This is a genomic window from Streptomyces sp. NPDC053673, assembly GCF_055585225.1.
Genome location: NZ_JBVJKN010000002.1, coordinates 546,550 through 588,528, shown reverse-complemented (window position 1 = coordinate 588,528; position 41,979 = coordinate 546,550). Strand labels below are relative to the sequence as shown.

Genomic DNA, 41,979 nt, shown 5'->3' with positions numbered 1-41,979 from the left:
TCCTCGTACTGGACGTACTCGGATGAGTCCGACAACGCAGCGAGCGGGCGTGCCAGGCGTCGTGGGCCAGGCGGGACTTTCGCAACACGCCCTAGCCCCTCGTACGGCCCAACTGCCCGGACGGCAGGCATCACGGGCGACCTGACGGGCAGAAACCATTTCACCGGCAAACGGGAGAGGTGTCACATGGCCACGTCCGCGACCACCGAAGCGCCGGGCCAACAGCCGTCACTCAAACGGGCCATCGGCCCGAAGCTGCTGATCCTGTTCGTGATCGGCGACATCCTCGGCACCGGCATCTACGCCACGACGGGCAAGGTCGCGGGCAAGGTCGGCGGCGCGCTGTGGCTGCCGTTCGCGATCGGCTTCCTGGTGGCGGTCATGACGGCGGCGTCGTACGTCGAACTGGTCGGCAAGTACCCGAAGGCGGCCGGCGCCGCGCTCTACACCCAGAAGGCGTTCAAGCTCCCCTTCCTCACGTTCATCATCGCCTTCATGGTGATGTGCTCCGGGCTGTCCTCCGCGAGCGCCGCGGCCCGCGCGTTCAGCGGGGACTACTTCCAGGAGTTCACGGACGCCATCCCGCCGACCGCTGTCGCGATCCTGTTCATCCTCGCCCTCGCCTCACTCGCTCTGCGTGGTGTGTCGGAGTCCGTGAAGACGAATGTGGTGCTGACCCTCGTCGAGCTGACCGGCCTGCTCGTGGTCCTCGCGATCGGGGCCTGGGCGGTGCTCACCGGCGGCGGGGAGCCTTCCCGGCTGGGCGACTTCGAGGCGCAGGGCACGGGATTCGCGCTGATGACGAGCGTGCTGGGCGCCACCGCGCTCGGCTTCTTCGCCTTCGTCGGCTTCGAGGACTCGGTCAACATGGCGGAGGAGACGAAGGACCCGGTCCGCACCTTCCCGCGTGCGATCTTCACCGGTGTCGCAGTCACGGGCACGATCTACGTGCTGGTCGCGCTGGTGTCCTCGCTGCTGGTCCACTACACGACGCTGGAGAAGTCCAGCGGACCGCTTCTGGAGGTGGTCAAGGCGGGCGGCGTCGCCTTCCCGCCGAAGCTCTTCGCCCTGATCGCCCTGTTCGCGGTCACCAACTCCGCGCTGATCAACATCATGATGGCCTCGCGGCTCTGCTACGGCCTGGCCAACGAGAAGGTCCTGCCGCGCGGCATGGGCCGGGTGCTCCGCAACCGCCGTACGCCCGTCACCGGGATCGTCTTCGTCACCCTGATCGCCATCGGCCTGGTGTCCACGGGCGAGATCGAAGGCCTCGGCGACACCACGGCCTTCCTGCTGCTCTGTGTCTTCGCGGTGGTCAATGTGGCGGTGCTGGTGCTGCGCAAGGACCCCGTCGAGCACGAGCACTTCCGTACGCCGACGGCCCTGCCGGTGCTCGGGGCGCTCACGTCGGTCGTTCTGGCCAGCCCGTTGTCGGACCGCGCGGCGGACGTCTACATCCGGGCCGGAGTGCTGCTGGCGATCGGGATCCTTCTCTGGGCCGTCAACAAGGTGTGGATGAAGGTACGCCACGAGGAAGAAGCGACCCGAGGCTGAGGACGGCCGGGGCTGATCGGGGCGGTGAACAGGGCGGGGGCCGAATAGGCCGGGGCGGACCTTATCGGACCGCAGGCCGCGCGGCGAGGCGCCGTGCCCCGCCCGGGGCCGCGTCTCCGGCGGCGGGGCCGGTGGTGCGGTAGCCGTTCACCTGGGCGCCGGCGGGCCTGCCCTTCGTCACCCAGTCGGTGCGCACCCACAGGAGAGTCTCCGCGGCGCGCTCCTGCCGGCCCAGCGCTCGCGCCTTGAGCCACAGTCCGGCACCGGCTCCCGCCAGCAGCAGCCCTCCCGCCGCCGGGACGGCGAACGCGCTTCCAAGAGCGACGGCGAACGCCAGCAGTAGCCACCAGCGGTGGGCGCGCCGCCAGTTGCGTGCCGTCACGGCCCGGTCCTGGAGGAAGTCGCCCCGGGCGGCCCGGGTGGCCGCAGCCTCCAGCGCCCGGTAGTTGCTCCTGCGGGCCGATGCCACGACGGCCGCCGCGATCAGGAACAGCGCGGCGCCGCCGTACAGTCCGACCCTGCGCCCGGTCAGCCCTTCGGGCACCAGCCCGATGCCAGCGGCGAGGGCGCCGAGCCACATCATCGGGGCCGCTCCGGCCCGTACGATCACCGCAACTCGCGCCAGTGTGTGGCCTCCGCGACCCACGCCCCTGCTCCCTTCGCACGTATGACCTTCGGGCGCGGAGAGTAGCCCGGGTTTCTGAGGAACGAGTGAGAAGGACCCGGGACCAGCACGTGCAGTCCATGAACAGACCCCGGAAACCGGCACGTTCAGTCCATGAACAGGCCCCGGTCCGCCGCCCGCACGTCGAACTCCTCCAGCCGCGCCTGCGCGTCCGGGAGGTCGTCGCACATCGCCTCCAGCAGCACCCTGCCCAGCAGCATCGGCGCGCACGCCGTGTCGAAGGCCAGGCCCGTGCCGACCGCCGCCGGGATCAGCAGATCGCTGTGGGCGGCGACCGGCGCGAAGGCCGAGTCGGCGACCGTGACGACGGACAGTCCGGCCGAGCGGGCGTACGCGAGCGTCTCGACGACCTCCTTCGGATGGCGCGGCAGGGCGAAGCACAGCAGCGCGCTCGCGCCCGCGCGGCGGGCGGCGTCGATGCGGTCGGCGAGCATCGTGCCGCCCTCGTCGAGGAGGCGTACGTCCGGGTGGACCTTGGCCGCGAAGTACGCGAAGCCGCGGGCCTGCGAGGAGGCGGCGCGCAGGCCGAGGACCGGCAGGGGGCGGGAGGCGGCGAGCAGCCGCCCGGCCCGCTCGACGGGCGCCGGGTCGGCCAGCATCTCGGCGAGGTGCCGCAGATTCTCGATCTCGGCGTGCACCGCCTGCTGGTACTCGTTGAACGCGTCCTTGTCCGCGGCCGGTTCGGCGGGCGCCACCTCCCGCAGATGGCGGCGCAGCGCCGGGTAGCCGTCGAAGCCGAGCGCGACGGCGAAGCGGGTGACGGAGGGCTGGCTGACCCCGGCGAGCTCGGCCAGCTCGACGCTGGACAGGAAGGGCACATCGCCCGCCTGGCGCACCATGCTGTGGGCGATACGGCGCTGTGTGGGCGTGAGCCGGTGCCCCTCGAAGAGCTGCTGCAGTCTTGCGGCAGGGCTGCTGTTGTCGTTCATGCCGTCCCCCAGGTCGTCTCACCGAACGTCCGGCTGCGTATTCAGCCACCAAGAACTCTGCATGACTATATGCAGGCCGGGCAAGGGACGCCCGACGATCAGGGTCGGCGCCGTGGACAAGCGCTTCCCCGAGGACCCGGAGGACGTCGCGAACGCCTGGGCCGCGGCGAGCGGCCTCACCGAGGAGGCCTGAGAACAGGCCTGACGACAGGGGGGTCAGCCCCACTGACGGGCCGGTCCGCGCTCCCTACTGTGGGGGGCATGGACGCACGTGACCACGAGCTCGCGAAGGAGCTCGACGCCACCTTTCACGCCCGCCGCGAGCTGGGCAGCGAGTACGAGTCGGCGCTCATCGAGTCGTTCCTCGAGAAGGTCGAGCAGCGCATGGACGCCACCATCGACCGCGGCGTCCGGCGCCGGCTGGCCGAGCGGCGGACGACCGGGGCCCGGGGCTCGCGCCCCGGGCAGCCCGGCACCGGACTCGGCTTCGGCGAGCGCTTCGGCCTCGGGATCGTCACGATGGTCCTCGCGGTTCCGCTGTCGGCGATCGGCGCGGTGAACGCCGGCATCGAAGGCCTGGTCGTCACCTGGGCCGGCATCGTCGGCGTCAACGCGGTGTACGCCTTCCGCGGCAGGCCCTGGTCCGGCCGCCGGACGAATTCCGGCTGGGAGGACTGAGGGGCGTCCCGCGCCGCGTCGAGGGTGCCGCCACAGGGCCTCAGGCCTGCCGCGTCGGCAGCACGATCACCTGCCGCAGGTTGATGTGGCGCGCGCGGCTGACGGTGTACGCGATGAGGTCGGCGACCTCCTCCGACGTGACGATCTCGACCGATGCGAAGAGCGCGTCCAGCTGGCCGTTCAGCTCGGGGTCGGTGATGTGGTCGCGCAGCTCCGACTCGACGAAACCCGGCTCGATGTTCGTGACGCGTACGTCGCGCGGGCCCAGCTCGGTGCGCAGGGACTCCGAGAGATAGGTGAGCGCCGCCTTCGACGTCCCGTACACGGCGTAGTTCGGGAACGTGACGTGCGCGGCGATCGAGGAGATGTTGACCAGGTCGGCCGGCTTGCCGTCGGCGGCCGCGGCGACCAGATCGCCGTTGAACGCCCGGATCATCCGCAGGACGCCCGTCACATTGGTCTCGAGCGTCCGCTTCCACTCGTCGATGCGGCCTTCGTCGATCGCGTTGGGCAACATCACCCCGGCGGCGTTGACGACCAGGTCGACCGGCCCGTACTCCTCGTGGATCCGCTCGACCGCGGCGGCGACGGACGCGTCGTCCGTGACATCGGCGGTGACGGCGAGGGCTTGTCCCCCGTCGGCGGTGATCTTGTCGGCCAGCTCCCGCAGCCGCTCGCTCCGGCGGGCCAGCAGCGCCACCCGGGCGCCGTGCGCGGCGAGCAGCCGGGCGGTGGCGGCGCCCATACCGCTGGCGGCGCCGGTGACGACGGCGGTGCGTGATGCGAGGTTCTCGTAGCTCATGGCTTCTCCCGTACGGGGTCGGTGGTGGATACGCACCACTGTCCGCGCCGCACCCGCGCCTACCCAGGGCTGAGCTTTTCCTGGGTCTGCCAGTACCAGGCTCCGCACCCCTCTCCCGGCCTAGACGAGTAAGTCCTATCTCCCGCCGTCCGCCCGGAGGGCGGGCTTCGCGGCGTCTGGTGCGTGCAGATGCAAGGCGGAGGGTCGTCCTCGTACTGGGCGTACTTGGACGATCCCGACAACGCAGCAGATGTGCGTGCCGGGCGTCGCGGAGCAGGTGGGAGATAGGACTTACTCGTCTAGCCTCGTTCCATGGACGGTGACCTGGGAGACTTCCTGCGCTCACGACGCGCCCGCATCCAGCCCGAGGAGGTGGGGCTGACCTCGCACGGGCGGCGCCGCGTGCCAGGACTGCGACGCGAGGAGGTCGCGCAGCTCGCGGGCGTCAGTGTCGACTACTACATCCGCCTGGAGCAGGGCCGCGGGGCGGGAGGCACCTCCCGGACGAAGTCCGGTGGAGTCTCCGACGCCGTGCTGGACTCGATCGGGCGCGTACTGCGCCTCGACGAGACCGAGCAGGCGCACCTGCGGGACATGGCCCACCCGAAGCCGAGGAGAAGGAGCAGTACGTCGCGGCCGTCGCAGACGGTGCGCCCAGGGGTGCGGCTGCTGCTCGACAGCATCGGCTCCGCGCCGGCCTTCATCTTCGGCCGACGCCTGGACGTCCTGGCCTGGAACGCGCTGGGGGACGCGCTCGGCGGGTACTCCCGTATGGAGCCCGCCGCCCGCAACGTCGCCCGGCAGGTCTTCCTCGACGAGCTGACGGGTGATCTCTACCCGGAATGGGACGCCGTCGCCGCCGAGACCGTCGCGTGGCTACGTCTGGTCGCGGGCCGCCATCCCGAGGACCGGCGGCTAAGCGAGCTGGTCGGCGAACTGTCCCTGAAGAGCGAGGACTTCCGGCGGCTGTGGGCGGACCACCAGGTCAAGGAGAAGACGCACGGGATCAAGCGGATGACCCACCCGGAGGTGGGCGAGCTGACACTCCCGTACGAGACGCTCACGCTCCCCGGCGACCCGGACCAGATGCTCGTCGTCTACACCCCGGAGCCCGGCTCGCCCACAGCGGAGCGGATCGCGCTCCTCGGCTCGGTTTCTGCCTCGGTTTCTGCTTCGGCTTCGGCCTCGGCTTCGCAAAAGCGGTACCAGCGCGACACGTTGGCGCAGCACCCGCTTAACACGCGTCCGGCACAGTAAGGGGTGTCGGCGTCAAGGACCTCCGGAGCGGCTCCCGGACCTCCATGGACGCCCGGACGCGGAGTCGGCCCTGACCCGGACCGCGTCCCTCGCGGGGACCGCCGTCGTCCCGCCCCCCGGGTCTCCCGGGGGTGCGGCGGTCCCCGCGCACCACTTCTTCCGCCGTGCGGCTACTTGGCCCCGGTCCTGGCCAGGAACGACAGCAGGTCCTGACGGCTCACCACGCCGGTGGGCTTGCCCTCGACCAGCACGATCGCCGCGTCGGCCGCACCGAGCACGGACATCAGGTCGCCCACCGGCTCACCGGAGCCGACCTGCGGCAGCGGCGCGCTCATGTGCTTCTCCAGCGGGTCGTTCAGCGACGCCCGCTGCGTGAACAGCGCGTCCAGCAGCTCCCGCTCCACGACCGAGCCGATGACCTCGGCGGCCATGACGTCCGGGTGCCCGGCGCCCGGCTTGACGATCGGCATCTGCGAGACGCCGTACTCCCGCAGGACGTCGATGGCCTGGCCGACCGTCTCGTCGGGGTGCATGTGCACCAGCGAGGGCAGCGCGCCCTCCTTGTGCTCCAGGACGTCGGCGACCCGCGGCTCGTCGCCGGCCTGGCTCAGGAAGCCGTAGTCGTTCATCCACTCGTCGTTGAAGATCTTCGAGAGGTAGCCGCGCCCGCTGTCCGGGAGCAGCACGACCACGACGTCGTCCGGGCCGAGCCCCTCGGCGACGCGCAGTGCCGCGACGACGGCCATGCCGCAGGAGCCGCCGACCAGCAGGCCCTCCTCCTTGGCGAGGCGGCGCGTCATCTGGAAGGAGTCCTTGTCGGACACGGCGACGATCTCGTCCGTGACGTTCGGGTCGTAGGCGGTGGGCCAGAAGTCCTCACCGACGCCCTCGACCAGGTACGGCCGGCCGGAACCGCCGGAGTAGACGGACCCCTCGGGGTCGGCGCCCACGATCCGCACCCTGCCGCCGCTGATCTCCTTCAGATAGTTGCCGGTGCCGGAGATGGTGCCGCCGGTGCCGATGCCCGCGACGAAATGGGTGATTTTCCCCTCAGTCTGTTCCCACAGTTCGGGACCGGTGGTCTCGTAATGCGAGCGCGGGTTGTTGGGGTTGGAGTACTGGTCGGGCTTCCAGGCACCCGGCGTCTCCCGCACCAGACGGTCCGAGACGTTGTAGTACGAGTCCGGGTGCTCGGGGTCGACCGCCGTCGGGCAGACGACGACCTCGGCACCGTAGGCGCGCAGCACATTGATCTTGTCAGTGGACACCTTGTCCGGGCAGACGAAGATGCACTTGTAGCCCTTCTGCTGGGCCACGATGGCAAGGCCGACGCCCGTGTTGCCGCTCGTCGGTTCGACGATCGTGCCGCCCGGCTTGAGCGCGCCGCTCTCCTCGGCGGCCTCGATCATGCGCAGGGCGATGCGGTCCTTCACCGATCCGCCGGGGTTGAAGTACTCGACCTTGGCGAGCACCGTCGCCTGAATGCCCGCGGTAACGCTGTTGAGCTTCACCAGCGGGGTATTGCCAACCAGACTGATCATCGAGTCGTGGAATTGCACCGTAAGTCTCCGGGATCTCCGTAGTGGTTCCGCCAGCGTATGCGTACGGGAGCGAGATTGGGCGACGGTCCTTGCGGGGCAGTTAGCTCTTGTACGACTGCACGGCTACGAGGAGGTGGCTGGGACTGTGTCGAGGGCGAGGGTGGCGCGGCGCATCGCGGCAGGCGCGGCATACGGCGGCGGGGGGATCGGCCTGCTCGGCGCCGCGGCGGTGACTCTTCTGCTGGCCGAGGTGCAGCTGGCAAAAAGATCCGTGGGGGGCGGCACCGCGCCCTGTCCGCCCGGCTCGGACGGGCTGTACGGCACGGCTTTCGGGCTGTCCGATCCGCTGCGGCTGGTCCTCCTGGGCGACTCGACAGCAGCCGGTCAGGGGGTCCGCCGGGCGGGCCAGACACCGGGGGCGCTGCTGGCCTCCGGACTGGCCGCGGTGGCCGAGCGCCCGGTGGACCTGCGGAACGTGGCACAGCCGGGGGCGATGTCCGACGACCTGGAGCGGCAGGTCTCGCAGGCGGTCCAGGACCCGGCCCGGGCCCCCGACGTCTGCGTGATCATGATCGGGGCGAACGATGTGACGCACCGGATGCCGCCGACCCAGTCCGTGCGGTACCTGTCGGCGGCGGTGCGCCGGCTGCGTACGGCCGGCGCGGAGGTGGTGGTGGGCACCTGCCCGGATCTCGGCACCATCGAGCCGGTGTACCAGCCGCTGCGCTGGCTGGCCCGCCGCGTCTCCCGGCAGCTCGCGGCGGCGCAGACGATCGGCGTGGTGGAGCAGGGCGGCCGTACGGTCTCGCTGGGCGATCTGCTGGGACCCGAGTTCGCGGCGAACCCGCGCGAGATGTTCGGCGCGGACAACTACCACCCCTCGGCCGAGGGGTACGCGACGGCGGCGATGGCGGTGCTGCCGACGCTGTGCGCGGCGCTGGGGCTGTGGCCGGAGACGGACCGGCTGGACGCCGACCGTCACGAGGGCATGCTGCCGGTCGCCAAGGCGGCGGCGGAGGCGGCGAGCGAGGCCGGTACGGAGGTCACGGGCGCCCGTGCCCCGTGGGCGCTGCTCAAGCACCGCAGACGGCGGCGGCTGCCGGTGCCGGGGGAGCCGCAGCCCGCGGCACCGGCGACCAGGCCTGCCGAGGTCCACGAGGCGGACTGACCCGCGCCGGGGCGGCAGGGTGTGTCCGTCCTCAAGCTCTCCCCCCACGCCCTGTGGCGTGGGGGACCCCCGGACGGGCGTGGGTCGCCCGCCACTGCGGACCGGAGGCTGCGTAAGCGAGCGCTTAGAAAAGAGGCCCGCATCACACGGTCCGTACGGTGACCCACGCGATACGTAGGGGTAACTTCCAGACAGTCGCCCCTACGCACCTTCCCTCACTGGAGCCGTGATGCCCGAAGCCGTGATCGTTTCTGCCGCCCGCTCCCCCATCGGCCGGGCCTTCAAGGGCTCGCTGAAGGACCTGCGGCCGGACGACCTGACCGCGACCATCATCGAGGCCGCGCTCGCCAAGGTCCCCGAGCTGGACCCGAAGGACATCGACGACCTGATGCTCGGCTGCGGCCTCCCTGGCGGCGAGCAGGGCCACAACCTGGGCCGGATCGTCGCCGTGCAGATGGGGATGGACCACCTCCCCGGCTGTACGGTCACCCGCTACTGCTCCTCGTCGCTGCAGACGTCCCGGATGGCGCTGCACGCCATCAAGGCCGGTGAGGGCGACGTCTTCATCTCGGCCGGTGTCGAGATGGTCTCCCGCTCCGTGAAGGGCACCTCCGACGGCCTGCCCGACACCCACAACCCGCTCTTCGCCGAGGCCGAGGCCCGTACCGCCGCCGTCGCCGAGAGCGAGGGCGCGAGCTGGCACGACCCGCGCGAGGACGGCCTGATCCCGGACGCGTACATCGCGATGGGCCAGACCGCGGAGAACCTGGCGCGCCTGAAGGGCGTGACCCGCCAGGACATGGACGAGTTCGGCGTGCGGTCGCAGAACCTTGCCGAGGAAGCCATCAAGAACGGCTTCTGGGAGCGCGAGATCACCCCCGTGACGCTGCCGGACGGCACGGTCGTCAGCAAGGACGACGGCCCGCGCGCCGGCGTCACGCTGGAGGGCGTCCAGGGCCTGAAGCCGGTCTTCCGCCCCGACGGTCTGGTCACCGCCGCCAACTGCTGCCCGCTCAACGACGGTGCCGCCGCGCTCGTGATCATGTCCGACACCAAGGCGCGGGAGCTGGGCCTGACCCCGCTGGCCCGGATCGTCTCCACCGGCGTCTCCGGCCTCTCCCCCGAGATCATGGGCTACGGCCCGGTCGAGGCGAGCAAGCAGGCGCTGTCCCGCGCCGGCCTGACCATCGGCGACATCGACCTGGTCGAGATCAACGAGGCGTTCGCGGCCCAGGTCATCCCGTCCTACCGCGACCTGGACATCCCGCTGGACAAGCTGAACGTCAACGGCGGTGCGATCGCCGTGGGCCACCCCTTCGGCATGACGGGCGCCCGCATCACGGGCACGCTGATCAACTCGCTCCAGTTCCACGACAAGCAGTTCGGCCTGGAGACGATGTGCGTCGGCGGCGGCCAGGGCATGGCCATGGTGATCGAGCGGCTGAGCTGAGCTGAAGCGAAGGGTGGGGTCGCCCGAGGGCTCCGATCGACATGCGGCTTCGCCGCGTGAGGACGGCACCCGCCCGTAGCGGAAGCGAAGCGGAACGCGACCAAGAGAGCGAGCGGCTGAGCTGACCCTCGCGGACCGGGGGAGGGAGGAGTCCTCGGGGCTTCCCCCGCCCCTCCGAAAGGTTCTCCCAGTCCCTCCGAAAGGGCTTTCTCAACCCCGCCGCGTCCGAGCCGTGACCTAATCTCCCCCAGGATGTGACCTATCTCCTGGGGGAGATGCGTTCGCCGAGGTCAGAGGGGCTTTGGGGTTAAACATCCAGCCCAAAGTCCTGTCCATTTCGTGACGTAATGCACTGACACCAGGCATCGGCTCACGACAAGCTGATGTAGTAAGTCGGGGAAGCCTTTGAAACCGGGAGTATGTCAGTGAGCGCCATGTCCCTCGCCCTGCTGCTGACCACGGCCGCTGCCACGGCTGTGGGCGCCGCTGCCCTGCACACCACTCTGGGGCTGCGCAAGCAGGTCACCGCCCTGCGTTCGGAGCTGGCCGCCGCGAGCCGTCACGGCAGCGGCCCCCTCGCCTCCGTCCCACAGGCCCGCACCGCACCCGCCGCCGAGATACGGGCCGCCGTCGCCGAGGCCCTCGCCGAGGAGCGTGAGCGCGAGCTGGCCGAGGCGCGCGCCTTCTGGGCTGCACAGGAGGCCCGCGACGCCGCCGACGCCCCCACGATGCTGGGCGGCCTGGCGGGCCTGGGCGAGGACAGCCCCTTCATCCCGCGCCAGGCCGACTTCGCCGGTCTGGAGTCGATGGACCTGGAGGCCGCCGAGATGCTCGACGACCTCGCGGACCTGGCCGAGTTCGCCGAGCCGCCGGCCGAGTTCGCCGACGACTCCCCGGAGCTGGCCGCGGCCCGCCGCCGGCACCCCTCGCACCCCGACTTCGTCCCGGTGCAGACACCGGTCGTCACCGACCATGAGCGCACCGTGTCGCGTCTGGAGGAGCTCGCCGACACCGGCACCGCGCTCACCGACGTACGCCCCGGCCCGCTGGGCACGCTCGATGTGTACGTCTTCGCCGACGGCACGACGCTCTGCATGACCCCCGGCCACCGGGAGACCGCCGAGCGGCTCGCCGAGGCGCTTCGCGCCGGCGAGACGCCGGTCCTGCTGGGCGGCTCGGGTGTCTCCGGCGCCTACGCGCTGACGTTCTCCTGCGGCGCCGGTGAGAACGTCTACATCCTCGCGGACCGCGTCATCGCGTCCCTCTGAGCCCCGAACCCCCGGAACCCCTGGAGCGCCCCGCACGTTCGCACGGACCGGCTCACAGCTGCGCCCGCCTCGCCGCCCCCTCCACGAGATCCACGGCCTCGCCCAACTCCTTCGGCGAGGCCGCTGCCGTGCGCAGGGCTTCAGCCAAATCCGTCCCGGCCACCACCAACTGGTCCGCGACCGCGAAGACACCCGCGTCCGGCATGATCCGCGGCGCCTCTCCCGGCGCCTCGATCCGATGGGCGCGTACCGCCAACTCCCTGGCCAGCGCCAGACCTTCGGCCGCGGCGCCCCGCTGCAACCGGCTCTGCGGGGCCGCCCGCAACCGGTCGGCGAATCGTTCCACGGCTGCTGTCAGGGGTGTCGTATCAAGCACGCCACGACCCTATGCGCCGGTGCGGGACTGTTGCCAATACGCGAACACTCAGGCACGGTGACGTGAAGGACCACACGCGCAATGCGTCCGGAGGCGCCGATGTCCCAAGTCTTCTCCGAAGAGACCCACCGCAATCTGCTCTCCCGTATCCCTCACTGCACCGGTCGTGAAGTCGCCGACTGGCTCCGCACCGTCGATGAAGGCCCTTCCCTCTTCCGCTTCGAGGAGAAGGTCAGCTGGCTCCGGAGCGAGCACAATCTCGCGTACGGTCACGCGAAAGCGATCATCCATGAGTACGACCTGAGGCGGGCGGCGCGCAAGCTGCTCTAGGACGGACGTGCATCCGACACCGGGAAGGGCCCGCCCCGGCAGTGCCGGAACGGGCCCTTCGTCACGTCCGCTACTCGCGACGTCCGCTATCTGCGTCAGTCGTCGCCCTGCAGGATCGACAGCAGACGCAGCATCTCCAGGTAGATCCACACCAGGGTCATGGTGAGGCCGAAGGCGGCCAGCCAGGACTCCTCGCGCGGAGCGCCGTAGGTGATGCCGTCCTCGACCTGCTTGAAGTCCAGGGCGAGGAAGCAGGCACCCAGGATGATGCCGATGACACCGAACAGGATGCCCAGGCCACCGCTGCGGAAGCCGAGACCGTCACCGCCGCCGAAGACGGCGAACAGCATGTTGACCGCCATCAGCAGCAGGAAGCCCATGGCCGCGGCCATCACGAAGCCGTAGAACCGGCGCGTGACGCGGATCCAGCGCATCTTGTACGCGATCAGCACACCGCCGAAGACGGCCATCGTGCCGAGCACGGCCTGGGCGACCACACCGTCCGCGATGTACGTCGAGACGGCGCTGGAGATCACGCCGAGGAAGACACCCTCGAACGCGGCGTACGCCAGGATCAGCGCGGGCGAGGCCTTGCGCTTGAAGGACTGGATGAGCCCCAGCACCAGCGCCACCAGCGCGGCGCCGATGGCGATGCCGTACGACTTGCCGATGTTGGCCTCGTCGACGGGCAGCAGCACCCAGGACAGGACGGCGGTGAGCACGACCGTACCGAGCGTCATGGCGGTGCGCGCCACGACGTCGTCGATCGTCATCACATTGGTGCGGGCGGGCGCCTGGGGCGGGGCACCCAGCTGGGCGTCCGCGGGGGCGTAGGGGTTGGTCGCGTACGGGTTACCGGCACCCTGGGCGTACGGGTTGGTTCCTGCGGCGGGGCCCCCGGCCTGCTGCGCCGCGTTGAAGCCCGCGTAGCCGTTGTCGCGGCTGAACCCCCGTCGCGAGAAGACCGGGTTGCTGCTCCTCATCTCACTCCTCCATGGCCACCGAGCGCGGCCTTGACACAAGAGTAATGCGGGGGCAAAGACAACGGCCTAGTGCTGAGGGAGGATCTTTCCTGGATCGTGACAGGAGAAGGGGGCTCGCGGCCCCTGTGACCGGGCTCGCGAAGTGCTCAGCCCCAGCCCGGGGATGGCGGCATGGGCCAATTGGGCGGTTCCGGCAGGGAATGTCCGCCGGTGAGCGTGGCGCCGGTCGCTCGGCCGCTGAGCCGGCCCAGGAGGGCATGCCCGCTGCCGCCGATCGTGGGACCGGCGGGTGCCGGTGTCCAGGACCGGCCGAGGTCGACGGCGTCGACACGGGCGACCGGGAAGCCGCGGGCGGTCAGGGCGGCGAGGGTGTCGTCGAGGGCCCAGGCCACATAGGCGGTGGGCCAGTCGGCGGTGCGGTAGCCGGCGTCCAGGTCGACGTGATGGGTCTCCAGCTCGCGCCAGCAGCGGTAGAGGGTGTACCAGGCGGGATGACGCCAGCCCGCCAGCGCCGTGACCAGCGTGTCCCACGCCTCGGCGGGCATCGACGAGGCGTCCTCCAGGAGCCGGGCGAGAGAGGTGCGCACATCGGCGAGGAGTTCGGCGGCGGGCAGGACGGCGGCCGCCTCGACGGCTCGGGCGAGCGTGTCGGCCCCGGCTCGCGGTGCGGGCTCGGCACCGGTGCGGGCCACGGCCAGCAGCCACGTATAGGCATCGGCAGTGCGGGCCACATGGGCGGCGACATGGCCACGGGTCCATCCGGGCAGCGCCGAGGGGGCCCGCAGACCGGAGTCGCCCTGGGCGGCGAGGGTGGCGGCGAACCGGGCGCCGGAGCGGGTGAGCTCGTCGATGACGCCGATGACATCGAGCATGCCGGCGGATCGCCTTCCGTCCGTCTCAGGGAGGACGGAGTCCTCAAGAGATAAACAATCGCAACCACAACTGCAACCAGAGACGCAAGCGGGCGTTCAAGAGTTCAACGTTTTCCTGCTCGCGCCACCGGCAACAGACGTGCCCGGAGCCGGACTCGAACCGGCACGGCCCGAAGGCCAGCGAGGTTTAAGCTCGCCGTGTCTGCATTCCACCATCCGGGCTGGGCACGCGGCTCCGCGTTCGCACACGACCCTATCCGGGCGGATCCCCCGAACAGCGGTACTCGGACCCGATGTTGTCTTATTTTATTGACGTCTGAGGGTGCGTCAGCACAAGTTATCGGCAGTTTGCACATGCCGTTACCCGGCGCACGGGCGCGCGACCCCGCACCCCGGAATGACGGAAAGTCGCCTCCCCGCTACCGCGACTCACGCGGAGGGGGGTCCCAGGGACGCCGTCATACCAAAGGAGGACCATCGAGCCTCTCGGTCAGACCCAAGAGGGCCTCAGGAACGGGCACCGGGACGGACGATCCGGCACCGGAGCGGGCAGCACGATGGGGTGGTCCCCGAAAAGCGCTGTGACAGGAGAGCCGTCTCGTGACCACCACACCCACCGCCGCCCGCGCCACCGCGGTGGCCGCCCGCGCCATCGATCTGTCGAAGGTCTACGGACAGGGTGAGACCCAGGTGGTCGCCCTGGACCGGGTCACCGTCGACTTCCACCAGGGCGAGTTCACCGCAATCATGGGCCCGTCGGGCTCCGGCAAGTCCACGCTGATGCACTGCGTGGCCGGTCTGGACAGCTTCAGCAGCGGATCCGTGCGGCTCGGCGAGACCGAGCTGGGTTCACTCAAGGACAAGCACCTGACGCAGCTGCGCCGCGACAAAATCGGCTTCATCTTCCAGGCGTTCAATCTGCTGCCGACCCTGACGGCGCTGGAGAACATCACCCTCCCGATGGACATCGCCGGCCGCAAGCCCGACAAGCGGTGGGTGGAGCAGGTCATCGACCTGATCGGGCTGTCCGGGCGGCTCGGCCACCGGCCCGCCCAGTTGTCCGGCGGTCAGCAGCAGCGCGTCGCCGTCGCCCGCGCGCTCGCCTCGCGGCCCGAGATCATCTTCGGTGACGAGCCGACCGGAAACCTGGACTCCCGCTCCGGCGCCGAGATCCTGGGCTTCCTGCGCAACTCCGTACGGGAGCTGGGCCAGACCGTCGTCATCGTGACGCACGACCCGGTGGCGGCCTCGTACGCGGACCGCGTCATCTTCCTCGCGGACGGACGGATCGTGGACGAGATGCTCCACCCGACCGCGGACGGCGTGCTGGACCGCATGAAGGAGTTCGACGCCAAGGGCCGGACGAGCTGACCCGCGACCGCACCGGCTGACCCACGACCGCACCGGCTGATCCGCGACCACAGCGGACCCGCGACCGCACCCAAGACTTCCGGCCCTCACCCCAGGACTGAGACCACCATGTTCCGTACCGCCTTGCGCAATGTGCTCGCGCACAAGGCCAGGCTGCTGATGACCGTGCTCGCCGTGATGCTCGGCGTGGCGTTCGTCTCCGGCACCCTCGTCTTCTCCGACACCCTCTCCAACGCCTTCCGCAACCAGTCCGCCAAGAGCTACGACAACGTCGCCGTGGCCGTCACGTCGTTCGCCGACGAGGACGACGCCAAGGAACCCGGCATCCCCCAGAAGACCCTCGACAAGATCGGCAAGCTGGACGGGGTCGCCGCCGTCCAGGGCCGCGTCAGCGGCTTCGCCGGCGTCGCCGACCCCGACGGGAAGCTGATCGGCGTCGGCTGGTCCAACAAGGGCTCCAACTTCACCCCCGGCAAGGACGGCAAGGACCCCGCGTACGAATTCACCGACGGCACGGGCCCGGTGAAGGACGGTCAGATAGCCCTGGACAAGGACTCCGCGGACAAGGGGAAGTACCAGGTCGGCGACCGGGTGCGGGTCGCGACCAACGGGCCGGTGAAGGAGTACACCCTCAGCGGTGTCTTCACCACCCAGGACGGCGCCGTGAACGCCGGCGGCAGCCTCGTCCTCTTCGACACCCAGGTCGCCCAGAAGCAGTACCTCAAGCCGGGCTTCTTCAGTGAGGCCACCGTCGCCGCCGCCGCGGGCGCCGACGACGCCGCGGTCCTGAAGGCCGTCACGCCGCTGCTGCCGGACACGGCCGAGGCCAGGACCGGCCAGGAGCTCGCCGAGGAACAGGCGAAGCAGATCGAGGAGGGCATGGGCGCCCTCACGCAGGTCCTGCTCGGCTTCGCCGCCATCGCCCTGTTCGTCGGCGTCTTCCTGATCTCCAACACCTTCACGATGCTGGTCGCCCAGCGCACCAGGGAGATCGCGCTGATGCGCGCCGTCGGCGCCTCCCGCAAGCAGATCACCCGCTCGGTGCTGCTGGAAGCAGCCGTGGTCGGTCTCGTCGCCTCCGTGGTCGGTTTCCTGATCGGTATCGGCCTGGCCGTCGGACTGCGCTCCGGGATGGCCGCTTTCGACATGAAGATCCCGGCCGGACCGCTGGTCATCGGGGCAAGCCCGGTGATCGCCGCGCTCTCCGTCGGTGTAATGATCACGATGCTCGCCGCCTGGCTGCCCGGCCGCCGGGCCGCCAAGATCCCGCCGGTGGCGGCGATGAACAGCGTCCACGCGGTGGCCACCACCAAGTCACTGGTGCTGCGCAACTCCATCGGTGCCGTCATCGCCGGTATCGGCGCGGCGGGAATCCTCTGGGGAGCCTCGGTCGGCGGCGACGACGGCCGGATGTACCTCGGCGCGGGCGCGTTCCTCGCCCTGATCGGTCTGATCGTCCTGATCCCGCTGCTGTCCCGACCCGTCATCGCGCTCGTACGGCCGCTGCTCGTCGGTGCCTTCGGGGTGTCCGGCAAGCTCGCCGGCCAGAACGCGGTCCGCAACCCGCGCCGCACCGGCGCCACCGCCTCGGCGCTGGCAATCGGACTCACCCTGGTGACCGGTCTGACGGTGATCGGTGTCACGGTCGGCAAGGCTGTCGACAAGACGACCACGGACAACATCAAGGCCGACTACATGGTCACGATGGCCAGCAGCGGGGGCCTGGACAAGTCCGCGCTGAGCGCGCTGGAGAAGGCCCCGGGCGTCTCCGCGGTCTCGCCGCAGCAGTTCGTCCACTTCCAGGTCAAGGACGACTACGTGTCGGCCTCGGCGGTCACTCCCGGCGACATCGAGAAGGTCCTCAACGTAGAGGTCGTGGACGGCAGCCTGGGCACGCTCGCCAAGGGCGAGATCGCGGTCCCCGAGGAGACGGCCAAGAGCAAGGGCTGGAAGGTCGGCGACAGCATCCCGTTCACCTTCAACGACAAGAAGAAGAGCACGCTGAAGGTCGGCGCGGTCTACAAGGGCAGCGAGTTCCTCTCCGAGGTTCTCCTGGACACGAAGGTCGCTGACCCGCACGAGGTCAAGCCGTTCCTCCCACAGATCTTCGTGAAGATGGACGGCGGTGAGTCCGCGGCGAACGAGAAGGCCCTGGTCGACGCACTGGGCGGCAATCCGGCGATCAAGGTGATGGATCAGCAGGACATCCGCGCCGAGTTCGGCGGCCAGATCAACACCCTGCTGAACATCCTCTACGGGCTGCTGGCGATGGCGCTGATCATCGCGGTGCTGGGTGTGGTCAACACGCTCGCGATGTCCGTCTTCGAACGCCAGCAGGAGATCGGCATGCTGCGCGCGATCGGCCTGGACCGCCCCCGCGTCAAGCGCATGGTCCGCCTGGAGGCCGTGGTCATCTCGCTCTTCGGCGCGGTGGTCGGCATCGGCCTCGGTTCGTTCCTCGGCTGGGCGATCGGCGAGACCTTCGCGGACAAGATCCCGGGCTACGCGCTGGTCCTGCCCTGGGAGCGGATCGGGATCTTCCTGGTCCTCGCCGGACTGGTCGGTGTGCTGGCCGCCATGTGGCCGGCCCGCAGCGCCGCGAGGCTGAACATGCTGAACGCCATCAAGGCCGAGTAGCCGGAGCCGCACGGCAAAGGGCCGGGCTTCCCGAATCGGGGAGGCCCGGCCCTTCCGCTTGCGTCAGGAGCCCGCGCAGTAGCTCATCAGCTTGACGTGGTTGGCCTTGTACTGGTCGTGGATCGCCGCGTTGTCGATCTTCAGCAGCGTCTCGTCGTTCTGCCGCAGGGCCTGCCAGGAGTAGTTGTGGCTGCCGGTCCAGACGATCTTCTTGCCCGCGACGCCGTCGTACTTACCGTTGACGAGCAGGTACTTCGAGTGGAGCCCGATGTTGCCGGTGCGCCCGGCGGGCGGGGTCTCCCAGCACTCCACGCGCTGGGTCAGCTTGCCGGAGATGATGCCCTCGACGGTCGAGCCCATCGAGTTGACACCGGTACCCCCGCCGTTCGGGTCGGAGTCGTGCGCCAGGATGACAGAGCAGCCCGCGTTCACCATGGAGACCATCTTGGTGGCGATGTGTTCGCGGTAGAACAGGTTGGCCGCGATCCGCACCTCGGAGCCTGCCGCGCAGTCGACCTTGTCGAGGATCAGCTTGATCGTGTCGGTGGCCGGGTCGGTCTTGTACGTCGTGCCGGACGTCTCCTTGCGCGGGAAGAAGTACGTCTTGTACGCCGGGTTGGTCGCGCTGATCGGCGTCTCGTAGTAGTGGTCGAGGCCCGGGCCGGCGGCATGGGTCACATGGTCGGTGAAGTAGGCCTGGTAGTTGTCGTAGAGGCCCTTGTCGACAATCGTCACGGCGTTGTTGAAGAGACGCTCGCGCTGGTAGGTCGACAGGTTGGCCGAGGTCTGCACCACCACGTTGTCCGCTCCTCCCGTGTGGGAGAAGAGGAAGAACTTGTTGTGGTTGATCGCGTAGTCGGGGTCGCCGTTGGCCTTGGGGAGCACCCGGGTGCCGATGCAGCCACGGTCCAGGCCGCAGTCCAGAACCCAGGACGACTTGGTCCGGTCGGTGCCGAGCCCGGCGACGAGGTTCTCGTACTCGCCGCCGTCGGTCACCGTCTTGGACGACTTGTGGTCGACGATCACCTTCACGGAGACGCCCCGGTCCTTGGCCGCGATGAGCGCCAGCCGTACCGGGTCGTCGGTGAAGGTGTACATCGACACACTGATCGAGCTGCCCGCGGGGGCGTCATTGATCAGCGAGACGACGTAGTCGCGGACCTTGTCCTGCTCGGCGTCGGTGCCGGACGGGTCGTTGAAGACGGTGCCTGTGGTGACGGTGACGGCGGCGGAGGCGCTGCCGGGCAGCAGGGCGGTCAGCAGACCGGCTGCGGCGGCGGTGCCGAGCAGCCAGGAGGTGCGGCGGTGCACTTGTGGGTTCCCCCTAGGGATAGCGCATTCATGACAATCCGGACAGCGGAAGGGCGGGGCGCGCACACCAGGTGCGCACCCCGCCCGGCCGGTCCGGCCCGAACGTATCAACGCCGGTCGGACTCACTCCACTTACGGGACCGCAGCGGCATCCCCGAGCCGCCCGACTCCGGCGTCCGCACCGCCAGGATCTGGTTGACCCCGATCCGGTTGCGTTCGAAGGCGAGCGCCGACGCCGCCATGTAGAGCCGCCAGATACGCGCACGGCCCGGTGAGGTGCGGCGTACCGCCCCCTTCCAGTCCGCCTCCAGATTCGCCACCCAGGCGCGCAGCGTGCGGGCGTAGTGCTCGCGGATCGACTCGACGTCCCGGGCCTCGAAGCCGGCCTCCTCCAGGATCGAGACGGTCCTGCCGAGCGGCGCCAGCTCCCCGTCCGGGAAGACGTACGCGTCGATGAAGTCGTCCACCTGGTACGCCGCTTCGTCCGCCTCGGGGCGGCGCGCGATCTGGTGGTTCAGCAGCCGGCCGCCCGGCACCAGGAGCGCGTACAGGACGTCGGCGTACTCCCGGTAGCGGACGGAGCCGACGTGTTCGGCCATGCCGATGGACGAGATCGCGTCGAACGGGGCGTCCCTGACGTCCCGGTAGTCCTGGACGCGGATCTCGATCCGGTCGGTCAGGCCCTCCTCCGCGATCCGCTTACGGGCGTACGCCGCCTGCTCGCGCGAGAGCGTGATACCGGTGACCTGGGCGCCGTACTCCCTGGCCGCGTGGATGGCCATCGAGCCCCAGCCGCAGCCCACGTCCAGCAGCCGGTCCCCCTCCTTGAGCGCCAGCTTGCGGCAGACCAGGTCGAGCTTGTCGCGCTGGGCGTCCGCGAGACTGCCGCCGCCCTCCCAGTACGCGCACGAGTAGACCATCGAGGGGCCGAGCACCTGCTCGTAGAAGTCGTTGCCCACGTCGTAGTGGTGACTGATCGCCTGCCGGTCCCGCACCTTGGTGTGCAGCGGGCCGCGGCGCTTGCGTACCTCCTCGGCGGGCGGGGGCGGCGGGAGCCAGGCGCGGGGGCCCGCCAGCCGCAGCAGCTCCCGGGCGGCCTCGCGCAACTGTGGGTCGCGCAGCGACTGTGCCAGTCGGGCGGCCTCCGGCCGCGAGCCTCCCGTGGCGTGTTCCGTACGTTCCCAGATCAGGCCCGCGAGCCGGTCGAGGGCCTCGTACAGATCCCCTTCGACGTCGATCTCCCCGGCGACCCAGCCGCGGGCCAGGCCGAGTTCACCCGGTTTCCACAGCAGCCTGCGCAGGGCGCGGCGGTGCCGGATGACGAGGACGGGAGCGTCGGGAGGCCCCGATTCACTTCCGTCCCAGGCGCGGATACGGACCGGGAGCGGTGCTCCCGTGAGTTCCTCGGCGAGAGTGGTGAGCCGCGAAGCGGCATCGGCCATGGCGCACACCTCCGTGATGTCTGTTACCGGAAATGCCCAACACCACGTAAACACCGTCGGCGCGCAGATGCAGTCCCCTGAGCGCGCAAATGGACGGCAAAACAGATTCTTTCGCCATCTTTCTCGCCGTCCGGGTACCCCGAAGGGCGTCCGGGTACGCCGAAGGGGCCGTCCGCACCACGGATGGCGGACGGCCCCTTCGGGGTACTACAGCGGGGTCAGGAAGAAGCCTTGGCCTTCTCCGGGGCGGCCTTGGCCGCCGCCGGGGCCGGCTTCGCGGCCTCGTAGAACTCCTCGCGCGGCGACTCGATCGCACCGAGCGAGACGACCTCGCGCTTGAGGAACATGGCGAGCGTCCAGTCCGCGAAGACACGGATCTTGCGGTTCCAGGTCGGCATGGCCATACCGTGGTAGCTGCGGTGCATGTACCAGGCGAGCCGGCCCTTGAGCTTGATCTTCACCTTGCCCATGACGATCATCGCGACGCCCTTGTGCAGGCCGAGACCGGCGACCGCACCCTTGTTGGCGTGGCTGTACTCCTTCTGCGGGAAGCCCCGCATACCGGAGATGACGTTGTCGCCGAGGACCTTCGACTGGCGCAGCGCGTGCTGGGCGTTCGGCGGGCACCAGGCGTTCTCGACACCGGCGCGGCGCGAGGCCATGTCCGGGACCTGGGCGTTGTCGCCGGCGGCCCAGATGTAGTCGGTGCCCTGGACCTGGAGGGTCGCCTGGGTGTCCACGTGGCCGCGGGGGCCGAGCGGCAGACCGTAGCGGGACAGCGCCGGATTCGGCTTCACACCGGCGGTCCACACGATGGTGTTGGAGTCGACCTCCAGGCCGTTCTTCAGCACGACGTGGCCGTCGACGCAGGAGTCCATGGAGGTGTTGAGGTAGATCTCGATACCCCGGCCCTCGAGGTGCTCCTTGCCGTACTTGCCGAGCTTCGGGCCGACTTCGGGAAGGATCTTGTCGGCGGCGTCGACGAGGACGAAGCGCATGTCCTCGCGCTTGATGCTCTTGTAGTACTTGACCGCGTCGCGGGCCAGGTCCTCGACCTCGCCGATGGTCTCCGCGCCGGCGAAGCCGCCGCCCACGAAGACGAAGGTCAGCGCCTTGCGGCGGACCTCCTCGTCGGTCGTCGAGTCGGCCTTGTCGAGCTGCTCGAGGACGTGGTTGCGCAGGCCGATGGCCTCCTCGATGCCCTTCATGCCGATGCCCTGCTCGGCGAGGCCGGGTATCGGGAAGGTGCGGGAGACCGCGCCGAGCGCGATGACGAGGTAGTCGAAGGGCAGCTCGTAGGCCTCGCCGACGAGCGGCGCGACCGTGGCGACCTTGCGGTCCTGATCGATGGTGGTGACCCGGCCGGTGAGTACCTCGGCCTTGGGCAGCACGCGTCGCAGCGGGACGACGACGTGCCGCGGCGAGATGCTGCCGGCGGCTGCTTCGGGAAGGAAGGGCTGGTAAGTCATGTACGACCGCGGGTCGACGACCGTGACGGTCGCCTCCCCGTACCGCATCTTCTTCAGAATGCGACGAGCTGCGTACAGGCCTACGTACCCACCGCCTACTACGAGGATCCTGGGACGCTCCGTGGTGCTCATGCCATCGAGTATCCACCCCCCTCGGAGGGGTCGCTCGTGAGCCCCTTCACAAGCACTTGCCGACCCTCTGCTACACTCCGCCGCCCACGTGACCGAGGTCATGGCGAGGTCAGGGAACCACGATGTATCGGGGAACGTTGCCGAACCCTCCTGAGCTGGCCCCACGGCCGGATCCGGAAGGTGAACCGGCCCCTTGCCTCACGTGGACGCAACACGGCTGGAACGTGCCGGACCACGGGCGGACGGGCCGAGTTGGGCACAAAAAGAGGCCCGGAGGGCCGCCTGAAGGCACTTTCGACGGCCGACCGGGCCCATTTCCTTGTGAAGAACTTCACGAAGTTTCTCGCGGACCATGCCCCAGAGGCCGGAACAGGCCCCCCGGGAACCCCTCTCAGGCGATCGAGAAGGCGATCCCGTCAAGGATGTCGTGCTCCGAGACCACGACCTCCGGGACGCCCGTGCGCTCCATGATCTCCAGCAGCACCAGCGTTCCGGCGGTGATGACGTCCACCCGGCCGGGGTGCATCACCGGGATCGCGGCACGCTCGTCGTGCGTGGAGCGGAGCAGCCGCTCGGTGACCTCGGCGACCTGGTCGCGGGACATCCGGGAGTGGTGGATGGCCTGGGAGTCGTACGCGGCGTGCTCGTGCACGATCCCTGAGACGGTGGTCACCGTGCCGGCCAGGCCGACCAGGGTGCTCGCCTCGCGGATCGGGACGGTCTCCTCGGCGAGGTCGAGCGCGGCCGCGATGTCCGCGCGTACGGCGGCGACCTCCTCCGGCGTCGGCGGATCGTGCCGGATGTGCCGCTCGGTGAGCCGCACGCAGCCGATGTCCACCGATCGCGCGGCCTCGACGTGCTCGTGGCCGATGACGAACTCGGTCGAACCGCCGCCGATGTCCACGACCAGGCGCTCCTCGTGGCCCGGCAGCTCCATGGTGGCGCCGACGAAGGAGAACTCGGCCTCCTCGTCCCCGCTGATCACCTCGGGCTCGACGCCCAGGATGCCGATGACGCCACGGACGAAGTCCTCGCGGTTCTCGGCGTCGCGGGAGGCGGAGGTGGCCACGAAGCGGACCTTCTCCGCGCCGTGCGCCTTGATGATCTCCGCGTAGTCACGGCAGGCGGCGAAGGTACGCTCCAGCGCCTCGGGAGCGAGGCGGCCGGTGCGGTCGACGCCCTGGCCGAGCCGGACGATGGTCATCCGCCGGTCCAGCTCGGTCAGTTCACCGGTCGCCCGGTCGACGTCGGCGATGAGGAGACGGATCGAGTTCGTGCCGCAGTCGACGGCGGCGACGCGGGTCACTGGGCGTCCCCCTCGGTGCCGGTGCCGGTGCTGCCGGTTGTGGTTCCGGTGCTGCCGGTTCCGGTGCTGCCGGTTCCGGTGCTGCCGGTTCCGGTTCCGGAGACATCGGTGTCACCGGCACCGGGCTCGGTCACGGCTTCCGTGAGCGGGCTGACGCACGGGCCCTTCGCCCACCACTCCGGCAGCATCGCGATCGCCTCGTCGCCGAGCGGGTTCACCCCGGGCCCCGCCGCGAGCGAGTGGCCGACGAGGACGTGCAGACACTTCACCCGGTCCGGCATACCGCCCGCGCTCGGGAAGCCCTTCAGCTCCTCGATCGCGTCCCGGCGGGCGATGTAGTCCTCGTGCGCCGCGCGGTAGGCCGCCGCCAGTTCGGGGTCGGTCTGCAGCCGCTCGGTCATCTCCTTCATGACGCCGTTCGCCTCCAGCGTGCCGATGGCCGAGGCCGCACGCGGGCAGGTCAGGTAGTACAGCGTCGGGAAGGGAGTACCGTCCTCCAGCCGCGGGGCCGTCTCGACCACGTCCGGCTGGCCGCACGGGCAGCGGTGGGCGATCGCCCGCAGACCGCGCGGCGGGCGGCCGAGCTGGTCCTTGAACGCGGCGATGTCCGCCTCGGTAGGCGGGGTGTGCTCAGTGGTCGGCGGGGGCGTTTCCATGTATACGTACGTCTCTTCGTCTGTCTCGTCTGTTGCGTCTGTTGCGTCGTTGAGTTCGTGGCCTCGGCCGTACCGGTCAGCGGGGCGCGTCGGCGCGGTCGACGCCGTCCCAGACGTTCGAGTACCAGGGGTGGTCCGCTTCGCCCTCCTCGGGGCGCCGCTCCTGGCCGGCCCGGGGGTCGATCACGATGAAGCCGGTCTCGCCCGGCATGACCATGTGCAGATGCTCGCGGGCCAGCTTCATGATGTGCGCGTCGTCCTGGAGCCGCGCCTTCTCGTCGCGCAGCTCCTCGACGCGTTCGCGGGCCTCGGCCGCGAGCCGCTCCTGCTCGGCGATCTCGTTCTGCTGCGAGACGTACTGCCGCATCGGATACGCGAGCGCGACGATCATCGTGCAGACCACCAGCGCGAGGAAGGCGGCCCGGCCGGTCAGCCGGGAGCGGCGGGCCTGCCGGCGGTTCTGCGAGCGGTAGACACGGGCGGCGGTCTGCTCGCCGAGCAGCCGCAGCCGGGTCGCGGTGGAGAACCGGTCCCGGTTCTTCCCGGTCATCGCTCGCCTCCCCTATTACTTACGGCTGTTGCTCACGGCCATTACGTACGGCTGTTACGTACGGCCACTGCTCACGGCCTCGTGGTCACGTCCTCTTACGTACGTACGTCCCCGGACACGGTACGGGACCGCGGCCGGGGACGTACGGAGGCTGGTGCTTTACGCCGGTCAGCCCTTGAAGCGGGGGAAGGCGCTGCGGCCCGCGTACACCGCCGCGTCGTCGAGGATCTCCTCGATGCGCAGCAGCTGGTTGTACTTGGCGACGCGCTCGGAGCGGGCCGGGGCGCCGGTCTTGATCTGGCCGCAGTTGGTGGCGACGGCCAGGTCGGCGATCGTGACGTCCTCGGTCTCACCGGAGCGGTGGGACATCATGCACTTGAAGCCGTTGCGCTGAGCCAGCTCGACGGCGTCCAGGGTCTCGGTCAGCGAACCGATCTGGTTGACCTTGACGAGCAGGGCGTTGGCCGCGCCCTCCTCGATGCCGCGGGCGAGGCGCTCGGGGTTGGTGACGAACAGGTCGTCGCCGACCAGCTGCACCTTGGAGCCGAGCTTGTCGGTGATGGTCTTCCAGCCGTCCCAGTCGTCCTCGAAGAGCGGGTCCTCGATGGAGACGAGCGGGTACGCGGCGACGAGCTCCGCGTAGTACTCGGTCATCTCGGCAGCCGAGCGCGACTTGCCCTCGAACTCGTAGTTGCCGTCCTTGTAGAACTCGGAGGCGGCGACGTCAAGCGCGAGCGCGATGTCCTTGCCGGGCGCGTAGCCGGCCTGCTTGACGGCCTCGAGGATGAGGTCGAGGGCCTCACGGTTGGAGCCGAGGTTCGGGGCGAAGCCGCCCTCGTCGCCGAGGCCGGTGGACAGGCCCTTTTCCTTCAGGACCTTCTTGAGGGTGTGGTAGACCTCGGTGCCCCAGCGCAGGGCCTCGGAGAAGGACTCCGCGCCAATCGGGGCGATCATGAACTCCTGGATGTCCACGTTGGAGTCGGCGTGCGAGCCGCCGTTCAGGATGTTCATCATCGGCACCGGGAGCAGGTGCGCGTTGGGGCCGCCCAGGTAGCGGAAGAGCGGAAGGTCGGAGGCCTCGGAAGCGGCGTGCGCGACGGCGAGTGAGACACCGAGGATGGCGTTGGCGCCGAGGGAGGACTTGTCCGGGGTGGCGTCCAGGTCGAACATCGCCTGGTCGATCAGACGCTGCTCGGTGGCGTCGTACCCGACGAGCTCCGGGCCGATCTGCTCGATGACGGCGAGGACGGCCTTCTCGACACCCTTGCCCTGGTAACGGTTCTGGTCACCGTCGCGGAGCTCGAGGGCCTCGAACGCACCGGTGGACGCACCGGACGGGACGGCAGCACGGCCGGTGCTGCCGTCGTCGAGGCCGACCTCGACCTCGACCGTGGGGTTGCCTCGGGAGTCCAGGATTTCCCGGGCTACGACGACGTCGATGGACGGCACGAGCATCTCCTTCTGGGATGTGACGCTGAATGTGACGTATGCGAAGCAGGTGCAGCGCAGGTCGGTGCAGGGTCGCTTTGGCCTTGCGACACGAGCCTATCCGGCTCGCGGGCATCGGCCAGCCGGTGCCCGCCCCATGGGACGAAAAAGGGCACGAAACAGACAGAAACCCCGGCCCGGCGTGTACGGGGGGAAGGCGCGCCGGGCCGGGGAGCTTGGGGACGGGGGCTGGGAGCGGGGGGACGGGGGTGCGTACGACCGGTGGTCCGCCGGGTCCACCGGGTCCACCGGGTCCACCGGGTCCACCGGGTCCACCGGGTCCACCGGGCTACGGGTACCCGTAGGGGACTACGGAAGTCCGTCGAGGACTACGGAGCGCCCGGTCCGGGTCGGGGGAATCCCGGACCGGGGCCGGCCCCGGGTCCGGGTCGTCAGCTCAGGTGGAGCTTCTGGCCCGGGTGAATGACGTCCGCGTCGGCGATGACGTCCTTGTTCAGGTCGAACAGCTTCTTCCAGCCGCCCTTGACCTTCTTGGTCTCGGCGATCTTGCTGAGGGTGTCGCCGGCCTTGACCGTGTACTCGCCGTCGCCCTTCTTGAAGCCCTTCGCGGGGGCCGGGGCGGCGGAGCGCTCGGAGCGGGTGGTCGGGACCTCGGCGCGCTTCGGGGCGGGGGTCTCGGCCTTGGGGGCGGCCGGGGCAGCCGGGGCGGAACCGGTGTACGCGGCGTTGGACAGGCCCACGCCGCAGTTCGGCCAGGCACCCTTGCCCTGGCCCGCCAGGACCTTCTCGGCGATCTCGATCTGCTGGGCCTTCGACGCCTGGTCGGCGGTGGCGGCGTAGGCGGTGCCGCCGTACGCGGCCCAGGTGGAGGCCGAGAACTGCAGGCCGCCGTAGAAGCCGTTGCCGGTGTTGATGGACCAGTTGCCGCCGGACTCGCACTGGGCGACGGTGTCCCACTCGGAGGCGGTGGCGGCGGACGCGGTGCCGGTGGCGATCAGCGGAGCGGCGATCGCGACACCGGTGACACCGGCGAGCGAGGCGATACGGGCGGACCGCCGGAAGACGGTCGGGCGACGGTGCTTGCCCTTGCCGGAAAGCAGCATGGAGTTTTCCCCTCACCGACGCCTACGAGGTGAGCTGTCGGGTTCGGGCCAAGTGAGTTGCCCGGCCACGCGACTTGCGCGCGGCTTCACCCCAAGCCGTTCCCTCCCTCATCGGGCCGGTCCGGCACTTACCTTGGGTCCCCCGCTCCTGCCTTCGGCGCTTGCGCGTCGACTGTTCCCGTCGTCCGCCGGCAGGATTCGGCGTGCGGTCGTCGGGGCCCGCGATGGCGAGCAGTCCAGACCGTAAACGCACTTCTCCCCGATGTTCAAAGACGAACATCGGGGAGAAAACAGGCTTATTTGACTCGTAGAGATGTCCGTTTTTGCAGGTGAGAGGCGTGATGACCGGAGTTGACCGACAAGACACACCAGTTGACAGGAAGAGACTCATGTCTCACTTGCACAGAACCGGACATAAGGCAGCGAATTACTTCTTCAACTGCCCCTGATCCAGACCCAGATCGAGGCTCTGGCCAGGCAGGATGAGGTCGGCGTCGGAGCCGACGACCTCTCGGTTCGCCTCGTAGAGCGCGGGCCAGCCGCCGGGCACCTTTTCCGCGTCCGCGATCGACGACAGGCTGTCGCCGGGGAGGACGGTGTACCCATCTCCCGTAGCGGCACCCTCTCGTGCCGATCCGTCACCTCGTGAGGCATGACGACCGTATTCGCGCTCATCGCCCGAATTGTCTGCCTCGTCCTCGTTGTCGGCGGGGGCGCCGCGATGCTTGCCGGAGCCGGTGTCCGTGCCGGCGCCAGCGGCGGCGTCACCATCGCCCGCCGCGTCCGGGTCCTTGCCGGAACCGCTCGCGGAGCCGGCCGGGACGGACGGCTGGGCAGTCGGGGTGGACGGCTCGGCGTCCGGGGCGGACGAGGTCGGGGCTGAAGGCTTGGCGTCGGCGTCGGCGTCCGGCTCGGGCGCCACGTCCGCCCCGTCACCGAACGACGGGCTCTTGGCGCCCCCACCCTGTGCGGCGGGAGTGGAAGCGGCGCCGTTCCCGGGCTCGGTACCGTCCTGCACGAGACCGGCGATCTCCGAGCAGTTCGGCCAGGCCGCCGGCCCCTGGGCGGCGAACACCATCTCGGCGACCGAGATCTGCTGGGCGCGGCTGGCGAGGTCGGCGCGCGGCGCGTACGCCGTGCCGCCGTAGGCCTCCCAGGTCTCCTGGGTGAGCTGCAGGCCGCCGTAGTAGCCGTTGCCGAGGTCGGCGCTCCACATGCCGCCGCTCTCGCAGTCGGCGACGCGGTTCCAGGTGGTGGAGTCGGCGGCGGAGGCGGAGCCCGCACCGAGCAGCGGGATGGCGATGGCCGATCCGGTCACCCCTGCCGCGACGATGAGAGCGGGGGCCTGACGGGGGCGGCGGTGTCGACCGTTCCCGGAGCGCATGCGGTGTGCCTTCCGTGTGACAACAGAAAACTCCTGAGTCCGCCGAGTCGGTTGAATCAGCGAAGACCCCGAGTCGGGGTGAACGTAGCCGCACTCGCGCGTCAGTCACAAGTCGATGCAGCGGAGATCACGTAAAAGTCACAGTCCTGACGGAGCGTCAGTTCAGTGCGGGCTCCGCGGGGGCGTGAACTCAACGGGCAGAGTGCGCAATCCACGCATAATGAGCCCGCCACGCCACCGCAATTCGGAAGGATCGACTGCAAGCCGCAAGTCGGGCAGTCGCGCCAGCAGCGTCGCGAGCGCGGTCTGCCCCTCCAGACGCGCGAGCGGCGCGCCGAGGCAGTAGTGGATGCCGTGTCCGTACCCGAGGTGCTGATTGTCCCGGCGGCCCAGATCGAGCGTGTCGGCATCGGGGAACCGGTCGGGGTCACGGTCGGCGGAGGCGAGGACGACGAGGACGGGGTCGCCCGCGGCGATGCGCTGCCCGCCGAGAGTGAGCGGTTCGGTCGCGAACCGCCAGGTGGCGAGCTCGACGGGCCCGTCGTACCGGAGCAGCTCCTCGACCCCGGTGGCGAGCAGCCCGCTCTCGCCGGCCGCGAGGGAGGCCTGGAGACGGTGGCGCTGCTCCGGGTTACGAAGCAGGGCATACACGCCGTTACCGATCAGATTGACGGTGGTCTCGAACCCGGCGAAGAGGAGGATGAAGGCCATGGCGGCGGCCTCGTTCTCGGTGAGGTGCTCGCCGTGGTCGGACGCCTTGATGAGCCCCGAGATCAGATCGTCAGCCCCTTCTTGCCGAAGGCCTTCGCGCTTGCGGTGGATCAGCTCGGCCAGATAGCCGCGCATCTTCTTCACCGAGCGCGCGACCCCGCCCCGCGGCCCGCCGCCATGACGGATCATCATCCCCGCCCAGTCACGGAAGTCGTCCTGGTCCTCGCGCGGGACGCCGAGCATGTCGCAGATGGCGTAGATGGGGAGGGGGAACGCGAACTCGTGGATGAGGTCCGCCTCCCCCCGTGCGGCGAATCCGTCGATGAGACGGTCCGTCAGCTCCTGTACGCGCGGGGCGAATTCGGCGACCCGGCGCGGGGTGAACGCCTTCGACACGAGACGGCGCAGCCGGGTGTGGTCGGGCGGATCGATGTTCAGCAGATGCGTCATCAGCTCCGCCTTGCGCTCACCCGGGATCCCCGTCTTCCCCTTCGCGTGCGCCGGCTCGTCATGATGCGCGGGATTCTTGCTCAGCCGCTGATCCGCGAGCGCCTGCCGCGCGTCCGCGTACCGGGTCACGAGCCACGCCTCGACGCCGCTGGGGAGGGCGGTCCTGTGTACGGGGGCGTGCTCGCGGAGCCAGGCGTAGGCGGGGTAGGGGTCGGTGGCGAACTCCCAGGTGAAGAGTTCGGGGGCGGGTGTATTGCTCACGCCTCGACGTTATCCGGACCGTCCGGGTTCTGGCCTGGGGCCTTCTCGGCGCCGTGGCGGCCCGGCCTCCGCCTGGAACGCGGCTCGCGCCGCGGATCCCACCGACGCGTCCGTGACCATCGACTCGACGAGAACGGTCGCCCCCGATGCGGCCGGTGCCGCCGACTCCGCTTCCACAGAAGCAGATCACTCGGCCGGCTTGGCCTCCGCCGCCAGGATGGCGTCCCGGTAGGCGCGGGCCGCGGCCCGCAGCGCGGCCTCCGGGTCGTGGCCCTCGGCCTCGGCCCGTACGGCCATGGCCAGCAGTTCGTAGCCGATGCCGTGGTCACCGGCGGCGGACGGCAGCTCCACGTCCAGTCCGGCCGTCCGCACGCGTGAGGCGAGCTTCGCCGCGAGCGCCAGCCCGGGCTGGCCCAGCGGGATGCCGTCCGTCACCGAGTCGCGCTGCTTCTCGACGGCCTTCGTGCGGAGCCAGTGCTCCTTGACGTCCTCCGGGGTCTCGGCGTGGGCGTCGCCGAAGACGTGCGGGTGGCGGTGGATGAGCTTGTCGACGATCGTGCCGGCCACGTCGTCGATCGAGAACGGCTCGTCCCCGTCCTCGGCGCGGCCCTCCTGTGCGATGCGTGCGTGGAAGACGACCTGGAGCAGTACGTCGCCGAGTTCCTCGCGCAGCTCGTCGCGGTCTCCGTCCTCGATGGCCTCGACGAGTTCGTAGGCCTCTTCGATGCCGTACTTGGCGAGGCCCTTGTGGGTCTGCTGCGAGGACCACGGGCACTCGCGGCGGATCCGGTCCATGACCTGGACGAGGTCGAGGAGACGAGCGCCCGGCAGGTCGTAGGAGCCGGGGAGCAGCTCCAGGTCGGGCATCCGGACCCGGCCGGATCCGGCCATGCGGGCGAGGCCGTCGGTGAGGGGCTGGTCGCCCTCGCCGGACGGCAGGACCACCACGGTCCGGCCGCCGGCGGCCGCGTCCACCAGTTCCTGGGCGGCCGGCGCGGCGATCTCGACGTCGATGCCCGCCTCGCGCAGATAGGGCAGCTGCGGATTGCCGGGGTCCGCGCACAGCACCCGGTCCGCGGCGCGCAGCGTCTGCCAGGCCGGCCAGGACAGCAGTCCGGGCGCGACGCGGTGGCTGGCGGTGAGCAGGACGATACGGCCGGGCTCGACGGGGGCTTCAGCGTTCACCCCTCGACCCTACGTCCCCCGGGGAGCCGGTCAGGCCCCGGCCTGGACCGCCTGCGGCTCCTTGGTGACCTGGGTGATCCACGGGGCCTTGTAGTCGCCGAGCTGGATCTTCGTGTCGTCCCAGGTGCCGTAGCGGGGGTTCACATCGATGTCGAGGCCCTTCGACGCCTCGGTGAGCGCGGCGCCGACCTTCTGCTGTCCCTGCGGGGTGCCGAGGTCGGCCCCGAGGGCCTGGGCGAGCTTGGTCAGCAGGACCTCCTCACGGACGGCCTGGTCGATCTGGCCGGGGGCGACACCGCGCTGCTGGAGCAGCATCGCGGCGAGCTGCTCCTCACCGCCGGACTGCTGCACCGCGGCCGCCCGCGCCTCCTGGATCTCCTTGCGGGAGACGGTGACACCGGCCTCGTCCGCGGCGTGCTCCAGGATCCGGTCGAGGATCATGCCGTGCAGCTTGGCGCGGCTCAGCTGCCCCGTGTTCTTGATCAGCTGTCCGGACTCGGGCGACGCCTGCTGAGCCGTCCGTACGTCCTTGACCTCGGACTGGAGCGCCGACACCTCGATCCGGTCACCGCCGACGACGGCCGCGGCGCCCGGATGGGCCTCGTTGCCACAGGCGGCGAGCAGGGGGCCCGCGGCGACGAGCGCGGCGGAGAGGGCGAGCGCGGTGCGACGGCGGCGGTGCAAAGGGGCCTCCCGGCGTGCGGTGGTGATTGTGACGCGGTGCACAAAGACCTTGCGATGATCGATGGTAGGCAGTCGGCGTGGCGCAGGCCACTACTTCGAGGCCACTGATTCGGTCAACGACGTGCCGGCCGGTTCGGGTGCGCCGGCGGGGCGGCGACCGGGCTCCGGCCGGAGCATGATCGTGCGGGACACCACGAAGGTGATCGGAATCGCCGCGGCGGCCGCGATCAGCGGGGCGTAGCGGCTGCCGAAGTGGAGAACGTCGACCAGCAGGTACACACCGCAGGTCGTGATCACGAAGTTCGCGGCGTTGGTGAGCGGGAAGAGCAGGAACTTCCGCCAGGTCGGACGGGTCCGGTACGTGAAGTACGAGTTGAGGAAGAACGAGCCGACCATGCTGAGCAGGAACGCCAGGACATGTGCCGCGACGTACGGCATCCAGGGCAGAAGCAGCAGGTAGCAGCCGTAGTACGTCGCGGTGTTGACCACGCCGACCAGGGCGAACCGGAACATCTGCGCCTGGATCGTCATCGGCGTACGAGTTCCCCCTGCTCTTCTCCCGCGCTGCGCCGCGGCTGCTGCCGCGGCAGTCCGGCGTTGGTCGCCGCCACCAGATAGTGCGGGCGGCGCTTCACCTCGTAGTAGATACGGCCGACGTACTCACCGACCACGCCGAGCATCACCATCTGGACGCCGGCGAGAGCGACCACTGCCACGAGAAGTGTGACATAGCCGGGGGTATCCACCCCGTTCACCAGGGCGACACCGACGATCCAGATCGCATACGCCATGGCGACGGACAGCAGCAGCAGCCCCAGATAGAGGGCGGCCCGCAGCGGTTTGTTATTGAAGGAGAGGAGTCCGTCGAGACCGTAGTTGAGCAGCTTGCCGAAACTCCATTTGGAGCGGCCCTGCTCACGCACCGCATTTTCGTACTCGAAGGTCGTCGTGCGGAATCCGACCCAGGCGAAGAGGCCTTTGGAGAAGCGGTTGTACTCGCTCAGTCCGAGGATGGCGTCCACGGCACGGCGGGACAGCAGCCGGAAGTCGCCGACGCCGTCGACGAGTTCCACATCCACCAGCTTGTTGATGAGCCAGTAGTAGGCGCGCGCCGTAACGGTACGGGTGACCCGGTCGCCCTTCCGGGTGCGGCGGGCGATGACCTGGTCGAATCCCTCCTCGTGCAGGCGCAGCATGCGGTGGACCAGCTCGGGCGGATGCTGGAGATCGGCGTCCATGATGACCACGGCGTCACCGCCGGCGTGCTGCAGTCCGGCCAGCATCGCGGCCTCCTTGCCGAAGTTACGGCTGAAGGAGACATAGCGGGTACGGGAGTCGGCCGCGGCGATCTGCTCGAGGAGAGCGAGCGTACGGTCCTGGCTTCCGTCGTCCACATAGACCAGTTCGAATTCCTGGCCGAGCAGAACGAGTTCCTTGGTCACATGCTCATGGAAGCGGTTGATGATCTCCTCTTCGTTGAAGCACGGGACAACAATCGAGATCAGCACGGAAGAACAACAACCGACGTGAATGTCGGGGGCGGATTCCACACATGGCGGGCAGGCGACCATTGCGTGAACTGGCCTCATGGTGGCTCTATTCGCGATCCATGGCCTGGCATATTCGAGGAACCATGCCGACCTTGGACAACACCGCACCGGCCGTGGACACCGCGCGGACCACCGCAGACGGCGACGCCATGGGCTCGGACACTGCGGACTCGAACACCGCGGACTCGGACACCACCCGGGACGCCCCCGCCGTCCGCGGCCGCGCCACCGCGCTCGCCTCGCTGCTCACCATCGTGGCCGTGTGCGCCGGTGACGCCGTCGCCCGGAGCTTCCCGTTCGGACCGAAGACACGCAGTGTCAACGACCTGGGCAATCAGTTCGTGCCGTTCCACGCCCATCTGTGGGACCTGCTGCACGGCCGCGCCGGGGGCGGGCTGCTGCTCAACTGGCAGTCCGGGTACGGCACAAGCTTCCTCCCCGACCTCGGGACGTATCTGACCAGCCCGTTCGCCGTGCTCGTCGGGCTCTTCCCGCGCGAGGACATCGATCTCGCGGTGTACGTGATCACCGTGCTGAAGATGGCCGCCGCGGCGGCCGCGATGACCTGGCTGCTGCTCACCCTTCGCCGCGGCGGTGACCGCTGGTGGGTGGCGGGGGTGCTCGGCGCCTCGTACGCGCTCTGCGGCTGGTCCGTCATCGAGGCCTCGTACAACCCGATGTGGCTGGACGGGCTGATCGCCTTCCCGCTGCTCTGCCTGGTCGGCGAGTGGGCTCGTGCGCGGCGGCGTCCCGTCCTCGGCGCGCTGATCGTCGCCGTGGCCTGGACCGCGAACTTCTACACCGCCTATATGGCGACCCTCGGCGCCGCGCTGGTGCTGGTGCTGCGGCTGGTCCTGGACGAGAAGGAGACGGCGGTACGGGACCGGATACGGGTGGTGACACGAGCCGCCGGGACCACCCTGCTCGGCGTCGCGCTCGCGACGCCCGTGCTGCTCCCGGTCTTCCTCGGCTCGAAGCACGCCCACCCCGGCGTGATCCGCACCTTCGCGCCCGCCGGGTGGTCCGATGTGTTCGCCCGCACGCTCCCGGCGACCTACACCTTCTCCACTCCGGCCCTCTTCCTCGGCACGGGGACGCTGCTGCTCGCCTGCGCCCTGGTCTTCCACCGGGGCGCGCCGCGGCGCGAGCGCCGGTGGTGGACCGGGCTGGCGGTGGCCGTCGCGCTGTCGATGCAGTGGGGGCCGACCCATCTGGCCTGGCACATCTTCGCCACGCCCAACGGCAGTCCGTACCGGCAGTCCTTCGTCCTCGCCGGCGTTCTCGTGATCGCGGCATGGGTGTGCGTGGCGCACGCGTGGCCGGGCCGGCGGGCACTGCTCGGCGGTACCGGGGTCCTGGCGGTGATCGCGCTCCGCGCGGCGCCCAGTGATGTGGTCACCGGATGGACGTACCCGCTGTTCGCACTGGGCCTTGCCGGGGCGGCGGGCGGGCTGATGCTGGCACGGCTCAAGAGCCGGCGGTACGTCGTGCCCGCGGCGCTGCTGCTCGCCGCGGCCCTGGTCGGACAGGCGGCGGCAACCATCGCGTACACCGACCGGCAGCGCCTCGGCCGGCTCGACGACTATCCGGCGTGGGGCGCGGCCCACGGCGTACGCGCCGCCACGGTGGCCCGGGCCGACGGCTGGCCCGCGTACCGGACGGACCCCGGGCGCGAGCAGATCACCGGCAACGACCCGATGCTGATGGGCGGCGAGGGCGGCGCGTACTACAGCAGCCACACCCCCGCCGTGCTCACCCGCACGATGGCCTCGCTCGGAGCCGGCTGGACCTCACGCGGCCGCAACGTACAGAGCCTGGACAATCCGGTCACCGACGCGGTCTTCTCGGTGGGCGCGCGGGTCCGCACGGCGCCCGGCGCGGGGCCGGGGGTCACCCGGACCGAGGTGCCGCTGCTGGTGACGGTGCGTCCGCGGGGACCGGAGCCGCGCTACGGCGACTCGCCGTTCCGCAACCAGGAGCTGCTGCTCGGCGCCAGGGTGTACGGAGATCCCGTCGGCGGTGTCTGCCCGGCCGGCACCGAGGTCTTCCTGTGGGCGCCCGACTACAGGGGTACGGCACGGCTCGGCGACGGAAAGCCGGTCAAGCTCACCGGCGGACTGCCCAAGCGGCGCGCCCCGATGACCTCGCTCGGCACGTCGGGCGGACCGGAGTCCCGGATCACCTTCGCCACGAAGGAGCCGCGCGACTGGAGCGCGGGCTGTCTGGACCGCGGCAGGCTGACGGCCGCCGTGGCCCGGCTGAAGTCCACCGGGGCGGTGTCCGTCGAGGTCACCGACAGCGGCGTACGGGCACAGCTGCCGCCCGGCTCCACCGGCACGGCCGTCCTCGCCGCGCCCCGGATCGCCGGCTGGAGCTGCAACGGGAAGCCGGCCGGCCACCATCTCGGACTGGTCGCCGTCCCCCTCGACGGGACGACCGACACCGTCGACTGCTCGTTCCGTACGCCAGGGCTGCGGGCCGGTGCGGCGACCGGCGGGGCCGCGCTGGTGGTGCTGGTGGCTGTCGCGCTCGTACCCGCCGTACGGGCGCGTCGACGGAAGGACACCAAGACTTCACCCGAACGGCCCCCGTTGGTGGCCTCTTGAGCGGAAATCTCGGCGTAACGTCCCGGCCATGCCTTCCCTCCTGAGCAACCGGCTGGCGAAGCGGGTGCTGCGTCCGGCTTTCTCGCTGGTGGAGCAGCGCCTGGAGCGCGCCACCACGGCCCTGCAGGCCGACCTCGACGCCCTCCACCACGAAGTGGCCGACCTGCGGCGCCAGAGCTACGGACTCGGGCTGCTGCTCGACCACTCCGGGCGGGACGGCCACCGGATGCCCACCGCGACCCAGCTGGACACGCTGGTGCGCGAAGTGACCACGGTGACCGGAGCATCCGGTGATCACGCCCGACGCGATCTCACCGTCGCCTACCGGACGGTGGTCGCGCTGGAGGCCCTCGGCGTCGGCCGGATCGCAGGCTCCACCTCCGATGTGTGCGGCAAGCTGGCGACCGTTCCGCTGCTGGCCCCACCGAACGAGAACGTGCTGGAGATCGGTACCCAGCACGGGCTGTTCGCGACGGCGCTGCTGCGCATGCTGCACCGCGCGGGCGTCGAGCCCCGGCTGACGATCGTCGACCCGCTCGCGGGCGTCGCCGTGCCGGCGGGGGCTCCGGTCCCGGTGCGCGAGGACGTCGTACGCGCCAACCTGGCGCTGTGCGGCAGCCGTTCCGGTGCGCAGGCCCGGATCCAGCGGGGTGCTTCCGGCGACCCGGAGGTGCGGGCCGCGGTCTCCGACGTCCGCTATGGCGTGATCGTTCTGGCCGGAGACCCGTCCGTGCAGGGGGTCCTCGGCGATCTGGAGTGGGCCGAGGAACTCGCCGCGGAGGGTGCGGTCGTCATCCTCGACGGTCACGGCGACGACACTCGTCCGGGTGTAAGTGAGGCCCTGGGGAAACGCCTCGCGAACGGCTCCCGGCTGAAGCTCATGGGGCTCGTCGCGGGCACGGCGTTCCTGCGGGCGGGCTGAGCCGGGGCTTCCACCCCGGACCCCGTACGGCCTTCGGCCGCGCCTCGAACGCCGGACGGGCTCGACATGAGCCTCGCCGGCGTTCGGGGCGCGGAGGTTCGAAGGCAGAGCCCCCGAAATCAGCCCGGGCGGAACTGGCGCTGCCGGTCCAGGGCGCGCCGCAGCTCGACGGGCAGCGGATGGCCGGCGCCGTACAGGCGCTCCGTGTCGTGGAGCAGGCTCTGCAACTGCTGGTGTCCCGCGGTGTGATCGCCCGCCGCGAGCAGCAGATGACCGATGCGATGCCGGATCTCGAAGGCGCGGCCCTGGTCGGCGCCCGACGACTGCGGGTTCTCGAAGTACGGCTGGAGCGCGCGGTACTCGGCGAGCGCGGCCGCCGTCTCGCCCAGCTGCTCCAGGCACTGTGCCGCGTCGTAGCGGAACTGGAGCGTCTGCGGATCGCCCATGCCCGCCTCGGCCGCCCGGTCGTCGGCCAGCCTGCGCAGCTCGGGCAGGGCGCGCCGGTACTGGCCGTCGTCCATCAGCGTCGTCGCGTACTGCTTGCGCAGGATCCTGACCACCGGTGAGTGCTCGCCGTGCTCGGCGGCGGCCGCCGGGAGAATGCCGCCCAGGATGTCCACGGCCCGGGTGATGCTGCCCTCGCCGAGGAGACGCTTGACCTCGTCGACCGCGGCGGCGACGTCCGGGCGGCCGGCCACCGGGGCCGCCACTCGGGGGTCCGGGGGCGGGCTGGTGACCCGGTCGGGCCAGGGCGCGTGCGGGCGCAGGAAGGGACGGGTGGGGTCGAGCGGTCCGGACGGCATCCCGCGCGCGGGCAGCAGCGGGGCGAGGGCCTCGTACACCTCCTGCGCGCCCGACGGGCGGTGCTGCGGATCCTTGGCGAGCAGCCGCAGCACGAGCGCTTCCAGCTGCTCGGGAACCTCGGGCCGTAGCCGGCGGACCGGGACGGGCGGCTCGTACAGATGGCGGTGGAGTACGCCGAGCGCGGTGGAACCGGCGAACGGCACGTTGCCGCTGAGCAGTTCGTGCAGCAGCACACCGAGGGCGTACAGGTCCGTGTACGGGCCGACGGCGCCGCCCATCGCCTGCTCGGGGGCCATGTAGGCCGGGCTGCCGATCGGGGAGCCGGTGTGGGTGAGCCGGGTGGTGTCGGTGTCGATCACGGACGCGACGCCGAGGTCGAGGACGGTGACCGTGCCGTCGGGCTTCACCATCACGTTGCGCGGCTTGAGGTCGCGGTGGACGATCGGCACGGCGTGCACGGCGGCGAGCACCGCGCACAGCTGGGCGGCGACGGAGACGGCCCACGGCCAGGGGTACGGGTCGTGCTCGGCGAGATGGTCGGCGAGGTCCGCGCCCTCGACGTACTGCATGACAAGGTACAGGTCGTCGTTGTCGCTGCCCGCGTCGTGGACCGTGACCAGGCCGGGGTGGGCGACCTGGGCGGTGACCCGGCACTCGCGCACGAAACGCCGGCGCATCTCGTCGGCGGCCGTGGCCGGTGCCATGTGGTCGGGGCGGAGCAGCTTGACGGCGACACGGCGGTCGAGGCGTCCGTCGTACGCCGTCCAGACCTGGCCCATGCCGCCCTGGCCGATGACCGTGGACAGCTCGTACCGGCCGGCGATGATCCGTCCGGTCACCGGCGGTGCTCCCCGCGGTCGTTGCGCAGGTACTCACTCAGCTCGTCGAGCTCGGCGCGGACCTGGTCGATGCGGGGCTGGGGCGGCTGGGGCGGGTGGGCCTGCTGCGGCTGCGGGGGCTGCACCGGCTGTGGTGGATAGCCGTACCCCGGCGCGGGCGGGGGCGTGGGCATGGGCATGGGTGCGGGCGACGCGTGCGGCGGACCGTAGTGCGCGACCGGCGGTACGGGCGGCATCGGCGCGACCGGCATCGCGTACGGACGCTGGTGGAAGTGGATGTCGACGATCAGGTAGTAGACGGTCACGACGACCATCTGCACCAGCAGCCCCGCCATGCCGACATTCGATATCCAGTGGTCCGCGAAGTGCTGCTCCAGGGTGACCAGGCAGCCGATGTTCAGCACCAGCTGGCCCCAAAACAAGGCCCAGTCCCGGCCCGTGCGCCGCATGATCGCGATGCGCAGCATGGCCACCCAGGCGAGGAACCCGAGCGTCAGCACGATCAGGATGCAGATGATCACGCGCACGGCGATCACGCCCGCCGACACGGCGGGGCGCGGTGGCGTCATCGGCGCATGACCGTGCATGGGTCGCTCCTGAGAGGCGTACGGAATCGGGCAGTTGGCTCAAGGGGTTAGAGCGTATACACCGACTCGGACACCCGGCTCAGGGTTGTGCACAACTGCTGTTGCGCTGATCACTCAGGTCACTCCGGCAGGACGGTCCCGTCCGCCAGCCCGTCGTACAGGCTCTGCGCCAGCTGTCCGCCGAGCCGGCCCGCGAGGCGGAGTGCGTCCTCGAACTCAGCGAGGGCGCGGAAGCGTTCGCCGTACGGCTGCTGCTCGGCGAGGGGCAGCCGGGGCAGCTGGATGCGCCGTACGTCGAGCCGGGTCGCGGTGGAGGCGTAGCTGCTGGCCTGCCGGTTGTTCGCCGTGCCGCGCAGGAAGCCGGCCAGGAACCAGGGGTCGAGAGCTGCCTGGTCGGGCCGCAGCAGCTGAAGGTTGCGGCCGAGCGCCGCGCCGGCCGTCCCCGCGTCGACGACGCGCGCGACGGAACCGCCGCCCAGGATCGGGACGACGACATCGCCTTCCTCGGTGAGCACCGGTTCCTCGGCGGGCCCGTCCGGGAGCGTGCCGGACGGTGCGGCACCGGCGATCACGTCGTGCTCGGTGAGAACGGGACCGCCGGAGGGAGAGGTGCCGGCGCCGCCGGCGCGCAGCTGAAGCGCCCCGGCGCGGGCGAGTTCGCCGACCGTGGTGAGGGTGCGGGCGGCGGGCCGCGCAGGCGCGGCAGGTGTGGCGGGCGGGGGTGTCAGCTCCATGGTGCGGCGCAGTGAGCCGTCCAGGCTCAGGCGCACGGCTTCCAGTTCGGCCGCCGAGCCGGCGGCGGCCGGAACGGACAGATGGCGGGCGGGGGCGAGGTCGACGTCGTCGTCGAGGAGTTCGATGACGGGTACGGCCCTGCTGACGCCGGGCTGTTCGGCCCGGTCCCGCCACGCGTCGAGCACGGCGCTCTGCACGGCGGGCCAGGGCAGCTTGTCGCGGCCGCCGTCCGGCACGAGCGAGGTGGTGTCGACGAACAGCAGCTCGGGGTCGGGGCGCTGGTCGGCACCGGGCCTGCGGAGCACCCACAGGTGCAGCGGAATGCCGTACGGGGGTGCGGCGCCCGCGGGTAGGGCGATCACGGCGCGCAGCGCGCCGCGGCGCAGCAGATCGGCGCGGATACGGCGCCCGGAGCGGCGGGAGGCGACGGCCGGGGGCATCAGCAGGACGGCCGTGCCACCGGGGCGCAGTCGGGCGAGGGCGTGCTGCACCCAGGCCAGTTCGGACTCGGTGCGAGCCGGGAAGCCGTACTCCCAGCGAGGGTCGTAGCCGAGTTCGTCATGGCCCCAGTTGCGCTCGTTGAACGGCGGGTGGCAGAGCACCGCGTCGGCGGTGAGCTCGGGGAAGGCGTCGGCGCGCAGGGTGTCGGCGGCGGCCGCGCGGATGTCGGCGTCGCCGTGCAGGGCGAGGCGCAGGGCGGTGAGCGCGGCCAGCTCGGGGTCGGCGTCCTGGGCGTAGAGGGCGGCCGGGTGCTGTACGGCGCGCAGCAGCCCCCCGGTGCCGGACGCCGGGTCGAGCACGATCCTGGCGGGGCAGTCCGCCGCGGCGAGGGCGGCCATGAGCTCGGCGGGGCCGGGCGGGGTGAGCGTGTACTGACGGGGGTTGGCGTCCAGATGCCGCCCGAGCAGGAACTCGAAGGCCTGGCGCACGCCGAGCTCCGCGGCGAGTTCGGCGGCCCCGCGGAGAAGGGGGACGGACGCGGCGAGCTCGACCGCCGGCGGCGTCGGCACGGCGCGCTGCGCGCCGAAGCGGGCGGCGAGCACCTGGTCCAGGGCGTGCGGCAGCATCTCGGCGAGCCGCTCGTCCGGGGCGGCGGCCAGCTCCAGCCACGCCGTGGGCCTGTCCCGTACGAGGAGCAGCACGTCCCCGGCGTGGACGAGCGCGGTGACAGCTCCCGCGGGGTGCGCGGAGAGCTGCTGCCAGACCCGTTCCCGGCGCGGCACTTCGGCGAGCTTGCCCTGGGCGCGCAGCCACTGCTCGACGTCCGCGAGCGCGAAGGACGGGCTGGTCTCCGTACCGCCCACGGGCTTGGGGAAGTCGGCGTGCCTGCGCCGCCAGTTGCTGACGGCGGCACGGCCCACTCCCGCGAGCCGGGCGATACCGGCGGCGGTGACTTCTGCTTCGTGCTCGTCCGGCACCTGACCGTCTCCCCTCGTCCGCTGTGAAAGACGAGCATACCGAGCAGATTCAGCGGATCCATTCACAGCGTGAGCCGAATCAAAACTTGTGAATCTTGTTGACTCGGTTCACAGCCTCTGCTGTCATTGACGTATCGGTTCAGGCAGTCACCACAGCGCCCGGAAGGTGCCACATCCATGTCTCAGCCCATGCACGCCCCGCAGCAGAAGCGCAACTGGTTCGCCCGCCACAAGGTGCTCACCGGCCTCGGCGCGGTGGTCGCGGTGATCGCGATCGCCTCGGCGGCGGGCGGGGGCGGCGGCGACAGCGACTCGACCTCGGGGGCCTCGGCCGCCGAGGGCAGCAAGGACAAGCAGCAGGCTGCCCAGCCGAAGGAAGAGAAGAAGAAGGCCGTCGCGATCGAGGGCGACGGCGACTTCGAGATCGGCAAGGACATCAAGCCCGGCCTGTACCGGACCAGCGGCAACGACGACGGCATGTGCTACTGGGAGCGCGCCAAGGACTCCAAGGGCGAGGTGGACTC

Annotated in this window: 37 protein-coding genes, 1 tRNA gene and 1 riboswitch (1 of these 39 only partly in view); of the genes, 13 read left to right on the top strand and 25 right to left on the bottom strand. The window is 70.4% G+C overall.

The features are described from left to right. The first annotated feature begins 186 nt into the window (after positions 1-186). Positions 187-1,554, top strand: coding sequence for an APC family permease (locus ACZ6ZQ_RS05880; protein WP_469767299.1), 1,368 nt, complete (start codon positions 187-189; stop codon positions 1,552-1,554). A 61-nt stretch (positions 1,555-1,615) separates the two neighbouring features. On the opposite strand, the gene ACZ6ZQ_RS05875 is transcribed toward ACZ6ZQ_RS05880, so the two are convergent. Both ACZ6ZQ_RS05875 and ACZ6ZQ_RS05870 read right to left on the bottom strand, forming a co-directional pair. Further along, positions 1,616-2,200: a hypothetical protein gene (locus ACZ6ZQ_RS05875; protein ID WP_469767298.1), complete on the bottom strand. Its 585-nt coding sequence runs from the start codon at positions 2,198-2,200 to the stop codon at positions 1,616-1,618. Positions 2,201-2,325: 125 nt separating this feature from the next. After that, positions 2,326-3,168, bottom strand: coding sequence for a MurR/RpiR family transcriptional regulator (locus ACZ6ZQ_RS05870; protein WP_469767297.1), 843 nt, complete (start codon positions 3,166-3,168; stop codon positions 2,326-2,328). 61 nt (positions 3,169-3,229) lie between these two features. On the opposite strand from ACZ6ZQ_RS05870, the gene ACZ6ZQ_RS05865 reads away from it, so the two are divergent. Both ACZ6ZQ_RS05865 and ACZ6ZQ_RS05860 read left to right on the top strand, forming a co-directional pair. Beyond that, complete coding sequence (locus ACZ6ZQ_RS05865) at positions 3,230-3,361, top strand: hypothetical protein (RefSeq protein WP_469767296.1); 132 nt, start codon at positions 3,230-3,232, stop codon at positions 3,359-3,361. Positions 3,362-3,429: 68 nt separating this feature from the next. Next, complete coding sequence (locus ACZ6ZQ_RS05860) at positions 3,430-3,846, top strand: hypothetical protein (RefSeq protein WP_469767295.1); 417 nt, start codon at positions 3,430-3,432, stop codon at positions 3,844-3,846. 40 nt (positions 3,847-3,886) lie between these two features. Here the strand turns inward: ACZ6ZQ_RS05860 and ACZ6ZQ_RS05855 are convergent, their stop codons facing one another. Then, positions 3,887-4,648: an SDR family oxidoreductase gene (locus tag ACZ6ZQ_RS05855; protein WP_469767294.1), complete on the bottom strand. Its 762-nt coding sequence runs from the start codon at positions 4,646-4,648 to the stop codon at positions 3,887-3,889. A gap of 312 nt (positions 4,649-4,960) precedes the next feature. Between ACZ6ZQ_RS05855 and ACZ6ZQ_RS05850 the strand changes: the two genes are divergently transcribed. Next, on the top strand, positions 4,961-5,905 hold the full coding sequence (locus ACZ6ZQ_RS05850) for a helix-turn-helix transcriptional regulator (RefSeq protein ID WP_469767293.1): 945 nt from the start codon (positions 4,961-4,963) through the stop codon (positions 5,903-5,905). 170 nt (positions 5,906-6,075) lie between these two features. On the opposite strand, the gene ACZ6ZQ_RS05845 is transcribed toward ACZ6ZQ_RS05850, so the two are convergent. Next, positions 6,076-7,464 carry a cystathionine beta-synthase gene (locus ACZ6ZQ_RS05845; RefSeq protein ID WP_469767292.1) on the bottom strand — a complete coding sequence of 463 codons (1,389 nt, stop codon included), beginning with the start codon at positions 7,462-7,464 and terminating at the stop codon, positions 6,076-6,078. Between the two features lie 142 nt (positions 7,465-7,606). Here ACZ6ZQ_RS05845 and ACZ6ZQ_RS05840 point away from each other — a divergent pair, with 142 nt between their 5' ends. The 3 genes from ACZ6ZQ_RS05840 to ACZ6ZQ_RS05830 all read left to right on the top strand — a co-directional run bounded on the left by ACZ6ZQ_RS05840 (position 7,607) and on the right by ACZ6ZQ_RS05830 (position 11,332). Continuing rightward, positions 7,607-8,614, top strand: a complete 1,008-nt coding sequence (locus ACZ6ZQ_RS05840; RefSeq protein ID WP_469767333.1) for an SGNH/GDSL hydrolase family protein — start codon at positions 7,607-7,609, stop codon at positions 8,612-8,614. Positions 8,615-8,843: 229 nt separating this feature from the next. Beyond that, complete coding sequence (locus ACZ6ZQ_RS05835) at positions 8,844-10,064, top strand: acetyl-CoA C-acetyltransferase (RefSeq protein WP_453660734.1); 1,221 nt, start codon at positions 8,844-8,846, stop codon at positions 10,062-10,064. 434 nt (positions 10,065-10,498) lie between these two features. After that, a complete protein-coding gene (locus ACZ6ZQ_RS05830) occupies positions 10,499-11,332 on the top strand; it encodes a hypothetical protein (RefSeq protein WP_469767332.1) in 834 nt (277 codons plus the stop codon). A gap of 52 nt (positions 11,333-11,384) precedes the next feature. Here ACZ6ZQ_RS05830 and ACZ6ZQ_RS05825 read toward each other — a convergent pair whose 3' ends face one another. Then, positions 11,385-11,708 (bottom strand): hypothetical protein, encoded by a 324-nt coding sequence (locus tag ACZ6ZQ_RS05825; protein WP_469767291.1) that lies wholly within the window; start codon positions 11,706-11,708, stop codon positions 11,385-11,387. Between the two features lie 99 nt (positions 11,709-11,807). Between ACZ6ZQ_RS05825 and ACZ6ZQ_RS05820 the strand changes: the two genes are divergently transcribed. After that, a complete protein-coding gene (locus tag ACZ6ZQ_RS05820) occupies positions 11,808-12,038 on the top strand; it encodes a DUF4287 domain-containing protein (RefSeq protein ID WP_290349703.1) in 231 nt (76 codons plus the stop codon). 95 nt (positions 12,039-12,133) lie between these two features. On the opposite strand, the gene ACZ6ZQ_RS05815 is transcribed toward ACZ6ZQ_RS05820, so the two are convergent. From ACZ6ZQ_RS05815 to ACZ6ZQ_RS05805, 3 genes are all read right to left on the bottom strand, one after another. Next, a complete protein-coding gene (locus ACZ6ZQ_RS05815) occupies positions 12,134-13,021 on the bottom strand; it encodes a Bax inhibitor-1/YccA family protein (protein WP_469767290.1) in 888 nt (295 codons plus the stop codon). A gap of 146 nt (positions 13,022-13,167) precedes the next feature. Next, positions 13,168-13,893, bottom strand: coding sequence for a maleylpyruvate isomerase family mycothiol-dependent enzyme (locus tag ACZ6ZQ_RS05810; RefSeq protein ID WP_469767289.1), 726 nt, complete (start codon positions 13,891-13,893; stop codon positions 13,168-13,170). Between the two features lie 140 nt (positions 13,894-14,033). Continuing rightward, positions 14,034-14,115: transfer RNA gene (locus ACZ6ZQ_RS05805), tRNA-Leu, on the bottom strand. 378 nt (positions 14,116-14,493) lie between these two features. Between ACZ6ZQ_RS05805 and ACZ6ZQ_RS05800 the strand changes: the two genes are divergently transcribed. Both ACZ6ZQ_RS05800 and ACZ6ZQ_RS05795 read left to right on the top strand, forming a co-directional pair. Further along, positions 14,494-15,264 carry an ABC transporter ATP-binding protein gene (locus ACZ6ZQ_RS05800; RefSeq protein ID WP_469767288.1) on the top strand — a complete coding sequence of 257 codons (771 nt, stop codon included), beginning with the start codon at positions 14,494-14,496 and terminating at the stop codon, positions 15,262-15,264. A gap of 108 nt (positions 15,265-15,372) precedes the next feature. Further along, positions 15,373-17,901, top strand: a complete 2,529-nt coding sequence (locus tag ACZ6ZQ_RS05795) for an ABC transporter permease (protein WP_469767287.1) — start codon at positions 15,373-15,375, stop codon at positions 17,899-17,901. Between the two features lie 63 nt (positions 17,902-17,964). On the opposite strand, the gene ACZ6ZQ_RS05790 is transcribed toward ACZ6ZQ_RS05795, so the two are convergent. The 14 genes from ACZ6ZQ_RS05790 to ACZ6ZQ_RS05725 form a co-directional block, all read right to left on the bottom strand. Beyond that, positions 17,965-19,212 (bottom strand): phospholipase D-like domain-containing protein, encoded by a 1,248-nt coding sequence (locus tag ACZ6ZQ_RS05790; protein ID WP_469767286.1) that lies wholly within the window; start codon positions 19,210-19,212, stop codon positions 17,965-17,967. Positions 19,213-19,319: 107 nt separating this feature from the next. Next, a complete protein-coding gene (locus ACZ6ZQ_RS05785) occupies positions 19,320-20,654 on the bottom strand; it encodes a class I SAM-dependent methyltransferase (RefSeq protein ID WP_469767285.1) in 1,335 nt (444 codons plus the stop codon). A gap of 218 nt (positions 20,655-20,872) precedes the next feature. Continuing rightward, on the bottom strand, positions 20,873-22,255 hold the full coding sequence (locus ACZ6ZQ_RS05780; RefSeq protein ID WP_469767284.1) for an NAD(P)/FAD-dependent oxidoreductase: 1,383 nt from the start codon (positions 22,253-22,255) through the stop codon (positions 20,873-20,875). A gap of 391 nt (positions 22,256-22,646) precedes the next feature. Then, entirely contained in the window at positions 22,647-23,561 is a 915-nt protein-coding gene (locus ACZ6ZQ_RS05775) for a Ppx/GppA phosphatase family protein (RefSeq protein ID WP_469767283.1), read from the bottom strand. Then, positions 23,558-24,217, bottom strand: coding sequence for a DUF501 domain-containing protein (locus tag ACZ6ZQ_RS05770; protein WP_469767282.1), 660 nt, complete (start codon positions 24,215-24,217; stop codon positions 23,558-23,560). The genes ACZ6ZQ_RS05775 and ACZ6ZQ_RS05770 overlap by 4 nt, the downstream gene beginning before the upstream one ends. A 76-nt stretch (positions 24,218-24,293) precedes the next feature. After that, the gene (locus ACZ6ZQ_RS05765) at positions 24,294-24,767 is read right to left on the bottom strand and encodes an FtsB family cell division protein (RefSeq protein ID WP_469767281.1); all 474 of its coding nucleotides are present in this window, start codon (positions 24,765-24,767) and stop codon (positions 24,294-24,296) included. Between the two features lie 168 nt (positions 24,768-24,935). Continuing rightward, positions 24,936-26,216 carry a phosphopyruvate hydratase gene (gene eno, locus ACZ6ZQ_RS05760; RefSeq protein WP_469767280.1) on the bottom strand — a complete coding sequence of 427 codons (1,281 nt, stop codon included), beginning with the start codon at positions 26,214-26,216 and terminating at the stop codon, positions 24,936-24,938. A 431-nt stretch (positions 26,217-26,647) separates the two neighbouring features. After that, positions 26,648-27,319 carry a transglycosylase family protein gene (locus ACZ6ZQ_RS05755; RefSeq protein WP_469767279.1) on the bottom strand — a complete coding sequence of 224 codons (672 nt, stop codon included), beginning with the start codon at positions 27,317-27,319 and terminating at the stop codon, positions 26,648-26,650. Positions 27,320-27,323: 4 nt separating this feature from the next. Beyond that, positions 27,324-27,489, bottom strand: a riboswitch (cyclic di-AMP (ydaO/yuaA leader). 257 nt (positions 27,490-27,746) lie between these two features. Then, positions 27,747-28,637 carry a transglycosylase family protein gene (locus tag ACZ6ZQ_RS05750; protein WP_469767278.1) on the bottom strand — a complete coding sequence of 297 codons (891 nt, stop codon included), beginning with the start codon at positions 28,635-28,637 and terminating at the stop codon, positions 27,747-27,749. A 228-nt stretch (positions 28,638-28,865) separates the two neighbouring features. Further along, complete coding sequence (locus ACZ6ZQ_RS05745; RefSeq protein WP_469767277.1) at positions 28,866-30,125, bottom strand: cytochrome P450 family protein; 1,260 nt, start codon at positions 30,123-30,125, stop codon at positions 28,866-28,868. A 186-nt stretch (positions 30,126-30,311) separates the two neighbouring features. Further along, positions 30,312-31,310 carry a nucleoside triphosphate pyrophosphohydrolase gene (locus ACZ6ZQ_RS05740; protein WP_469767276.1) on the bottom strand — a complete coding sequence of 333 codons (999 nt, stop codon included), beginning with the start codon at positions 31,308-31,310 and terminating at the stop codon, positions 30,312-30,314. Positions 31,311-31,340: 30 nt separating this feature from the next. Then, positions 31,341-31,994, bottom strand: coding sequence for a SurA N-terminal domain-containing protein (locus tag ACZ6ZQ_RS05735; RefSeq protein WP_469767275.1), 654 nt, complete (start codon positions 31,992-31,994; stop codon positions 31,341-31,343). Between the two features lie 90 nt (positions 31,995-32,084). Then, entirely contained in the window at positions 32,085-32,525 is a 441-nt protein-coding gene (locus ACZ6ZQ_RS05730; RefSeq protein WP_469767274.1) for a GtrA family protein, read from the bottom strand. Beyond that, on the bottom strand, positions 32,522-33,502 hold the full coding sequence (locus ACZ6ZQ_RS05725) for a glycosyltransferase family 2 protein (RefSeq protein WP_469767273.1): 981 nt from the start codon (positions 33,500-33,502) through the stop codon (positions 32,522-32,524). The genes ACZ6ZQ_RS05730 and ACZ6ZQ_RS05725 overlap by 4 nt, the downstream gene beginning before the upstream one ends. Before the next feature lie 125 nt (positions 33,503-33,627). On the opposite strand from ACZ6ZQ_RS05725, the gene ACZ6ZQ_RS05720 reads away from it, so the two are divergent. Both ACZ6ZQ_RS05720 and ACZ6ZQ_RS05715 read left to right on the top strand, forming a co-directional pair. Continuing rightward, positions 33,628-36,150, top strand: coding sequence for a YfhO family protein (locus ACZ6ZQ_RS05720; RefSeq protein ID WP_469767272.1), 2,523 nt, complete (start codon positions 33,628-33,630; stop codon positions 36,148-36,150). Between the two features lie 28 nt (positions 36,151-36,178). Then, on the top strand, positions 36,179-37,072 hold the full coding sequence (locus ACZ6ZQ_RS05715) for a class I SAM-dependent methyltransferase (RefSeq protein ID WP_469767271.1): 894 nt from the start codon (positions 36,179-36,181) through the stop codon (positions 37,070-37,072). Between the two features lie 119 nt (positions 37,073-37,191). Here the strand turns inward: ACZ6ZQ_RS05715 and ACZ6ZQ_RS05710 are convergent, their stop codons facing one another. The 3 genes from ACZ6ZQ_RS05710 to ACZ6ZQ_RS05700 all read right to left on the bottom strand — a co-directional run bounded on the left by ACZ6ZQ_RS05710 (position 37,192) and on the right by ACZ6ZQ_RS05700 (position 41,455). Next, positions 37,192-38,715 carry a protein kinase domain-containing protein gene (locus ACZ6ZQ_RS05710; protein WP_469767270.1) on the bottom strand — a complete coding sequence of 508 codons (1,524 nt, stop codon included), beginning with the start codon at positions 38,713-38,715 and terminating at the stop codon, positions 37,192-37,194. Then, positions 38,712-39,302, bottom strand: coding sequence for a hypothetical protein (locus ACZ6ZQ_RS05705; protein WP_469767269.1), 591 nt, complete (start codon positions 39,300-39,302; stop codon positions 38,712-38,714). Before ACZ6ZQ_RS05705 ends, ACZ6ZQ_RS05710 begins: the two co-directional genes overlap by 4 nt. A gap of 119 nt (positions 39,303-39,421) precedes the next feature. Continuing rightward, entirely contained in the window at positions 39,422-41,455 is a 2,034-nt protein-coding gene (locus ACZ6ZQ_RS05700) for an N-6 DNA methylase (protein ID WP_469767268.1), read from the bottom strand. A gap of 177 nt (positions 41,456-41,632) precedes the next feature. On the opposite strand from ACZ6ZQ_RS05700, the gene ACZ6ZQ_RS05695 reads away from it, so the two are divergent. Continuing rightward, positions 41,633-41,979, top strand: the 5' portion of a protein-coding gene (locus ACZ6ZQ_RS05695) for a cadherin repeat domain-containing protein (RefSeq protein WP_469767267.1). Its footprint extends 367 nt past the window's final position; the window shows 347 of its 714 coding nt (coding positions 1-347); the start codon lies at positions 41,633-41,635; its stop codon lies beyond the right edge, outside the window.

Bases quoted from the DNA above. Each gene is read 5' to 3' on its own strand.
- ACZ6ZQ_RS05880 (WP_469767299.1), top strand. From the start codon at position 187: ATGGCCACGTCCGCGACCACCGAAGCGCCGGGCCAACAGCCGTCACTC.
- ACZ6ZQ_RS05870 (WP_469767297.1), bottom strand. From the start codon at position 3,168: ATGAACGACAACAGCAGCCCTGCCGCAAGACTGCAGCAGCTCTTCGAG.
- ACZ6ZQ_RS05865 (WP_469767296.1), top strand. From the start codon at position 3,230: ATGACTATATGCAGGCCGGGCAAGGGACGCCCGACGATCAGGGTCGGC.
- ACZ6ZQ_RS05860 (WP_469767295.1), top strand. From the start codon at position 3,430: ATGGACGCACGTGACCACGAGCTCGCGAAGGAGCTCGACGCCACCTTT.
- ACZ6ZQ_RS05855 (WP_469767294.1), bottom strand. From the start codon at position 4,648: ATGAGCTACGAGAACCTCGCATCACGCACCGCCGTCGTCACCGGCGCC.
- ACZ6ZQ_RS05850 (WP_469767293.1), top strand. From the start codon at position 4,961: ATGGACGGTGACCTGGGAGACTTCCTGCGCTCACGACGCGCCCGCATC.
- ACZ6ZQ_RS05835 (WP_453660734.1), top strand. From the start codon at position 8,844: ATGCCCGAAGCCGTGATCGTTTCTGCCGCCCGCTCCCCCATCGGCCGG.
- ACZ6ZQ_RS05830 (WP_469767332.1), top strand. From the start codon at position 10,499: ATGTCCCTCGCCCTGCTGCTGACCACGGCCGCTGCCACGGCTGTGGGC.
- ACZ6ZQ_RS05820 (WP_290349703.1), top strand. From the start codon at position 11,808: ATGTCCCAAGTCTTCTCCGAAGAGACCCACCGCAATCTGCTCTCCCGT.
- ACZ6ZQ_RS05815 (WP_469767290.1), bottom strand. From the start codon at position 13,021: ATGAGGAGCAGCAACCCGGTCTTCTCGCGACGGGGGTTCAGCCGCGAC.
- ACZ6ZQ_RS05810 (WP_469767289.1), bottom strand. From the start codon at position 13,893: ATGCTCGATGTCATCGGCGTCATCGACGAGCTCACCCGCTCCGGCGCC.
- ACZ6ZQ_RS05795 (WP_469767287.1), top strand. From the start codon at position 15,373: ATGTTCCGTACCGCCTTGCGCAATGTGCTCGCGCACAAGGCCAGGCTG.
- ACZ6ZQ_RS05785 (WP_469767285.1), bottom strand. From the start codon at position 20,654: ATGGCCGATGCCGCTTCGCGGCTCACCACTCTCGCCGAGGAACTCACG.
- ACZ6ZQ_RS05780 (WP_469767284.1), bottom strand. From the start codon at position 22,255: ATGAGCACCACGGAGCGTCCCAGGATCCTCGTAGTAGGCGGTGGGTAC.
- ACZ6ZQ_RS05770 (WP_469767282.1), bottom strand. From the start codon at position 24,217: ATGGAAACGCCCCCGCCGACCACTGAGCACACCCCGCCTACCGAGGCG.
- ACZ6ZQ_RS05765 (WP_469767281.1), bottom strand. From the start codon at position 24,767: ATGACCGGGAAGAACCGGGACCGGTTCTCCACCGCGACCCGGCTGCGG.
- ACZ6ZQ_RS05755 (WP_469767279.1), bottom strand. From the start codon at position 27,319: ATGCTGCTTTCCGGCAAGGGCAAGCACCGTCGCCCGACCGTCTTCCGG.
- ACZ6ZQ_RS05730 (WP_469767274.1), bottom strand. From the start codon at position 32,525: ATGACGATCCAGGCGCAGATGTTCCGGTTCGCCCTGGTCGGCGTGGTC.
- ACZ6ZQ_RS05720 (WP_469767272.1), top strand. From the start codon at position 33,628: ATGCCGACCTTGGACAACACCGCACCGGCCGTGGACACCGCGCGGACC.
- ACZ6ZQ_RS05715 (WP_469767271.1), top strand. From the start codon at position 36,179: ATGCCTTCCCTCCTGAGCAACCGGCTGGCGAAGCGGGTGCTGCGTCCG.
- ACZ6ZQ_RS05705 (WP_469767269.1), bottom strand. From the start codon at position 39,302: ATGCACGGTCATGCGCCGATGACGCCACCGCGCCCCGCCGTGTCGGCG.